The following is a 57,671-nucleotide window of genomic DNA, read 5'->3' as shown; positions in this document are numbered from 1 at the left end:
CTTGTCCAGCTTCAAAAATTCCTTGTGCGCCTTTTCCTTGCGGGCTTTGACGCTGAGCTTTTGCCAGGACATGAACTTCTCATCGACCTGGGCGTCCAGGGTGCGCACCTTTTTGATCAGATTGCGGAGGTCTTTGAGATGGCCGTCGCGGTTGGGGATCTTCTTGTCCACGACGACGCGGTCGAAGCGTTCCTTGGGCGGCTCGGAGAGAAGCTTTTCGGCAATCGCAATATGCTCCTTGGCGGCGAAACCAAAGCTGTAAACGATGCGCTTCATCTCCAGCTCGGCGGTTTCAATGCGCTTGCAAATCTCGACCTCCTGTTCGCGGGTGAGCAGCGGCACCTTGCCCATCTGGTTCATATACATCCGGACCGGATCATCCAGGATGTCGAGCCGCGCGTCCTCGTCCTCCTCAGGCTGTTCGGCAGGCTTGTTCCGCTCGACTTCGCTCTGGTCCATGATCTCGATGTCCATGCTGCGGAGCTTCGTCAGCACTTCGTCGAGTTCCTCCGGCGACAAGCCTTCGGGAAGGAGGTCGTTGATGTCGTCGTAAGTCAGGTAGCCGTTTTCGTGGGCAAGGTGAACGAGCGCCTTCATCGTCTCGTTCAAATCCACGCGCGTCAGGCCGGGCACCGCTTCGCCCAGAGGACCGGCCGCCAGCGGCACGGGCGCGGCCGGAGGCTGGGCGGCAGGTTCATTGACGGGAGCGTTCTTGCCGCGGGTTTCTTTGCGGGCGGGCTTGGGATCGGCCGGTGCGGGGGCGGCTTTGCTGGGCGGGGCTTTGCGCGCTTTGACCGCCGGCCGCTTGGAGGCAACGTGTTTCGTTGTCTTGCTGACTTTCCGTTTCAACATAAAAAATAAGCGAACTCAGTTCTCGAATCTAAAACAGGCTCCGCAACTGTCCATCGTCCAATCAAACGACACGCGTCCCCTGCTCGGATGAACAGCGGAACTTGCTGGGCGGCAACCCCACCACACGCGGTCATTTTGGTTTGGACGACGCGTTTTGTCTCGGGTGGTTTGCTGGTTTTGAACGTGCAGGCATTTAGCGACCCGCCCGACTCCTCATTTCAGACCCCGGACAAAGGGGCATAATAGGCGGAAGCGCGCGAAAACTCAATTTGAAACTGGCAGTAAGCCCGGTCACACGCCTTTCCCGCCTTAACGCCATCGGCCGGGACACGAGGAGACGTTGATCTTCTAAATAAAAGCCTTATCTTTTTGAATTAAAGCAGCTTAAAACAATTGCAAGTCCTAGCGCGACACGTCAAAAACCAGTTGTCCGTCTTCCACGGCGATGCGGCCAACGCGTTGCAGCGATTCCTTGGTGGCGGCATTGGTGCCCACGTCTCGTGCGAAGTTTTGTTTGCGCAGCCAGGTCATGTAATGCTCCGGCAATTTGATGCCGTTCACCGTCACGTCACGGACCGTCACGGCGAAGTCGCCTTCCTGCGCGCTCACATTCAACGTCCCCGCGCCATTGAGGTAACGCCCGCGAAACAGCGGCATCCCCAAATCCTCAAACGGCACGCTGAACTGGCCGGCGATGACGTTGCTCTGCAAGGTCACATAGACGTGATTGCTCAACCACGAGTCGCTGATCAGCGCATTGAGATCGCGGGCGGTCAGGACGAGTTGCGCATTGGTCCGCCCGGCTTGTGCGTGGCTCAGGAAGGAATCGATGCGCTTGTGCAGCGCGTCAAGTTCAGGCGGCGCGTAACGGACCACCGGCAGGCTGACCGGCTCCTTCTGCGCGAATTGCTCCATGAACTGGCGCGCCTTGCGGAAACCAAAGTAGGTGGCCACGCCGATGATCAAGGCGAACCCGACGAAGATGCAGGACATCCAGAGCAGGCAGCTCCGGCAACCGGAACGATTCTTTGACATGACTTTTGCAGCGCGCTAACGGCGGGGCCGCCTGACTTTGAACGTCATGTTGGGCTGCAGCGGCGGCGGCAGCGGAACGGGCGCCCGTTTGAGCAGTTCCCCCAGTTTCTCCAGCGGGGCCCACTCGGATGATCCCTCGGTTTGCACCAGAGTCTTGCCATCAATACGGTCTTCCGCCAGCCATTGCAAAAGCTTTTCCCCGCGAATCGGGCCGTAAACCTTTTTGTCATCGCCCACGACCTTGTAGAGCCCGGTCCGGATGATGTGCCGTGCAAAATCCTTGGCCGCCTCCACGACCAGTTCCTTCGGCGTCTCCGCCTGCGGATGGGCGGCGGCGATTTTTTCGACCTGCTGAATGATCTGCTCCGCTTTGCTGGCGATTTCGCCAATTTTGGTCTCCGGAAACTTCATTTCGCCCAGCGTGAATTCCTTCAAATTGCCGACGACCGTTTCCGCCTGGTCCAGACCAACCTTCAAGGACTGGGTGAAATCCGACGCGGGAGCGATCTGCGGGGCGCTCAACGTTTCATAGCCGTTGACGATCCATTCCAGCCTGCCGCTCGACACGTCCATCAACAGGCCGTGCACGGGAACTTTCGGTCCCAACAACGGGCTTCGGCGCACGATGTCACAGCCTTTGATGACATTCTGCCGTTCGCTGGCAAACACGCCGAAAAACTCGTTGAGATTTTCCGGGAGCTTGGCGCGGTCCACGCCCAGCTTGGCGAAGCTGTCCAGCAACTGCAGGGTGCTGCTTTTGGCCACCTGACAATCCGAATGGCCGATGACAGCCACTTCCCGGCCGCCCTTCACGGCGCACGCCAGCGCCAGCGAACGCATCGTGCTGCTGAGCGGTCCGGTGATGATGTTCCCCGCGTTGCGCAGCCAGATGAATTTCTCTTCTGGCACGCCGAGCATTTCGGGGATGAGTTTGTTCAGCCGGGCGTCGATGCAGGTCAGCGCCACAAGCGGCAGCGCGTCGGCAAGCTCGGCCGCGAGCGGCTCGGGCCGGCCGCCGCCGGACACAGCGCGCTCATTGGCGGTGACGATGGCTTCGAGGAGGCGCATCTATCGTTTGGGAAGGAACCAGTGAATGTAGCCGCACTTGGCGCACACGTAGCTAATGCCTGAGGAATTCGCCCAGTCAAAATTAAAAAAAGACGCGGCCGCCGTGTTCAATTGTGCCTCGCGTTTCCAGAAGCTGTCGAACCCGCACACCAGGCATTTCAACTCGCGCCCTTCCACGTTCACACAAACCGGCTCTGACGTGAAGAAACTCATGTCGGTCACTTCTCCACGGCAACATCCTTCGCCATCGCATTTTTCAGCGCGGGCACCTGCTCCAGCAGTTTTTCAAACTTCACGCCAGTCAGGCTTTCCAGCACGGGCGGCAATTGCGCGATGATTTGCGTCACGTCGCCGGTGAGCTTGCTGGCGCCCCCCCCGCCGTTGCCGCTGTTGATGATGGTGATCTTGTCGGTCTTGGCCAGCGGTTCGCTGATCTTGCCCGCGATTTCCGGGAGCACTTTGACCAGCATTTCAATGACGGCCGCTTCGTTGAATTTCTGGAAGGCTTCCGCCTTGAGCCGTGTGGCTTCCGCCTGCGCCCGGCCTTGCGCTTCAATGATGGCGGCCTCGGCAAGACCCTTGGCCTTGTTCGCCTCGGCCTCCGCCAGACCTGTTGCCTTGTTCACATCCGCGTTGGCAAAACCTTGCGCCTTGGCGGCCGCCGCCGCACCGGCGGCTTCGGTTTCCAACTGGAATTTCTTGGCGTTTGCCAGGGTCTCCACCTTGTAGCGTTCGGCATCAGCCGGTCTTTGAACGGTGGCCTCGAGTTCGCGCTGCTTGCGCTTGATTTCCTGTTCCTGCAGCTCGATCTGCTTCTGCTTCTCGATGATGGTGACCTGCACTTCCTCGGCTTTTACGAGCTGGCCGGTCTTGTATTTCTGCAAATCATAGGCGAGGTCGGCCTCGGCCTTTTTCTGATTCACCGTGGCCTGGTAGCCTGCAACATTGCTCTGATAATCTCGTTGCGCCTCGGCAATCTTGGAATCGGCGGCAAATTTGGCCTCCTGCCCGGCCTGCGTGGCCTGGGCTGACTTGATGGTTGCGTCACGGTCCGCTTCGGCCTGCGCGATCTGCGCGTCGCGTTTCACCTGCGCGATGCGCGGCTTGCCGAGCGCGTCGAGGTAGCCCTGGCTGTCCCGGATGTCGCGAATCGTGAAGCTGACGATGCCGAGCCCCATGTTGGCCATGTCGCCGGCAGCCACTTCCTGCACCTTGGAGGCAAACGCGTCGCGGTTCTGGTAAATTTCCTCGACGGTCATCGTGCCGAGAATGGCGCGCAAATGGCCTTCGAGCGTTTGCGTGGCAATGTTGCGAATCTCGTCCTGGGTCTTGCCAAGGAACTGTTCAGAAGCCGTGGCAATTGAGATGTCGTCGCCCTTGACCTTGATCTGGGCCACGCCGTCCACCTTCACGGGCACACCCTTGCTGGTGTAAACTTCCGGCGTCTGCACATCAATGGTGAGCAGTTCGAGCGAGAGGATGTCCACCTTTTCAAGGACTGGCCAAACAAGAACGCCGCCGCCCTTAACAATTCGGAAACCGACGTGTCGCATGGTTCCGTCGGGATCAATTATCTTGCGTTTACGCCCTGAAATGACGAGCACCTGATTGGGACCAACCTTGGTGTAGCGGCTGGCAAAAATGCCGCCGATGATGAACAATATGACAACGACGACGCTGCCGATGGCAATCGCACGCATCCATGGGATGTCAGCAAACATGGGAATCAGTTCCATAACGAGTCTCTGTTCTTCGATTTGAGTTTTAGTTCAACGGTTCCACATAAAACTGGGTTCCGACTATGCGCGTAATTTTGACCGGGCGCCCTCCCGTGATGGGTTGGCCCGTCTCCGTCCGAGCTGGCGCTGTGTAACGCGTTCCGCCCTGAACGTAGGCGATTTCACCAACGCCCTGTTCGGGTATTGGGCTGATGACAGAAGCCGTCTGACCAACCAGTGTTGCCACGCGAGATTCACTTGAACTTTGGGCACGCGTAAAAACCACATTAAAAACCCACACAACCGCGAAGGCAAAACAGACAGCGCATGCGATGGAGAGCGGGGCGCTAATCCAGACGCTCTGTGTCGCTTTAATATCGCTGAAAATAATTCCAAACCCGCCGAAAGCAGTTAGAAAACTTGCCAGCACCAAAGGGCTGAAGAACGAAATCCCGGGTATTCCGCTATCGTCGAACCCTGCCTCAGCGTGCCCCCCTGTCCCAACATCACCACCGTCGTGACCTCCAAAGAAGTGGCCTGCGATAGCGCTGACCAAGGTGAACAGCAGCCCAACAACTAGGCAGATTGCATAGATAAACATAGTCCCTCGCTGATCTGCCCGAGTTAATGCCCGGGCAGCGCCTCAAGCAAGCCAGAACCCATTTTCAGCAGCTTCCCTTAAATTTGAATTAGTCAGTCCAAGTCCCGCTCGTTTCGCGGTCATCACTTCACCACACTCCAGCGCCATTTTTACCCCCTTTGGCCTTCAGACCGCAGTTACAATGCTTCGGCGTCTCTGTAGTCTTCCGCCTTGAATTACCCGGCCGCCTTCGTCAACCCTCCCGCCCATGCAATCGCACGAGATTCTCCGGGAGGTCCTCAAAACGTCGAGCGCCAAACAGGTAGCCGCCGATCTCGGCCTGTCGCTGTCGATGATTTACAAATGGGCGGAGTCCGACGACGGCTCGGGCAGCGGCGCCGTCAATCCGCTCGACCGCCTCGAGGCCCTGATCAAAAGCACCAATGACCTGCGCCTTGTGCATTGGATCTGCCAGCGTGCCGGCGGCTTTTTCATTCGCAATCCCAAGACGGCCCTCGCGCATCCTGATTTTCTGATTCCAGCAACGAACGAAATCGTGCAGGAGTTCGCCGATTTGCTCGCGGTCATCGCCACGGCGGCGGCGGACAACCACATCAGCCCGACCGAAGCGAAGCATATTCGGGCCCGTTGGGAGGAGTTGAAGTCGGTGACGGAGACGTTTGTGGCGTGTTGTGAACAGGGCAACTTTGCCCGGTTGAAGGAAGCCGCCGCGGAAGTCCCCCTGCTGCCGGCGCACTAAAAGGGACGGCAGTCAATCGCCACGTTGAACACGGCTGACTCGCCGGGCTGCAACAGCGACTGGTTTTGTTTCACGTTGCCCGACTCGACGCACACCATCCGCTGAAATTCGTCGTCGGCCAGATCCTTCAGCTGGCGGGCTTTCTCCACCCAGGGATTCCAGACCACGGTCGAAAGGGAATTTTGCTTGGCCACTTCAATGACCCGGCCCAGGCCGTGGTCCACAATGCTGACCGTCTGGGGCGCGTTGACGTAAATGCGGTCCACCTCGCCCTTGAACCGGATTGCCGGCGGCAGCTCTTCCTTCGATTGAAAGGCGTCCGTGGCATCCAGATAATGCGCGCCCTGCAGTCCCACAACTTCCGTTTTCGCGATGTCGCTGACGGCAAAATAGGAATGCAAGCAGGCTTCGGCGGACAATGCTCGTTGGGCATCGACGTTCGTGAGCTTCAATTCCAGCTCCAGCATGTCGCCAACCAGCACCTCGTATTCGGCCACGAACTTCGGCCAGTCGGCGGCCTCAGACACTTCGGGCAGCCGGAAACGCAGCCGGGCAAAATCCTCGCCGGAGAATCCGACTTCCAGCAATTCCCACTCCGCAGTTCGGGCGAAGCCGTGCGAAGCCTGGCCAGCGCGGCTGCCGAACCACGGCAAAATGACCGGGACACCGCCACGAATCGCCTTGCCGCGGGCGAACTCTGCCTGCCGGCTCAGAAACAAGACGGGTTGCTCGCCGTGGCGTTGATAATGGGTCACGTGCGCGCCGTGCAGGTAGATGTCCGCCAGCGCACCGGCCGTTTCCACGCGCAACAGGGGCAGTCCGCCCTGCCCGGTCCGGAAGGTTATTTTGGCGCCTGCCATGATGGCCTCACTTCTCCAGCGTGCCGAGGTAGCGTTCACAGTCAATTGCCGCGGCACAGCCCATGCCGGCGGCGGTGATGGCCTGGCGATAAACCCGGTCCGAGCAGTCGCCGGCCACAAATACGCCCGGCACATTCGTTGCCGAACCGGCCCTGGTCTTCAGGTAACCGGCTTCGTCCATGTCGAGCACGCCCTGAAACAGTTGCGTGTTGGGCACGTGGCCAATCGCCACAAACACCCCCGCGCAGTCCAGCGTGGATTCGGCGTTGGTTTTCAGATTCCTCAAACGCACGCCCGTCACTTTGTCCTGCTTCACGTCCAAGACCTCGGTCACCACCGTATCCCACACGGGCTTGATCTTGGGATTCGCCAGCGTGCGCTCGGCCATGATTTTAGAGGCGCGCAACTGGTCGCGCCGGTGAATCAGGTAAACCGTCGAGGCAAAGCGTGTGAGATACATCGCCTCCTCGCACGCGGAATCGCCGCCGCCTACGACGACCAACGGCTGGTTGCGGAACATCGGCAGGGCACCGTCGCACGTCGCGCAATACGTCACGCCCTTCTTGTCGAGCAAATGTTCACTGTCGAGTCCGAGGTGGCGATGTCCGGCGCCCGTGGCAATGATGAGCGACTTTGTCTGCACGTTTTCTCCATCCACCACCAGGGTGAACGGCGCGCCGCTCAAATCCACCTTTTCAACCGTGGCAAATTTGACGCGGGCGCCGAAACGCTCGGCCTGTTTTTGCAGGCGGGTCATCAGTTCATAGCCATCCACGCCCTCGGGAAAGCCGGGGAAATTTTCCACGATGCTCGTGGTGGTCAGCAGTCCGCCGGGCATGGTGCCGGTCAGGACCAACGGATTGAGGTTGGCGCGCGCCGTGTAGATGGCCGCGGTCAAACCGGCGCAGCCGGTGCCGATGATGATGACATTTTCCATGGTCGTCGCTCGTCAGTTCTGTGCAACCTGCGAGGCGGGCGACAATACGCGAGCTTCGACCAAAAGTGAAGGGCGGGCTTGATTTAATTGGCAGAAACGCCCGGCGGGAAGGCCGCCGGGCGCAAATTCCGCACTACCGAAAGAGCCACCCGCCCTATTTGCCGTCGGCGGACGATTCGGCGGTCGCGGTGCTCACTTCGTTGGTCGCGCCCTTTTCGTCCTTTTTCTCCACCAGCAGCTCGCTGCGGTTCTTGATGAGCGAATCGAGCGTGTAGCTGGGCACCAAATACGTCCACCCTTCAAACGCCTTTTCCTTGCCCAGTTTGTCATCCAGCTTTTTCAAGTTGTCCGCGAATTCCTTGTCGAGCTTGGTCTTGTCCTCGGCCTTCTCGTCCTTGCCCGGCGTGCGGGTGCGCGGGAAGGTGCCTTCGACGCCCACGGTCAACACCTCATCGTCGTTGGTTTTATTGCCCACCTTCAGCGTGTAGTGGAAGCCATCAAACGTCTCAAGCTGAATGGTCGTGGGGTGATCCAGGCCCACGGCTTCGGGTTTGGGTGCCACCAGAACATCGTTGAACGTGGGCGAGGACAGCGCCCAACTGAAGCCGCTGGTTTTGCTGGAATCGAGCTTTTCCTCGGGCTTGGCGTCCGCCAGCACCCAGTCGGTGCCGGTTTCGTTCGTGCGCGACACGCTCCACGAATTCGTCGCCACCGTATGGGTGACCGAGATGGCTTTGATTTTTTCAACCTTCAGGAAATCCTTGTCGAGCCAGGATGCCGGCGCGGGCGTCAAATTGGAGAGCGGATCCGAAACCAGCACGGCGATGTCCTTCGCATCACCGACCATCAGCCAGCGGCCAATCGGAATGCCGCCGGCCGCGCCAAACTGGTCTTCCTCGCCCGACTGGCGCATCTGTGATTTCCCGAGCAGCAACGAGTTCAGCAGCTTGCCCTTTGCGTCGCGGAATTCGACGGCGGTTCCGGTGCCGTTGGTGCCGGCGCCACCGGGCGGCAGCAATTCCAGGCGCGCCCGTTGCGAAGCGCCGATTGGCTCGGTCTGAACGGGCTTGAGGTCGCGCAGCTTCAGAATGGCGCTGCTAAGCTGTGCGTAATTGGCCGGATAATTCCCGCGTTCCTTCACCCGCCAGGTTTCGGATTGTTTGACGAGATTCACCTCGTTGGTCCCCTGCCGAATGACCACCTGGGCCAGCGATTCGCCGACGGGCAGGTCGCTGAGCAGGCTGGCCTTGGATGACGTGCCGCCCGCCCAGGAGGCTTCCTGCTTTTTGTAGAGCATCCAGCCGCCCAGCCCGACGGCCGCCACCAAAACGATCAAAATCGTAAGCTGATTCTTGTTCATTTCGCTCCTTGCTTCTTGCTCTTGACCACGGCGAGCACGATGCCAAACAGGCTGACCAGCACCGGCATCGCGAGAATGTTCGTCCACTTGATGTTGTTCTCCATCGAAACAATGTCCTGGTTCAGCTTCTTGCGGACCTCCTTCAACTGCTTGCGCACGCTGGCTTCCTGGTCCTGAAATTTTTGCAATTCCTGCTCCTGCTCGGGCGACAGGATGAACCGCTGGCTCTTGTCGCTCTTCTGCGCCTGAAGCTCGTTCAGCCGCTGCTGGGTGTCCGTCAGGCTTTGTTCCAGCTTGGCGATTTCCGCCTGGTAACGCGCGTTGGCCTCCGCCTCCTTTTGCTTGACGACTTCAAACGGCCGGTTCAACACGGCCCGGCTGCGCACCTGGATCAAATTCTTGTCGCCAGCCATCTGCTCCACGCAGTTCTGCGCGAAGGTCAGATTCGCATTCAACGCCTGGGCCAGCCGGCCAAAAGGCGTGTTCATGGTCTGCACGGCAAAGTTGTCGTAAAGCAGGTCGGAGTCGCCCACCAGAATCACGGCGTTCTCATCCTTGCATTCCTTCAACGTGTTGGTCGTGGTGCTGGTGGCATTGGTCGAACCGTCGCCGGGTTCACCCTCCGGAAAAGCCGTCTTGAACTTGCCGGTGAGGCGCACGGTCAGCGTCTGCTCCTGGTCGGCCGACTTGAAGTCCTTGAGGATCTGGTCGCCGCCGAAGCTCGCCATCATGCCGTCCACCAGCTCCGAATCCTTGGTGCTGTGAAAGAGCACGGTTTCCTTGAGGCCGGCCGCCGGCGTGCCGGTGAATGCGCCCGCCATGGGCAGCCAGATGTTGTCAATCTCGCTGGTCGTGATGTCGTTGTTGTTCATTTCCTTCTTGGTCACGGACAACCACGTGGGTTGGCGCATGGGTTCGCCGGTGCGGCCGCCCAGTTCCATCAGAAGATTCACGTCGGCCACGACCTTGGTGGAAAAGGAAAGCCCCCACGCCTTGAGCAGCTTCTCCAGATTCGAACTGCTGCCCGCGCTCATCCCGCCCATCATCGGGTTCTGACCGCGGCTGTCCACGACCGAGTAAGGATCGAGGAACGCAATCAGCTTGCCCCCGCGCATCACGAACTGGTCAATGGCGAACTGGGCCTTGTCCGAGATCTCCTTGGGATGGATGACCAGCAGCACCTTGATGCCGTCGTCAATCTTGTCGGCCGTCATTTCGACGCGCTTCACGTCGAAGTCCTGTTTCAATTCGTTGATGAGAATCCACGGCTCGCTGCCGCGCTGGCCCATTTGCATCATCATCGGGTTGGCGGGCTGGCCCCAAATGGGCAGGCTGCTCATGACGCCGATGACCGGCTTGGCCGGATTTTCAACCCGGGAAATGGCGCGGGCGACGTCGTATTCAAGCAGGCGCTCGCGATTGGGCGGCAGCGGCACGGCCTGTTTTTCATCCAACTGGCTCACCGCCAGCCCCAGATAGAACGGTTCGCCGGTGCCCAGCTGTTCCGGCTCGATGCCGTCAAAGCGCGCCTTGTCCTCCGCATCCGAATCCGGCAACGGATTGAACTTCTCAATGATGACTTTTCCGTGTCCGGCCTGGCGGAATTCCTCCAGCAAGTCCTCGACGCGGCGGGCGTAGCTCTTGAGAAACACCGTCTCGGGCGTGGATTGTTCGCTTTGCGTGCAGTAGAACCGGATTTTCACCGGTGTATCGAGCTTTGCCAGAATGGCCTTTGTGCCCGCGGACAGCGTGTAGGCCTTTTCCTCGGTAAGATCGACGCGCTTCTTGAACGCCCCGGTGATGACGTTGAAACCGATCAGAATGACCGCCATCGCCAGGATGCCAACGGTCGAATAGAGAATTGTCTGGAGACCTTTGTTCTTCATGCTTCCTTCTCTCTTAGCCCGCGCGGTGACCGCGCAAAATGACGCTTGTGCTGAACAGCGAAAACCCGATCACGGACAGGAAGAAAATCACGTCACGCGAATCCAGGATGCCCTTCTGAAAGCCCTCGAAGTGGGTGATGAAACTGAACGAAGCCACAAAGTCCACCAACTTGGGGCTCGCGATGTTTTCCAACAAGCCGATCACCGGGCCGAAGCCGCACAGAATCAGGAACAGGCAGGCCATCACCGAGATGATGAAGCTGACGACCTGCGTGCGGGTCATGGCGGACGTCAGGCAACTGATGGCAAGATACGCCCCGCCCATCAGCCAGCTTCCAACGTAGGCCGCGAAGATGACGCCGTTGTCGGGATGCCCCAGATAGTTCACCGTGATGACCACCGGGAAGGTCAGAATCAGCGCGACGCCCAGGAACAACCAGCTGGCGAGGAATTTTCCCGCGATCGCCTGCCAGGCCGTGATGGGCATGGTCAGCAGCAGCTCGATGGTGCCCACGCGGCGCTCCTCCGCCCACAACCGCATGCCCACCGCCGGCACGAGGAAGAGGTAAAACCACGGATGCCAGTTGAAGAACGGCTGCACCAGCGACGCCTGACCGCGTTCAAAGAACGCGCCCAGCGACGACGAGAACGTGAAGAAACCGCACAGGATGAGAAAAATCACAATGAACACATACGCGAGCGGCGAGGTGAAGTAGGCGCTCAATTCGCGCTTCGCAATGGTCTTGATGTTGGCAACGGCGCTCATCGGGCCACCTCCTTGGCCGTGTCCGGCATGGTGATGCTGCGGAACACCTCGTCGAGCCGCCCTTCTTCCGTGTGCAGTTCTTCAATTTTCACACCGTTCAAAGCCTCGCCAATGGCGCGGGCAAATTCGCCGTTCACCGGCGGCGCTTTTGGGAAGGCGCGCACGGTGGCTGACTTGCCGTTTTCGCTGACCACAATGCAGCGTTTGACGCCGGCTACCGCCTGAAGTTTTTGTGAGATTGCGCTGGCGGCCACGCCCGCCACGCGGACGGTCACCGCGCCGGCCAGATCGGACTTCCGGCGCAGTTCGGCCGGAGTGCCGTTGGCCACCACGCGGCCCCGGTCGATGATGATCGCCCGCGAGCAGACGGCATCCACCTCCTCGAGAATGTGGGTGGAGAAGATGATCGCCTTTTTCTCGCCCATGCGCCGGATCAAATTGCGCACCTCGTGCTTTTGATTCGGATCGAGGCCGTCGGTCGGCTCGTCCAGGACGAGCACGTCGGGATCGTGGATGATGGACTGGGCGAAGCAGGTGCGATGGCGGTAGCCTTTGGACAACGTTTCCACGCTCTGGTGCAACACAGCTTCGAGAAAGCACATTTCAACGACGCGGTGCACCGCCTGCTTGCGCGCGGCGCCGGTCAGACCGCGAATCTCCGCGGTGAAATTTAGAAAGCCATGCACCGTCATGTCCGTGTAGGCCGGCGCGCTCTCGGGCAGATACCCGATCAATCGTTTGGCCGGAATCGGGCGGGCCAGCATGTCGTGTCCGCCAACGGTCACCCGCCCCGCACTGGGCGGAATAAAGCCAGTAATCATGCGCATGGTGGTGGATTTTCCCGCACCGTTTGGTCCGAGAAAGCCCAGCACCTCGCCGCGCTCGACGGAGAAGCTCACGTCGTCCACGGCCCGCTTGGTGCCAAAGACTTTCGTCAATTTTTCAACTTTGATCATGGTCGTGCTTTCAAAAAATCTCCGGAAGAGTGCCCGCGCCCGTGCGCCCGCGCACGAAGCCAGCCGCGCCCCTGCCCGTGTGACGTTTAGATTGCCCTGCTATAGATGCGTTCAAAAAAATTTGCGCCCCAGCCAATGGCGACCTGGCCGCGCCCAATCTGCCCCCCACCGCCGGCATCTGGGCCGGCGCTTCAGAGCTTTTCGCGGCCGCCGTAGCCCGATTCCAGATCGTGCCAATATTCAATGTCGGCCTCTCCGTTTTCCCAGCAGAGAAACACTTCCCGGCCGCCGATGAGCGCGGGAAAATCAATCAAGCCGCGATCGGCGTCCTTGATGAAGATCTCACGACTTTGAAATTCCATGATCACATGCTGGATATCGGCCATGGTCCGCACCCAGTCGTTCACGGTCTGGCCGCCACGGTCGGTGCCGGCATCAAGCAGGGTTTCGACGCGTTGATCATGCTTGCGCAGGCTGGCGCGCAGCACGGCGAGTTGCCCGAGCCATTCGCGAATTTGCGGCAGCAGGGTGCGCGCTTCCTCGCGGGTGTAATGCTTGGTGAATTGGTGTCCCATTTGCCCGAACAGCCTTAGTGCGCCGCCGGCAGCGCGTCCAACTTCTTCCGGATGGTGTCATCGGGCCCCAAGTTCAGCGCCTTGGTCCAGGCGTCGCGTGCTTTGGTCGCGTCGCCTTGCGCCGCGTAGATGTCGCCGAGGTGGTCGTAAAGGGTGGCATCCATTTCATGGTCCTCCTGCGCCTGGGCGATGGCGTGGAGCATCACGGGCAGGGCTTCCTGCGCGCGGCCCTGCTTGAACAGCACCCAGGCCAGACTGTCAAGATACGCGCTGTTGTCGGGCTCCGCCTTGACGGCCTGGTCGATCAACGCCCGGGCGCGCTCCAGGTTTTCGCCGCGTTCCGCCCACATGAAGCCCAGGTAGTTGGCGGCCTCTGGAAACTCCGGTTTGAGCGCGAGCGCTTTCTCGAGGTATTTCACCGCTTCCGAATAGTCACCCTTCCGTTCCAGTGCCGAGCCCATTTGGAAATAGAACAAGGGCGTCAGGCGCTTCGGGTCCGTGGCCCGCGCCATCACCTCGGCCGAAGTGTAACGCTTGACCGCCTCCGCATATTTGCCGATGCGGGCATTGGCCACGCCGAGCAGGAACTCCGAAACAAAGTTTTCACCAAATTTCTTCTGCGCCTGTTCCAGCGTCCGGAAGACGGCATTGGTCTCGCTGCTGCCCAACTGGGACGCGGCCAGATCGTAGTAAGCCTGTTCGAACTTGGGGTTGAGCACGATGGTTTTGCGATACATCTCCTCCGCGTGTTCCGAGTCGCCCGCTTCGGCATACAGGAGCGCAAGGTAATAGTGCGCCTGCATGTTGAGCGGGTCGCTGGCCACCATCGCCCGCAACTGTTCGATGGCCTTGCCCCGATCCTTGCCGCGTAGATAGATGTCCGTCAATTTGGCCCGCAAGTTTTCCTGGAGCATGGGCGCCTGCGGCACCTCGGCGAGGAGTGCCTGATACAGCGTGGCCGCCTCATCAGCCTCCCCGGCGGCGTTGAACGCATCCGCCAGCCGCAGGCGGGTGTGCAGGTTTTCCGTCGCTGTTGCCTTTGCCCGTTGCAGCAACGGCCGCAGGCGCGCCTGCACATTCGTCCGGGTGGACGGTGCGGCGGTTTCCAAATTCAAATACAACTCGGCGAGCCCCACCAGGAACTCCGCGTTGACATCCTTCTGCTTCGCGGCGGCGTCGAGCACGTTCAAGGCTTCCAACGGCCGGCCGGCCTGCACGTGTCCGACGTAGAGGTTCTGGTAACCGGCCAGCAGTTGGGGCGACTTTTTGATCGCGCGCTGGTTGGCAGTGACGGCCAGGTTGGTTTCGCCCACCTGCGCATAGGCGGTCCCCAGCAGCACGTCCAGCATGGCGGAGGCCCCGGGCTGGGACGCGCCCAGCTTGAGCAGGTCCAGCGCCCGGTCCGGCTTCTTTTGCAGGAGCCAGCGGCGGGCAATCTCGACAACGAGCTGCTCGTTGCCGGGATCAAGCCGGGCGGCGCGGTCGAATTCGTCCAGTGCCGGCGCGGGTTCCCCCTGCAACTCGTAAAGGGCGCCCTGCGCGTAGTGCGCATGCGCCTCCGCCTGTCGCTCCATCGCGCGTTCCGATTGGACCGTGGCCCGCGCGTCGGCGGTGCGGGACACCGAACGACACGCCACCAAGGCAACGCAGGCGAACAGGCCCGTTACGAGGAAGGTCAGCCGGGATGTCATCGGCTCATAATACACTAGGCGGCAACCCAGTGAAATGGGCGCCGCCGTGTGGGAAAGCGGAATGACGCTTCAGGCAGGGTTACTTCTGCCAGGTGCGCTTCTTGTGGCGATTCAAACGCAGTTTCTTGCGCCGCTTGTGTTTGTTGATTTTGGCCTTACGGCGTTTCTTGAGTGAACCCATAATTTGTGTCGGATTGAGTAGAAAAGTGGCGTCGAATTGTCAAACTTTACTCGCTCAATACACCACCTTGTTGAGCGGATATTCAATGATGCCTTCGGCGCCGTGCGCCTTGAGCTGCGGGATCAGGTGGCGCACGACGGTTTCGTCGATGATCGTCTCCACCGCCACCCAGCCGGCCTGGCTGAGCTGGGAAATGGTCGGGTTGCGCAGCGCCGGCAGTGTTGCGAGCAGCGTCTGCAAATTCTTCTCGGCGATGTTCATCTTGAGGCCGACCTTCGATTCCGCCTCCAGCGCGCCGCGCAGCAGGAGGGCGAGCGTCTCCACCTTCTGGCGCTTGAACTTGTCCTTCCACGCGTCGTGATTGACGATCAGCCGGGGCGATGATGTCAGCAGGGTTTCCACGATGCGCAGCTTGTTGGCGCGCAGCGAGGAGCCCGTCTCGGTGACTTCGATGATGGCATCCACCATTTCGTGCGCCTTCACTTCCGTGGCGCCCCAGGAGAATTCCACCTCGGCCTTCACGCCATTTTTCTTGAGCCAGCGCTTGGTCAGATTCACCACCTCGGTCGCGATGCGTTTGCCTTCCAAATCCTTCACGGACTTGATGGGCGATTGCTCCGGCACCGCGAGCACCCAGCGCGTCGGCTGCCGGCTGACCTTGCTGAAGACAAATTCGCCGACTTCGTGGACTTTGGAATCGTTCTCAATGATCCAGTCATGACCGGTGATGCCGGCATCGAGCACACCATTCTCGACGTAGCGGCTGATTTCCTGGGCGCGAATCAGACGGATTTCCAGCTCCTCGTCGTCCACATAAGGCACATAGGAGCGGCTGGAAACGGAAACGTTCCAGCCCGCTTTGGCCATCTTCTGGAGCGCGGACTCCTGCAAACTGCCCTTGGGCAGGCCGAATCGAAGCACTTGCTTGCTCATGTCGTGAATTTATCCCGGCGTGGGTTGACCGCCGGGCCGGATGGTTTAACCGATTTTGACCGGCTGAGGCGAACCTTTTTTCATTCCGCTGCCGGCGTTGGGAAGCCGGCGCCGGCCATTACGGGCGCCGGTGAACGACCCGCCGCCCGCGCACTTCAATTTCCCCCCGGGCCAGGGCCGCGACGCACTTCGGATACAGTTCATGTTCCGCCGCGTGAATGCGTTGATGCAGCGACTCCGGCGTGTCGTCGTCGAGCACGGGCACGGTTTGCTGGCCGATGATGGGACCGCTGTCCACTCCGGCATCCACGAAATGCACGGTGCAGCCCGTCACCTTCACGCCATGATCCAACGCCTGCTTCCACGCCTCCAGCCCCGGAAACGACGGCAGCAGCGACGGGTGGATGTTGATGATGCGGTTGAGAAAGGCGTTCATCAACCCGCTCTTGAGGATGCGCATGAAACCGGCAAGCACGACCAAATCCACCTTTGCCTCCCGCAGCGCCGTCACAAAGTTCGCCTCGGCTTCGTCGTCGAGCTTGGTGCGGAATTTCCCGGGCGCGACGTATCGCGCCGGCCGGCCGCGTTCGCGGGCGCGTTCCAGGATGCCGGCATTCTCCACGTCACTCAACACGAGGGCAACCTCGGCCGGCACGGCGCCGGCGCGAATGGCTTCCGCAATGGCCACAAAGTTGGAGCCTTTGCCCGAGCCCAGCACGCCAATCCGAAACGAGCGTTCGTCTGTCATGCGACCAGTTGACCGTCGGTTGCGCACCGCAGCAAGCGCGGAGTTGAGGTCGGACGAACGGCGGCTGTCACCGGCCGCCGGACTGCGCTTCCGCGATGGTTCGCGGCCGGATGAACAGGACCAGTGCCACGGACACTGCGGCCGCCAGCGCGCAGAACACAAAGATGAGCGCGGGCGCCACCCCGGCATCGCGCAGGGCGCCGATTTTCTGGGTGAACCAGCCGCCGGCCGTGATGCTGACCAGATTCATCAGGCCATAGCCCGTGGCGCGCAATTCCGGCCGCGCGATCTGGCAGAGGATCGGCATGTTGTTGCAGTCGAAAAAACCCCACCCGAGCCCGAAGATGACCAGAAAGACAATCGCCACTGCCAGCGACGGCGCGTAGCCGACGCCGAACAGCGCCGGAATCATCAGCACCATTCCCAAGGCGCTGGTGTAAATCCGTCCGCGCGGCGTGACGCGCATCCAGCGGTCGGCAATCGCTCCGCCCGCCAGCACGCCGACCAGCGATGCAAAAGTGATCCACAAGGTGGCGTTGAGGCCAGCCGTCCCCTGCCCCAGCTTGAACGTATCCGCCAAAATCGCGGGCAGCCAGTTCTTCATCAGCCAGCCGGGCAAGGCGGGCAACGTGAAATACAGCACGAGCAGAATGAAGGAGCCGAGGCCAAGGAGGGACTTCACGGCCGCCCACGGACTCAGGGATTTTTCGCCCAGTGCAACATTCACCTTCGGTTTGTCCGGATTGCGCAGGAAGGCCACGAGCACGAAGGCATACAGCACGCCCGCCAGCCCGAACCAGTTGAACGCAGCCCGCCAGCCGTAGGCCGAATCGGCAATGAAGCCGCCCAAGCCGCCCAGTGCAATGCCGGTGTAAATGCCCGCCTGATGAATGCCCACCGCGCGGGAACGCGTCGGGCCGGTGTGAAAATCTGCGATCAAGGCGAGCGCGGCGGGGATGTAACACGCCTCGCTGATGCCCATGGCCGCGCGCGCCCACCACATCTGGTCGTAGTTGTGGGTGTGCCCGGTCAACCACGTCACCAATGACCACACCCCCAGCGAGACGATGACGGTCCAGCGCCGGTTGAAGCGGTCGGCCAGGTAGCCGCCAATCGGACTGAAGCAGCCATAGACAATCAGGAAGATGCCCATCAACGCGCCGAACTGTTCGTCTGTGGCGATGCTGTGCATGTCGGCCATCATGGATTTTTTCATGGTCGAAAAAATCTGACGGTCCAAATAGTTCAGCATGGCGACGGGAAAAAGCAGTGCCACTGCCACCCATGCACTACGTCCGGGACGGGAATCGGGATTCACGCGGCGCAGGTTAATCAAATCCCCCGTGGGCGGACAACCCACACTTGCGGCGAACGCACGCCGGGCTTCGCTTCGCCGCTCGGCAGCACGAAGCCGCCCCGCCACGGCGCCGTGGGCAGGGTGGCGCGCGAAGCGGGTGTTTCCCCCACGACCGACCATGTGTCATGGGCAGCATCGTAGGCCAGCACGCGCTTTGGGAAACCGGGATGTTCGGAGCGCGGCGTGAAGTTAACCAGGCTGCCATCGTCGCCGCCAATCACGAGGAACTGGGTGCCCGAACTCACCGGCGCGGGCGTCGGCGCCGCAACGACCGGATTCGGCAAATCCGCGATGCGCCGCCAGCCCTGGCCCGGCGTGAAACGGTAGGCATCCTTCAGATAGGTGCGCATGGGATTGCCCGCGGCATCCGGCGCCAGATCAGTGCCGCCAACCACGTAGAACGAATCCCCGAGCGCCGCCGCCACCGACAACATCCGCGCCGGGCCCGGCCACGCTGGCAATTCCTCCCACGAGGCGCCGCGCGCCTTAAGATCGAGCGACCAGAAAACGTTCAACGCGTTTGTGGCGTCCGGCGAAGCGGTGCCCCCCGCGACATAAACGGTGTGCCCGACCAGCGCCCCGCACGCGTTTGCCAGTGGCGCGGGCAGTGGCGCCAGGGCTTCATGCTTGAGTTCGTCATGGTGCCACTGCAGCAGAAAGACATCGCGCACGTGTTGCGTGGCATCGCTGCCACCAATGCACAGCACGCCGTCGGGCGTGGTGAGCGAAACGCCATAGCCGAGCGGCTTGGGGAGTTTGAAGCCGCTGCGCCACACGCCCTGCGGCCGTTCCAAAACATAAACCGCGTCGTGCCAGACTTTGCGACCACCGTTCCACGGCAGTTTGTCCGGAAAGTTGGCGCCACCGGCGACGATAAGAGCGCCGTCGCTGACACCCGCAAACGCCCCGGCCACGCCGAGCGGATCGGGCAGCACGGGAAGTTGTTGCCAGTCAAGTGCGACATCCGCAGCGAGAAGTTTCGCGGTCATAAAAATCAGGGCGGCCCAGAGCCAGCCGCGGCCGACGTGCGCCGGTGCCCGTCGCTGCGGCGGCAAGGCGGCAACGCATCTGCAAGCGCGGGCTCTGTGGTCGTTCATGTTGGTTCGTTCATCTCTTCGCACAACCGCGCGCAATACCACAGCGCACGCGGATGATGGAAAAAGCTCTTCCACAGATTGCCCTTCAACGGAACCGAAACTCGACCGTCGCGGTGCAGGTAGCCAAACCACTCGCCGTGCTGCGGATCGCCGAAGTGTTCAAAGCTCCAGTCATGCACGAGCCGGTGCCACTCAGCGTATTTGGGATCGCGCGTGAGCTGATACGCCAGCAGCGTGGCGATGATCGCCTCGTCGTGCGGCCACCAGAACTTCATATCGTGCCAGTATTCCTGCACCGGTTTGTCGAAGACATCGCGGAAGTAGAAAATGCCGCCGAACTCGCGGTCCCAGCCGCGCGCCCACATCCAGTCGAGCATCTGGCAACCGAGTTTGATGAGGCGGGAATCCTGCCGATGCCGGCCCTCGTGCAGAATGAACCACGCGCCTTCGATGGCGTGGCCGGGATTCAGCGTGCGCCCGTCGAAGTGATCGACAATCGAGCCATCCGGCGCGACGGCTTCCATGACGCATTGAATGTCCGGCTTCACGAACCAGCGCTCAATTTCCCCGATGCAACGGTCAATCCATCGGGTCAGTTTCGGATCGTCACCGAGATTGGCGCGGAGTTCCTGCGCGGTGACAATCGTAATCATGCGCGGGCCCATGCCGATGAGCGGACGCACTTCGGTGAACTTGGGCGGCATTTTGCCCGGCGTGAAATTCCAGTCCACGAACCGGTCGAACAACTCGTGCGCCCGTTGCGCGGAGTGCGCATTGCCCGTCGCCTTGGTGTAAGCCGCGTGGGCGATGGCGGCAAAGGATTCGCTGAAGGCATAGCGCCGTTTGCGGATGGGCTTTCCCTCGCGGGTGACGTGGAAAAACATCCGGCCATCGGTGTCGAAACAGTGATGATCGAGGAAGTCCAGGCCGAGCCTGGACCATTCCAGCCACTCCGCGCGCCGTTCAACGGTGTTGTAAAGCGTCGCGAGCATCCACGCCATGCGGCCCTGCGCCCAGACCGATTTGTCGGTGTCGAGCACCGAGCCGTCGCGGTCGAGGCAATGGAGATAGCCGCCGTGCTTGCGATCAAGACTCCGCGGGAACCAGAACTTCGCGCAATCTTCGATCAGCGCGGTGCAGTAGAAACGGGCGAGTTCGTTGAGGCGCTCGGGGGCCATGCGTTCAAGGTAACTGTGGCGTGGCGAGACGAAAGAACCGTTTGTCGTTCGTCACCCCGACGGACAGCGTGATCGTGCTGTTGCTGGCCAGGGTGTTTACATTGGCCAGCCGCTGCCACGCATCACCTGCCAATGCGTCCCGGTATTGAATCGTGTAACTCTTGTTGGACACGCCCGCGAAGCCAAGTTCGGCGCCCGTTCCTGTGGGTGAGACCTTCAATTGGAGAAAACTCGCCGCCGAAAGCGGATCCGTGCCGGCAACGAATTCTTCAAAGTTGTTGCGCCCGTCACCGTCGGGATCGGCTTCCGGGCCGGACACCGCGGGATCCGACAATTGCGCCGGCGTGAAGTGCTCTCCTGCCCACACGTCATACGCCGGCAATGCGTCCGCGCCGGCCGTCACCTCGGCGATGGACCGGCGGGCGTAATCCAGATTGCCGTAGGGGTCCTTCTCGAACAACACGCCGATGTCACCCGTGGCGAGCTTTGTAACGGACGAATACGCCGCGCCCGCGGCATAAATCTGGTTGCTGACGGGCCACGACTGGCCTTCGTCGTAACTGATGCGCAAGGTCAGGTTCATGCGGCTGGACGAACTGGCGGCATTGACGTGCACGAGCCGGCTGGCGTTGCTGTTGTTGGTGGTGGTCAGCCGGTAAACATTCCCCTGACACGCCGGGTCGGGCATCGTGGGCGGCACCACGGTGTTGGTGTAGGGTGCGCTCCACGTCGCCCCGCCATCGGTGCTGCGCGCGAATGTCCGCACGCCGTTCCACGCAAAATTGTTGTCCCGCATCGAGGCCAGCAGTCCCCCGCCCGCCGTTTCGCAGACCTGAATCTCACCGCCGCCGGTGACGAGCGCGCCGCGCTGCCAGGTCGCGCCGTGATCGTCGCTGTAGATGACGCCGGACGCCGAGGGGCTGGCATAGTGATACACCGGGAAGATCAATCGTCCGGCATGCGGACCTTCGGTCATTTGGATGCCATTGCCCGGCCCGGTGAGAAACTCGCCCCCGGCCGGCCGGAGGCCTGGATTCGCGGCTTCGAGATCCACCACCGCCGACCACGTTGCGCCGTCGTCGTCGCTGTAACGCTGTTCAAGTTTGATTTTTCGCGCACCGTTGGTCACGCCGCCGTTGTCATACAAGGCCCAGACCCGGCCGTTGCTGCGGTCGAGCAGCAATGCCGCATCGCCCGCCGAAACCCGCGCAATGTTCGTCATGCCGTAGGCCGGATAAGTGTCCACGTCGTTGGGGTTGCTGCCGTAGTCCGCCACGACTTGCAAAGGTCCCCACGTGGCGCCGTTGTCAAAGCTGCGTTTGAAGACCAGATCCAGCGGCGTCGGGATGTCACCGCAACTGCCAATGCGCCCGTCGGACATGGCGATCACCGTGCCCTTTGCCGTCGTGACCAGCACGGGAATGCGAAAGCACGTGTAACCGTCGCCGCCGCCGGTGAAGACGCGGACGAAATTGGGCTGCGGTGGTGGCGTGGGCGCGTCGGGATCAGCCGTCACGCCCGCCCACTTGGCCGCCAGGTAACTCTCCAGATTGGTGCGCGTGCCGTCGTCCAGGGCCGCATTGAAAACCATCAGTTCCGCCACCTCGGCACGGATGCCGAGCCCCGCCGACGCATTCGCGCCAACAATCAAACCGCCCAGCGCGCCCGGCACGGCATTGGTCACGGCGGCGCCTTCCACGCCGTCGATAAAATGCCGGAAGCGCAGATCGTTCGTCGTCACCACAAACGCGTGCACCTGCCAGACGTTGGTCGTGGCGGACGCCGTCACCCGCCCCGCCGCTCCGGCCGCGCCACTGGCTCCCGCGCCATAAGCGCTCACCTGCCAGTTGCCATCATGCACCTGCGCGCGGGTCAAGCCGACCGTGTAGGAACTGCTGTCGAAGAGGAACCCCTGCGGCACCGCATTGACGACGCGCACCATCGCCATCAATGTGCGGTCGCCATTCAGCGTTCCGAAATCCGATTGCGCCGCCCACAAGGCGTCGTTGCCGTCAAACGCCACCGCGGCCGCGGGCGTGCCGTCGGTAAAGCGGAGCCAGACTTTTTGCGGCGCGCTGGTGACATGACTCAGGTTGCGCCTGGCCGCCGTGAACGTCGTGTTGGTTGCGGCAGTGCCCAGGTTGGCCCAGGTGTTGATGGTGTAGTTGTCCGCCAGCGTGGCCAGCCCGTCATCGCCGGCATACCACGCATATACACCCGCGGCGGCGGGCGCCTCCGCAGGGGAATTCCAGCGCGCCTGCAGATGTGTGAGCAAAAGGGCGCGTTCGGCCGGCGAGAGTTCGGTCTGATAAACCAGCACTTCGCCGAGGTCCACGGAGAGGAAGCGTTGCGCCTGCACGTTGGCGCCAAGGATGAGTCCGCCGAGGCCGTTGGTTTCGGGGTCCAGAAAGTCGGCCACGTTCGTGCCGTTGATCCAGTGCTGCACGCGCGTGGCGCCGTTGGTCGGAACGTAACTGAACTCGTGAAACTGCCATTTGCCTGTTACCCGTGGTGCTGTGGGCGTGTCCGGGTTGGCCCCCGTGGCCGCGGGACCAATCTGCACGCCGGCCTGCCAGAAGTTGGAACGCACCTGGGCGCGGGTCATGCCGCTGCCGGTTGAGCCGTCGAAGAGAAAACCGTCGTTCGCATCGTTCACGCGCAGGGCGAACGCCAGGGTGCGGGGACCGTTCAGCGAACCGAAGCTTGCGAACGTGGCCCAGGCGGCCTGATTCGTGCCATTGAAGCGAATAAAGTTCTGCTTTGGCGCGGCGAGGAACCGGCCCGCAACCAGCGCCGGCGTGCCGACAATCTGGGTCAGATCGCGCGCCGTGGTTCCGCTGGCGAGATCGCTCCAACGGGCCACCGTGGCGTTCGTCGTCGGCACCACCCCGTGATCGCCCTGATACCAGGCGTGGAGTGAATCGAGCTCCGGCAGCGGCTGTTCCGGCAGGACACCCATGCGCATGGCTTCCGCGGCCATGCGTTCGCCCAACACAATCAGCGAATCGGCGGCGTAATGCACGTTCAGCCCGTCCACGTTTTGAATCGGCAATCCTGTCGAACGGGCGAACCCAATGTCAGCCCGCGCAGCGGCGAGATTCATCTGGCGCTGCGTGGTGAGCAGGCGGTTGCCCGTGGCGTCGCTGCCAATCTCGCCGAACACCGCGTTCATGCCGGCGGCGTGCGGCAGGTCGGCGCGCAGGTTTTCCAGCAACGCGGCAAAACGGGTGTCGGCCTGGTCGGCTTCCGTGGCATCGTTGCTCTCGCCTTGCACATACAACAGTCCGACCACCTGGAAATTCGTGTAGCCCGGCGGCAGGACGAGCACGGCGTTGCTGACGGTGTTCACCACCTTGTCATACATGTGATGATCGGCGTTGGTCTTGTCCCAGTAGGAATTCCCGCCGCCGCCGCGGCTGGCCTTCACGATGCCGAAGTCGTGATAGCCCGCGTCCCAAAGCATCCGGGCAAAGCCGGCCTCCGGGCCCCAATGCTCCGCACTGCCCGGGTAGTAGCCGCCGGTCTGCGGGCTGATGTTCGTCCAGCCTGCGGATGCCCCCAGCGCCGCGTCACCGGCGGCCGTGCCATCCGCCGTGTTGTCCCAGAAAAACGGCACCCGCGAATCCACGGGATGATTCGACGGGCGCGCCAAAACCATGTTGGTGACGGTGGTGGCCGGTGTGCCAAGGCTGTTTGACTGGCCCGTGAGCACGAACAGTCGCAGCGTCTGTCCACCCAATGCCGGTGCACCCCATCCCAAGCTGAGCGCGCCGAGGATCATCAGGAAGCGAGGTTGCATTGCGATAATTTTCTGCCGGCCGGGCATGCTCATTCGTGAGCAACGCTAGGAGCAGCCCGCTCCCCTGACAAGCGGCGGGCACCTGTCTGGTGCCAAAACAAGAGCGGTCAGCGGCTCACTGCTTCGCGAAAGGTGGAGGCGGGAAGACCAGCGGCATTGACGAGGTTTTGCACCGGCGTGGGAAACGGTTGCCACGCATAACGGGCTTCAACCGCGCGTGAAACTCGTGGACACGTCAGCACCACCACGCCGCCCTGGATGGCGGCGACCGCGGGGAAGAACTGCCCGTCCTCACCGGCGACCTCGAAGTCATTTGGCGGCTCTCCGTCGGTGGTTTTCAGTCCGTTCGCATGTTGAAAGCGGACCAGCACCTGGTCGCCGCGGCGCTCGACGCTCTGGATCAACGGGCCGCTGAATTCAACTTCGCGTCCGTAAACCAGCGCCAGCGCCGCCAACGCGAGGCGATGTCCGACGTCGCGCTTGTTGCGCGGATGCACATCGGTGGGATGGCCGAGGTCGCTAGTCACGGCCATCGCCGTGTCAGGGATGGCTCCCAGGAACCGCCGCTGCTGGTCACGGAAATCAGGCCAGCACGACGCTTTGTAGCCGCCGTTGGTGCCGATGCTGGAAAGCTGGCAGTAAAGGAACGGCAGTCGCAACTGCCCCCATTGCGCACGCCAGTCGCGGACGAGCAGCGGAAAGAGTTTCTCATGCTGGGCCACGCGCCGCGGTTCGAGCGAATTGCTCTCGCCCTGATACCAAAGCACGCCGCGAATCGCGAACGGCCGCAGCCGCGCTGGTCCGGCCTCCCAAAGGAAGCCCGGTTTGAAGGGATGATTCGGCCCCAGATCATCGCCGGGAACCGCGAGACCCGACTGGAGCGGCGCATCGAAATTCTGGTGACCGCGCTCGCGGCACCAGTCATCCAGTGTGGCATTGGTGAGCCAGTTGCCGCGGGTCATCACGCCGAGTTCCGGATCGGCCGCGAGCGCCGCGCGGCGAATCCACGCTTCGGTCGGACTGCCACCCACGGCCAGATGAATGATGCCGAGCGGCACGTGGAGTTCCGGCTGCAATTCATGGCCGAAAAAGTAGGCAATGGCGGAGAAATCCTTTGCCGAAGCGGGCGAGCACTCGCACCAAGTGCCGGAGTAGAATTGCTCCGGTGTCATGCGCGAAAGCTCATTCGCACCAAACGGCTTCGCGTATAAATACTGCCCGGCAAAAGAAAGATTAAGCAGGCGCAAGCTGGCATTCGCGGCCACGGGCAGTTCAGCGCTGGCGTGTGCCTCGCGGGACAACGGAAACTCCATGTTCGACTGGCCCGCGGCCAGCCAGACTTCGCCCACCAAAATGTTCGTCAAACGCAGTGTGTCTGTCGCTTCGGCGGTCAACGTGCGCGCCGCAAAACTCGCCGGCAACGGGTCAAGCACCACCTGCCAGCACCCCGAAGGATCCGCCAGAGTCGTTTTCCGCTGGCCGGCGAAGGTAACGATGATGCGTTCGCCCGGGCTGGCTGTTCCCCACACCGGCACCGGTATGTCGCGCTGCAACACCAGGTTGTCCGTAAACCACGGAGCGAGACTGAGGCCCACCCCGGGTGCGCTGAAAGCACTCCAGACCAATGCGAATACAACCGAAATGATTCGTTTCATTTTGAGCGCGGAATCAAATGGCGGGTGAACCCGGCGATGACGAGCGTTTCGTAAGCCGCCACGACGCGCTCCGGCACTTCCTGCGGAATCATGAAGCCGAGTTGCGGGTATTCCATGATGCGTTGCAGATCGCCGACCATGAATTCAATGATGTCGCGGATGGGAATGTTGGAATCGCAGTAGGCCTCGAAATCGAGCGGTGGTGAGGAGACGCGCAGCGCGACCTCCGACCACTGTTGACGAATCGTGGCGAACGTCCGCCGCTCCATGTAGGGCTTTTGCACCGCAATGACCGACTGAACCGCGAGGCCCCGGGCGGCCAGCAGTTCGCGCGTGAACCGGACATTCTCACCCGTGTTCGTCGAACGCGGTTCCAGCAGCAACGCCGTCGCCGGCACCCCGCGGTGCTGCATCACCTCCGCAAACATTTCCGCCTCGGACTTCGTCCACGGACTGACCAGACGCACGCCGAACCCGCCGGACAGCACCACCAGCGGTGCGAGTCCGCGGTGGAACAAATCCGCCGCATGTTCGGCCACGCGCAGGTCGTGGCTGCCGAGCACGAAGAGGAGATCCGCCGGCTCCAGCACGTGGCCGAGCCGGTGATAATCCCAGACAATTTGCGCGGCGGCTTGGATGTCGGCGTTCACACGGTCAAGAGCGATTCACTGTTTGGCGGCGGGCGGCGAGTCTTTCCCGTCCGTCAACCAGTCCAGGGTGAAGCGCGCGAAAACGATGCGGTTGGCGCCGTCCGTCTCGAAGAGGCAGCCAAGCGTGCCGTCCGGCAGCGCGGTCAAAACGCTGTAAGCAAAACTTCCGGGGAACAGCACCTTCTTCACCGGCCAGGTTTTGCCTTCGTCATAACTCAAGTAAACGGTGCCATTCTCGCGCTTCGAACTATCCGGACCGGAGTAAAGGATGCGGCTCTTATTGCCGTTCCCAGGAAAGGTGTAGCGGAAGATGGACCCCATGCAGCCGGGGTCGCGCAACGCAGGATCCTCCTCGATCTTCGACCACGTTACACCGCCATCATGGCTCGTGGCGGTTTTGCGGAGCGCCTTGCCGCCCCACTTGCGGCTGTTGAGCATCACGGAGCCATCGACGAGTTCGACCATCTGGACTTCGTTCACGAGGCTGATTTCCCCGCCCTTGCCGTTCGGCACCCGGCAGCCGGGGGCGGGCTCACCTCGTTTCCAGTTCTTCCCGCCGTCATCGCTGTAAACGGCCAGCACAATCCATTGGTTAAACGGCCCTTCATTGAACGGGATGAGGATGCGTCCCGGATGCGGGCCACGCGTCAATTGAATGCCAATGCCCGGCCCGCTCGCGAGAATCGTGACGCGCTCGGGCGTCTTCGTCGTGCGCGTTACATCGAGCGGCGGCGACCATGTCACGCCGTCATCGGCGGAGGTCACGACGTAATTGCGCACGATGTCCGGCCCGGCCAAACCGGGCTTGATCGAACCATCCCGCTCGCTGTGGTTGGCCGGATAGGATTGATACATCACGATGACGCGGCCGGTGTTCCGGTCCACGACGGAGCAGGGATTATTGAGGCAGTTCGCGCCGTCGTCGGCGATGACCTGTTGCGCGCCCCAGGTTTTGCCGCCATCCGTGCTGCGCTTGAGGATGAGCTTGTTGTTCGCCTGGTCGGCGTGCTGCGCCCGGCCCTCGGCGATGGCCAGCACGGTGCCCAGCCTGGTCACGACCACAGAGGGAATGCGAATGGATTTGAACTGGTCCGTGCCAGCGATAAAAACGTCGGAGAGCTGAGGTTCGTTCGCGAAACAGCCAGAGACGAGCAGCAAACAAATGATGCCGCCGAGATTTCTTTGGATAAAGCGAAGGGGGTTCATATCGATTCACTTGGAAGTTAATAGGCGAACAATTGAAACTCCGCCACCACTGGCGTATCACTGGCCTGCCGGATGTTGAGCCGGAAATAACGTGCCTTCACCGGGGCAAAGTTTAGTCGCAGTTCGCTGCCGATGGTCGTGCCGGACGCGACCTTCTTCCACCCACCGTTCACCTGCGCCTCCACGTCAAACGCCTGCGTTCGCCCATACGGTGCGTCGCTCAACATCGCCCCGCCGACTTCACATTCATTTTGCAGGTCAACAGTCACCGAGGCGGAACGAGCTTTTTCTTCCGCCGCCCAAATCGTTGGCAGCTTTCCGTCGGTAATGTGATCCTTGTTCAACTCCTCTTCGCGGCCTGCCCAAAAGCTCGAGACTTCCACGGGTTTGCCCAGTGACAATTTTTCCGGCGACGGGATGACTTGCGGCGCTCCTTCGATTTCCACCGCCAGGACAGCATCAATCGGGTCGGGCGCGGCTTCGGGCAGGTTGATTTCAATGCCGTAGGGCGAGCGGGTCGTCTTCAACGCCGCGCGTCTGGCGTCGGCCAGAAGATAAGCGCGGATGACTTTGTTCCGGGCCGGCACGGCAAGTTTCCTGTTCTGCGGCCAGGCGAAAACGTGCAGGTAAAGCACGCCGGGCTTTTGCGTGCATCGGCCGTTAAATGGCAATTCCGCAAACGGCGAGGCGCGCGTGCCGTGGATGGATTCGGCATTGAGTTTCATCCAGTCGCCGAATTTTTCCAAGCACTGCCGCGCCTGCGGCAGGATTTCGCCTTCGGCGTCCGGTCCGATGTTGAGCAGCATGTTGCCACCTTTGCTCGTCACGTCCACGAGTTGCTGAAGCAAATCCTTGAACGGGCGGAAGCCAACGAGCCGGTTGTAGCCCCAGTTGTTCGGCAACTGCATCGTCTGGCACGTTTCCCAGTCAATGCCCGGCATGCCCGTCGGCGGCACTTCGCCCTCGGGTGAAATGTAGTCGCCGGCAGCGGTGTAGCCGTAGTCATTTTTGACGGCAAAGCCGAGCTTGCGCTGCGGCGGCACCCAGCCGGAGCGGTTGTCGAGGATGACGCTCGGCTGGAGCGAGCGCGTGTAGTCTTCGAGTTCCTTGCCATCCTGCGACGTCCAAGCCTTGCGATCCCAGGTCCCGTCATACCATACAATGCCAATCGGCCCGTAGTCCGTGAAAAGCTCCTTCAACTCGGCGTAAAGATAAGCCTTGAACCGTGCCTTGTCGGGCGTTCCTTGCCGTTGGTCGTTGAAGCTCTTCCCCGGCCAGTCGGGATGATGCCAGTCCATCACCGAATGATAGATGCCAAAACGCACGTTGTGGCGGTTGCAGGCTTCTGAAAGTTCCTTGAGCGGGTCGCGCGGGAACGGCGTGACGCTGATGTTCCAGTCGCGGTTTTGCTTCGTCGGCCACATGCAAAATCCATCGTGATGCTTGGTGGTAATGGCGATGTATTTCACGCCGGCGCGCTCCATGAGCCCGGCCCAGGAATCGGCGTTGAACTTCACCGGATTGAACTGGTTGGTCAGCGTGCTGTATTGCGAGCTGGGGATGTTCAGGTAATTCTGAATCCACTCGGCGCCGCCGGTGATGGTTTTGTCCTGCCACTCGCCGGCGAGTTGCGAATACAAGCCCCAATGGATGAACATCCCGAAATGCGCGTCGCGAAACCATTGCATTCGCGCGTCGTGCTCGGCGGCGGTTTCCTTGAATTCAGGCGGCGGCGTATGAGTTTTCGGCGTCTCAGCCACGGCCATCAACGCCACAGAATAAAATGCGGCAATAATGATGCTTTTCATTATTTTTCGAGTTCCCAGCTGGCTGTGTTCTTCTGGGGCCAGACCCAAAAGCAGACCGTTTCGCCTTCAATCCAGCGGGATGTGTGTTTGGTCAATTTCACCGGAATAATGGCTCGTTCGGATTTGCTCAAAACTTTTCCGGCTGGGTGGCAAAGCGCAGTCCTCCGACTTCGCGCACGGCGTTGCCATTCACTGCGACCGGCACGCAGGTGAACATCCACTTCCAGGTCTTCTCGCTGCGGGGCGCCTTGACGAGAAGCTTGTTCCAACCCTGCTTCAGCGCCACCGATGTTGGTTCGCGATAGAAATAATCCTCGTCCACAAACGGTGTTTCGTTGGGCGATTGGATGACGCCGGGCTGCCTCCATTTCGGCGCGGGAATTTCAGCATCGTTGATCCAGATCCGTGACCCGGTCGTGCTCCACTCACCCTGGGTGGGATTCGCGCCGTTGCGCCGGTCGGAGCGCGACGGACCATTGAAGCCAATCCAGAAACCAACCGTCTGTGCGCGCGGCGACCACACATACGTCAGCGCGTAAGCGGTGCCGGACTTCGCCTTCGGCAGCCAGCCGTCATACCAAAAGTGATGGAAGTGAATCGTCGCGCCCCGCGCTTCCAACCAGCGATTGGTCCGGCCATCCACGACGTATTCGTCACGTAATTCCTGCTCAACGGGAAAAACGGCATTCACGTCGCCCCGGTGATCGAACGGCCCGATGAGTTTCCACACCAGGTCGGTTTGCTTCACATACGGAAACGGCCAGCCGGCGAAGAAGCGGTTGCGCTGCTCGATCATCCGCGCCTCGAAGTCCGCATAGCGCGCGAACTCCGCCGTGCCAAAGTCCGGCAGGCGCCCCCAGAACTTCGGCTGTTCCGGCGTGTGACCGCACCAGTAACGCTCCGCCGCCGCCAGCAGCGCGGGCATGACCGGGCTTTGCCGGTAAATGTTCATCGGCTCACCCGCCGCGACATCCGGCCAGTGGCAAAGGATGCCGCCCAGCGCAAACGCATCACCCGCCGCCTGGTCGCAGGTGGCAAGGTTCAAGATGCGGCACGGACCATCGAACGGGTCCATGTGATTCACATAGTCGTTTCGCGAATCGACCGCCGGAACGCCGGGCAGCGGGCCGTTGGGCCGCCCGCCGGCGGACCAGAGCTGCGTGATGACCTTGCCGTCGGGCAGGTGTCCCGGACGCCACACGATGATTTGCCGGCCGTGTTGGCGGATGAGTGCCGTCATACGCGGCAGGAAATCCTTGTTCCGGATGGCTACCTCATCGGAGCCGATGTGCAGTTCCGGCGTGTCCACGTGGTCCATGAACTCGTTCAGGCAGTCGGCGAGAATCTGCATGCCGCGCTCGTCCTGCATGTCCACGCCAAAGGCGCGTTTGAAGTATTCGCTGTGGCCGGGCATGTCGAGTTCGGGCACGACGCGGATGCCACGTTCGCGGCAGTAGGCGATGAAGTCGTTCAGTTCGACGTAGGTGTAGAACTTTCCCGGGTTGCGCGTGACGGGCGTGAACTTCGGGTCATTCAACTCGGGATGCACGCGGCATTCGACACGCCAGGCCGGATTGTCGGCGAGGTGAAAGTGAAACACGTTCATTTTGTAACGCGCCATGACGTCCACGAAACGCTTGAGCAATGCGATGTCCTGAAAGTTCCGCCCCACGTCGTGCATGAAACCGCGCCAGGCGAACGCCGGTGCGTCGCTGATGCGACAGCCGGCGATGACGGGCCGCCCATCTTGCGCCGTGGCCAGTTGCCGGAGCGTCTGCACGCCATATAGCAACCCGGCCGCCGCGCGCGCCGTCACGGTGACCTCGTGAGCGGTCACCGTGAGCGAGTAGCTTTCCGGCGATGCGTTTCCGGTGCCGCCCAGTTGCAAAACGATCCGCCCGCCGTGTTCGTTCCGCTGGCCGCCGAGTTGGGCGAGGAACTGCTCCAGTTCCCGGGCGGCAAAGCCCGCTTCCGCCGGAGCCCTGATGGTGAACCGGGCGGCGTTGAAGTTTTCATCCCGCCATTGCACCGAGGCTGGCGCGGGAAGCAGCGCGGGAACGGCGCCTGCCGTGACCAGCGCCAGCGCCAAAGCCAGGCCTGCTGTAATGCCGTCGAGGCCGCGTGGCGCGATGAATTTCATGCTCGCCAAGGTAGCGTCTTCGAGTTCCGCCTCTAGCGAAAATGACTTGTTTGTTGCTGAGACAGGGCTGGCGCTACGCCGGACCGGCCTTGGGGCCGAGCGTTTCACCGGACACCAACGTGGGCATGAGCCGATAGTTGTGGCGCGGCCGGACACCTTCCCGGACCAGATCCAGCACGAGCCGCAGCACCTTGCGGGCGAAGAGCGTCGGGTTTCGTTCGTAACGCGCCACTGCGGGCACCAGGCTTTCGAGGAAAGGGTCGTTGTCGCGCGAGACGAGCGCCACCTGCTGCGGGATTTTCACACCGCGCCGCAGCAAATGCGACACTGCAGTGACCACGTGCGCCGGTTTGGCGATGAGCAGGCCATCCACAGGTTTCCCCGCCTCCAACAGGGCGTCCAACCGGCGGCAGACGCCTTCAGGTGTTCCGTCGTGGTGCACGATCAGTGTTTCCACGCCCGCGGCGCGCAGGCTTTCACCCGCCTCCAGAAAGCCGCGTTCACTTTGCAGATTGCCGGCCTGGCCGCTGCGGGGCATCAGCAGCGCGATCCGCCTGCGGCCGCGCGCCGCGAGCAGGCCGGCCGCGTGCCGGCACGTCGCCGCATAGTCAATGTCCACCGAAGACAGCTCGACGCCCGGATGCGGCGAGCCGGCGATGACGCCGGGCAGTCCCCGGCCGGAGAAGACGCGTTGCATGGCCTCCGTGGAAAGATACAGCACCCACGCCGCGGCGTTGAGCTGCTGTGCCATCGCGTCAATCGCGCGTTCGGGATGCTCGCTGTAACAGGCCTGGCTGGTGTGAAACTCCAGCCGGTAGCCGGCCTCGGCAAGATGTTCCCGCAACGCGTCCACCCAGAACAACACGCTCGTGGGCAGCGTGAGGATGGACATGGGGGACAACAAAACGACCACGTTGCTGTGCGACCGCGCGGGCCGGGGAATGTGGCGGGCGATGATTTGACGGCGCTTCCCCTGCCCCGCCTTGATCCACTTTTCGCGTTGCAGCTGGTCCAGGGCCGCGCGCAAGGTGACGCGGCTGATCTGGAGGCGTTCGCAGAGATCGTGCTCGCCGGGCAGAAACTCCTTCCAGACGCCGGAGCGCAGGTGGTTGCGCAGGATGGCCACCGTCTGGGCCACGAGCGACGAGCGTTTGGGAATCAGATCTTCGCGGGCGGACGAATGCGGAACCATGCCGCAAGTTCCCGGATGTCTTCAGAAAGAACAAGTGGTTTTCAATGGCCGACGGCGGCGAAATTGCAGAGGCTGGGGCCGGTATGAACGGATATTCCCGGTTCCTGACGGGTCTGGTGGCGGCGACGCACACGCCCATGCACGCCGATGGCCGGATCAACCTGGCGGCCATCGAACGCCAGGCCGCGCACCTTGCGGCCAGCCCGGTCGCCGGCGCGTTCATTTGCGGGAGCACGGGCGAGTCCCACTCGTTGACGGTGGCGGAACGGATGAGCGTGGCCCGGCGGTGGCAGGAGGTCCGGGACCGCGCGAAGCTCAAATTGATCGTGCACGTCGGCCACAACTGCCAGGAAGACGCCCGCACCCTGGCGGCCCAGGCCCGCGAAATTGGAGCGGATGCCATTTCGGCGATGGCGCCCTGCTACTTCAAGCCCGCCGCCACCGAGGATCTGATTGATTTTCTCGCGCCCGTCGCCGCCGCCGCACCCGAGCTGCCCTTTTATTTTTACGACATCCCCGCGTTGACCGGGGTGAACGTGGCGCTGGGCGAATTTTTGCGCGCCGGCAAGCAACGCATCCCCAACCTGGCCGGCATCAAGTTCACCAGTTCGAATCTCATGGCGTTGCAGGAATGCCTCGAGGCGGACGACGGCCAGTTCAACATTCTTTTTGGCACGGATGAAATGCTGCTCGGCGCGCTGGCCTTGGGCGTGCACGGTGCCGTGGGCAGCACCTACAATTATGCCGCCCCACTTTACACGAAGCTGATCGCCGCCCACCAGGCGGGCGACAACATCACGGCGCAGGCGCTGCAAATGCAATCGGTGAAGCTCGTCCAGGTGCTGCTGCCCTACGGCGTGCTGCCGGCCGGCAAGGCGCTCATGAGCCTGGTGGGCGTGGATTGCGGACCGGTGCGTCCGCCCGTGCGTCAGCTGCGCGAGGACCAAAAGGCCCGCCTGTTTCGGCAGGTCGAAACGCTGGGCATTTTGACGCCAAGCCTCGCGGGCGCGGCGCGCTGAGGTTCAAGTCTCATTGATTTTTGATGGGCGGCTGGAGCAAATCCAGCCGCCCGCTTCTTTATCTGACCCGCCCAACCCGGCATTGGCAAAGCAACACCCCGCAGCGTGACTCACCGCTGCGGGGTGCAACTGAACCCGAACCGAACGGAACCCAAATCGGCAATCGTTTACTGCGCCAGTCGCAACCGGTAGAACACCGCCGGATTGGCCTGATCCACCGGGAGGCTCACTTGATTGGTCAACGCAGAGCCCGGCACGTCGAACCACGCGTTGGTATCGTTCGAGAGGCCGGTTGCCAGGGAGTTCGTCTGTGCCTGCAACGTCCAGCCCGTATGACTGGCCGGCCAGCTCAGGACCAGGTTGCTGCCCGAAATGCTCGCCAGCACGTTGGTGGGATTCGGATCCACCGTCGCCGGAACGGCGGTCACGGCGAGGGCAATCCAGCCGTTCACCGTGTCATTCGTCAGCGTGGCGGTGACGCCCGCCGGCAACGGCGCAAGGGCCGGGACGCTGCCCGACAACGAAGCGCCGTAAGCCACCAGCGGATAAATGCCGGGCGCGGTCAGGCCCGTGGCATCAGCAATTTTGATCGTGTTGGCGCCGTTCACATACAGCCCGCCGGGGACGTTGAGAACTGGAACGGTCGTGCTGGCGACGTGCGCGAAGGCCAAGGTAGCCGTGCCGCTCGTGCCCAAGTTCAGGAAACTCATTGGTGCGGAGCCGGCATTGTTGTTGTTGCTCACCACCAGCGTGGCTCCGTCGGCAACCGTGAAGCTGCCGGCTCCCGTGCGCGCCGTGGTGATGCTGAGCGTTCCTTCGTTCACCAGGGTGTCACCCGTGTAGGAATCCGCGCCGGCCAGCAGCATCGTGCCCGCGCCGGTCTTGATCAGCCCGCCCGCACCGACATTGTCTCCGGAACCGTCCCGCAGGCCGCTGGTCACCACCAGATCGGCGGCGGCATCGGCGGTGGTGTTGCTGACAGCAAACGTGGTAAGCGAATTGCCCGCCAGGTGGTTGAACCGGCCGTTGCCCGACGAAATAGTGGCTGTGCCAGCGCCGCTCACCGCGACCGTGCCGCCGAGAAACTCGTAACCTTCGTAACTGCCCGAGTCCGTGGTGGATTGGGTGAGCGTGCCGCCGTTGTTCAAGGTGACGTTGCCCAGAATGTTGAAGCGCGTGGAGTTCAACGTGCCGCCGTTGAGAACCACGGCTGGAATGTCGAAGACCGTTTTGCCGCCGCCCCCAAACTGGTTGTTGGCGCGAAAACTCAGCGTCGCGCCGCTCTGCACGGTGATGGTCCGTGCACCGTTCACGGCGCCGAGGTAGCCGTTCACACCACCACCCTGCGTGGTGCCGGTGTCCAATGACCCGCCTGCCAGCGTGAAGTCACCGGTGAAGCTGTTGTTGGCGTTGCCCAGCACGAGTTTTCCGGCGCCCACCTTGGTGAGCGCGTTGGTGCCCGAGATGACGCCGGAGAGCGTCAGTTGATCCGCCGCCACACCCACCACGGCGTCGGCCGTGAGGGCAACGGCGCTGGTGGCGCCATTGGTGCCGGCCAAACTGCGAAGCCCGCCCGTGTTGCCGGCTCCCGTGCTCGCGAGCGTGAGCGCTCCGCTGCTGAGGGTAATGCCGCCTTCCACCTGAAGGGCTGCGCCGGCGTTGACCAGCACCGTGCCCGTGGCGAGCGCCCCCGAGTTCTGCACCTTGATTGCACCGGCGTTGATGACCGTGCCGCCGGTGTAGGTGTTGGCTGTGGCCAGCGTGAGCGAACCCGCGCCCTGCTTCGTCAGCGCCGTGCCGCCGGCAATCGCGCCGGTGCCCGTCAGCGTGTAATCCTGGGTCGGATTGCTGACCGCCACCGCGGCCGGCGCCACGTTGGTGTTCAACGTCACCGTGATGGGTGAAGCGCCACTGGCAGTATCATCCAACGTTACCGCCTGGCCGTCGTTGTAAACGACGGGCGTGGCATTGTTGAGCCAGTTGGCCGTGGTGTTGATGTCCCACAGGCCGTCGCCCACGCCCCAGACGAGGACGTTGCCAACGCTGACATTGAGGTCGATGGACTGGTTGCCCGGGTTGTTGACGAGCGTCGCGCTCATGCCCGCCGGCAGGCTGAAGACCGCCGCGGGCGGCGTGCCCGACAAGGTGCCGGTGTATTTGATGAGCGGATACGTGCCCGGCGCAAAGACGCCGTTGCGGACGATGACGTTGAGCGTGCCGTTCACGCTGAGATTCCCGTTCACCAACAAGGGCGCAATGCTGGCGCTGGCCGGCTGGGCGCCGAAATCAAAGTCGGCAAAGGTGGTGCCGCTGTCGAACGTCAGGCCGCCGCACGTCCACTGACCGCCAGCAGCAACTACCCGGACACCGTTGGTCGCACCATCCGCCACCGTGATGGCGCTGGCGACCGAGCCGCCGGTGAGGCCCACGAGCGCGCCGCCGCCGACCATCGTGGCGCCGGTGAACGTGTTCGTGCCCGCAAGCGAAAGCGTGCCACTGCCCGATTTGGTCAGCATGCCGACGCCCGCAATGCCGCCCGCCAGTATTTGATTCGCCGCGCTGTTCAAGGTCAGCGTGCCGTCGTTGGTCATGGCGTAGGCGTAGGTGCCGTTGCCCAGCAACCCGGCCCCGCCAACTTCCAGAGTGGCACCGCCCGTCACGGTGATGGAACCCTCGATGGTGTTCGTGGCCAGCATGACCAATTTGCCACCACCCACGAGGACGGTGTAACTGGCATTCGTGGCACTGGCCGCGGAAGCCGTTTGCCGCCCCATGACGTTCGCCATGGTCAAGGTGCCCGGACCTTGCTTCTCGAAGAAAACGCCGCGCAGGAAAGGCGTCGCGTGCGTGCTGGCATGGGCCAAAATCATGCCGTTGAAGGTGGTGTCCGTGGCCTGGTCCACAATGATGTGCCGGGGACCATCGCCGCCTGCATCGTTGCGCAGCGATCCGTAGCCCGTGAGTGAGGCCAGCGTCAACAGGCGGTTGCCGGAATTCGCGTCCCAGTCGCCGATGATGACGTCCTGCGCGTTGGAGATGCTGTCGCCGGTGTCGAGGTTGAACTTGGTCCCCGCGAGCTGGGAGCCGTTCACGTCATGCAGCCAGAAGCGGCCCGAGGCGCCTTGCAGGCTGCCCGGGTTCAAGCTGGGTGTGCTGCCGCGCAGCATCAGGGTGCCGTTGAACGCCAGCGCGTCTGCGGCGGTAAACTGGCCCAGCGCCGTGTCGGCAGTGCCCAAACGGGTCAGCCTGCCCGTGCCGCTAAGCGTGCCCAAGAGGGAGCCATTGGTGTAGCTCAGGGTGCCCGCCGACACGTTGACGGCGGAGCCGGAAACGTTGTTCAAGGTGGCGATGGTTTCGCTGGCATTCACCTGAAAGGCTGCGCCGCCAGTATCCACCAACACACTGCCGGTGTCGGCGAGCGCCGCACCACTGGCAACGACCAGCGTGCCGCCACTGACCGTGGTCACGCCGGTGTAGGTGTTGGTGTTGGCCAGAGTCAACGTGCCGGAGCCGCTCTTCGTCAGCGTGGCCGCGCCCCCGATGACGCCGCTGCCGCCGAAGGTGTGATCCACCGTGGAGTAGTCCGTGACCGAACCGGGCAGCAAGGTGCCGACCAGGTTGACCGCGGGCGTGGTGGAGCCGGTGTCATCAAAGGTGACGGCGTCGTTGTTAAAAAACTTGTCGGGCGTGCCGAGGTTGTCCCAGTTCAAGGCGCCGTCCACATCCCAAACATTGGCGATGCCGTCGCCCTTCCAGGTGAGGCTGGCAGGTGCGCTGCCGCTCACCACGAGCACGATGTCATTCGGATAGGTGGCGGTGCCATAGGCCAGGGAGAAGGACTGCCGCGTGCCGGAGGAAGTCAGCCCGGTCAGGTTGAAGTTGGCCGTGCTGCCGCCGCGCGTGCCGGCGATTTGAATCAGCGGATATTCGCCCGTCGTCAGGCCCCCAGCCGCAACGCACTGGATGGTTGTCACGCCGGACGCCAAGAAATTGCCATTCACTTGAATGTGATCCCAATTCGCACTGGTCACGTCCATCAACAACGTGGCGCCATTCAGCGCGAGGTCGTTGTTGAACGTCAGCGTGTTGACGGTATTGCTGCCGCCGGGCACGAGCGCGCTCCCGCTGGCCGCGACGAAGTTGCCGTTGACGATGTTCGCGCCCGTGGTGCCGCGGCCGAGGAGGCGGCGTCCGCCGCCGAGCGTGTAGGAGCCCAGCGCCGTGACATCGAGGGTGGTCGCTTCGACGTTGGGAGCATTAAGATAAATCTCGGCCGTGTTGGGCAGTGAACTGCCGGGGGCAAGCGCCAGGGTGCCGCGATTGATGAGGGTGCTGCCCGAGTAGGTCCAGGCACCGTGGGCCGTGACGTATTGCGCATCCGTGCCCGCCAGCGATTCGCTGCCGATGCGCACGGAACCGGTTCCGGAAATGTCGTTGGTGACATCGTATGCATCCGTCCTTGAGAAGGTCAGCCAGCCGTTGTTGACGATGCTGGCCGTGCCGAGCGTGCCATACGTGCCGGCGTTGGCATTGGCGTTGGCTGACGAACCCGGTGCAGGCGCCGTGCCGCCCACCCGGACTTCGGCGGTTGCGGTGATGGTCACCGTGCCGCTCATGGTGTTGGTGCCGGTGAGGATGAAACCGTTGTTAAGGTTGTCAAAACCCACGCCAGTGTCACGGAACTCAAGATTGCCGCCGCCCGAAATGGGGCTCTCCAGTTTCAACCAGCGTCCGCTGCCGCCGGTGTTCTGGTTGTCGATGAAGGAAGTGGTCGCCGCCTGCAGCGCGATGGGATTGTCCCAAACCCAGTTGCCCAGCGAACCGGCGATGGGCGTGCCGTCCGCCAGCCCGCCTCCAGCCAGCGTGATGGTGCCGGAGCCGAGGGCATTCAACCGGTTCCAGATGGCCGCCACCGTGCCGCCGTTGATCTGCCAGTTCACGTTGCCCAGCGAGGCGTTGCCCATGTCCAGATACACGGTGCCCGCACCGTTCTTGGTGAGGGTGGCCCCGGCGGAATTGTTCACAAAGACACCCACACGGTTGTTGGCCGAGTCGTTGGCGGCGGGGGCAAACGTCGCGTTCGGGGAGCCGATCCGGAAGGTGCGCCCGGCAGCGATGTCCCATGTCTGACTGGCGTCCATCTGGAAACGGCGGATGACCAGATTCGTGGTGGCGCTGGACAGGTCGAGGCCGCCGGCGCCAATGCCAAGGTTGTTGGGCGAGGTGCTGTTGTTGATGAGCACCGCGCCGCCCGGCGATGTCACGCGCAGCCCGGTCCACTGCACCAGGGCGCCGCTATTCAACGTGCCGGTGGTCGCATAGGTGCTGTCAAAGACGGCTGTGTCTGTGGCGGTGGGTGCGGTGCCGCCCACCCAACTCGAACCGAGGTTCAGATTGTCCAGGTTGTTGGTCTTGACGACGTCCGCGCCCCGCACTCCGGGCGCGGCCAGACACAGCGAGGCCAGAAGGGCCAAGGCCAGTTTTGGCTGGTTGATTTTCATGGGTTGATTTGATTCGTTTGGGTTGGATTGATCAGCGAAGCATGAATTGCCTGACAAGCGCGCCACCCAGTCACTGGCGGCGGTCCATGGTGTAGTCCGGGCTGGCCCAGGCGCCGACGACGAAGCGGGTGAAGCTGGCGTGACCATCGGCGAAGACCGTGTTCCACCGGTTGTCCCTGAACTTCGTGTGGCGGTATTCGAGTTGCGGCGCGTCCGTGCCATTCCACACCGGGAAGAACGCCCCGTTCTCCGACATCACCACCATGCGAACCGGATCGCGGATTTCGGTGTATTTGACGCTCCGCAAATTGGGATCGCCCGCGACCGTCAGGGTGAATTGCGCTTCTGACGGCGACGCCCCGCCGTGCGTGTTGGCGCTGTAGGAGGAGCCGTAGGTTTGGTAGCTGTTGTTCGTGCTGCCCGGCAGGGGCCGATCCATGGGGCACAACGCCGGCGGCACCTCGGCATTGGGCTGGAACTGGCCGAGATACTGGTTCAACGGCCGCTTGGTGGCGTCGAGCGTAATGTAGCCGCCGCTGTTGCCGGCCCGCCCCAGCCAGCCATACATGGTGCCCTGAATCTTCGCAGGAAACGTGTCGCGGTTGTCGTCGAGATACATGTGCACCGCGAGCCCCACCTGCTTGAGGTTGTTCAGACAGGACGTCTGCTGCGCGCGGGCTTTTGCCTTTCCCAAGGCGGGCAGCAGCATGGAGGCCAGGATGGCAATGATGGCAATGACGACCAGCAGTTCGATCAAGGTGAAGCCCCCGCGGCAACGTTCTGCCCCTGCGCGCTTCTGACACTCACTACGGATGACCGGGCTCATGTTCGGACTCTAGGTCCGGCCCGCCGGAGCGAGAACAGAATTCAACTTGTCTTTTGACGTGACAGGCAACGGCACCCGTGCGCCGGCGATCCCCGCCGCCGCAAATGTTCCGCACGAAATCGCGGGCGCCTACGGATAGGTCAGGCGGTAGAAGACGGACGGCTGCGTTGGATCAATCGGGACAGTGATGGCGTTTGTGGCCGACGAACCGGGCACCGCCACCCACGCATCACCACGCAGCCCGGTGGCCAGCGCGTTGGTTTGCGCCTGCAAGGTCCAGCCGGTGTGATTGGGCGGCCACGCCAGCGTCAACTGGCTGCCCGCCACGGTCGCGGCGAACTTGACGGGGGCAATGCTGACGCCCACGACGCTCACCGTCAGGTTCGTCTGCGCCGTCTTCAAGGGATAGCGCCCGCCGTAGCCGGAATCCTGCACCGCCACGGTCAGCGGAAACGCGGTCACCGAGCCGTCCGCAATCGCCGTGTTGTCCGCCACCGTAATCACGCCGCTGGCCGCGTTGACCGCGAATGTGTTGTTCGAATTGCCGCCCGCGATTTTGTAGGTCAGCGTGTCCAACGGACTGTCCAGCGCGACCAGCGTGGCAACGGTCTGGCCATTGGTCACGTTCGGGGAAATGAACACGGACGGATTGTTGATGAGGCGCGGCGCGTAATTGAGGTCCACAGGCTGCAGGTTTGCCGCGGGAATGACGTTGGTTACGCCGCTGCCGGACACGAGCCAGCCGACTTCAAAATGGTCCCCGCCGCTCCCATCCTTCTGCAACACTTCGAGGTAATAACGCTGGCCCGCCACCAGGCCTACCTGCAACGGCGAGGTCTGCGAAGGGAATTTGGTCCATTGCGTCACATCGGACCAACCCGTCACCGAAGCGATGAGCACCGCGTTCGACGGGTTTTCATTCGGGCTGAACCTGAGCTGCCCATCGTCGTCGGACGACAGGAAAAACCGGTAATCGCCACTGACGGAAGGCACCACGTAGCCGCGGGCGCGCGAGCCGTAACCATCGGCCACGTTCTGGTCGGTGCTGAAGTCGCCGAACGCCAGCAACCCATCCGGGCGGCCGGGATATTTGACGTTGTTCGTCAGGCTTGCCAGCGACGTGCTGGTGCCGAGGTTGTAGAACATCTCGCGCTGGAGATTGGTGACGGCGATGGTGTCCGGGCTGATCAACGTCAAGCTGACCGACGTGGTGGTTGCGAGCGGCGGCGCGCCGTTGTCGGCGACGCGGATGCTCAACGTAAAATTGGTGGTCACGCTGGCTTGAAGGGCGGTTTCACTGGCAATGCGCACCCATCCGCTGGTGTCCACGGCAAACACGCCGCCGACATTGCCGCTCAACAGCGTGAACGTGTGGCCGTCGTTGGTGTTGACGTCCGTCACCGTCACCCGGCCGACCGCCGCGTTCAAAAAGGCATCCCGCCGCACGTTCGCCGCAAAGCCCGTGGCGCGCGGCACGTAATTCAAGAAATACGGCGCCAGGTAGAGTCCGGCGATGACGTTGGTTTGCCCCGCAGTGGCCGGGCCGGACCAGCCCACGGCCAGGTTGTCGCCTCCGCCGCCTTCCTTTTGGCGGGCCTCGATGTAATAAGCCTGCCCCGCAATCAGCGTGCGCGCGGCGGATTTTTGGCTGGCATACTTCGTCCACTCCCGAGGCCCAGCCCAGCTGCTCGAACCGCTGATATAGGCGATGCGCACCGCGCTGGCGGGATTCGTGTTGCCCCCCAGCCACAATTCCCCGTTGTCGTCCGAAGCGATCCAGAAGGTGTAAAGCCCGGTCGCCGGCGGAATCAAATACCCGCGCATCGCCGAGCCGTAGCCGTCACCGCGATCCGTATCGCCTTCGAACGTCGCCCGCGGCTGTTCCCAATCCGGGTCGCGGGGGAAACGTGCGTTGTTGGTCAGATCGCTGATGAGGTTTCCGCTGCCAATGCCGTCGTAAACCGCATAACGGATGGTGCCCGGCTGGAACGGCGAGGTGTTCGTGGCCACGGCGAGCTGGACGAAATTCGTCGCGCTCAGGACGGGCGAGCCGTTGTCCGTCACGCGCACGGCCAGGTTGTAAACGGCCTGCACGGCGGGATCCAAATCACCGGCCACGGTCAGATCGCCGGTGACACTGTTGAGGGCAAAGACGCCGTTGTTGTTGCCGCTGAGAATGGCGAAGCTGAGCACGGTGTAGGCATCGGGATCGCTGGCCGCGAGCGTGCCCACGAGCGTGCCCGGTTGCGTGTGGGCGATGAGCGAATTGGTGAAGCCCGTCAACGACGGTGCCTCGTTGACATCAAGCACGCGCACCACCACGCGACGGTTGAGTTCTGTCAGGCCCGGATTTGTCAGGTTGTTGATGTCCACGAACAGTTCAAACTGCACCGGGAAGCTGCTTTGCGCGCCCAACGCTTCGTAGTTCAGCGCGGCGGCATTGGCCACCGTCAATACGCCGTTGTTGTCGAGTGCAAATGTGTCCGCGGTGTTGCCGGCCACGATGGTGTAGGTGAGCGTATCGACGCCGAGGTTGGTGGCGGTGATGGTGCCGACGGTGGTGCCGTTGGGTGAATTCTCCGCAATGCTGAAGCGGCTGGCAAGCGCGGCGCCCGCCACGGAGCCCGTGATGGAGTAGTAGCCCAGGCTCGCGTAGCTCGAAAAGCCGTTCGTCAGTGGATCATTGCGACCCGCACCCGTGACACGGAAGGTGTAGGTGCCCGCCGACAAGTTCGTGCTGATGCTGGCCGACAGCACGTTTTGCGGGTTGTTGCTGGCAATGACGGTGTCGCTCGCGTCGGCCAGGGTCGCCATGATGGCGAGGTCCGCCCAGTCCCCGACGGGATTCGCCGTCAAGGTCACCGTGCCGCCCGTGGTGGTGAAACGAAACGCATCGGTGTCGTCGGTCGTTTCCACCACCCCTTCCGCGGATGCCGTGAAATTGGAATAAACTTCGAGATAACGCGCCGTGCCGAGCGTCGGGCCGGTGTCGTCGGTGCGGTAGTCCACGTTGTTGTTGTTGCTGGCAATGATGTTCAAGTCGTCCTGGGTTTGATTGGCGTAGGCGTATTCGCCTTTGCTCCATTGGACGACCGGCTGGTAATAGCCGACGCCCATGATCGGCGCCCAGCCCGTTGCGCCACTGCCCTGCCCGCCGAAGTAACCTTCGTTGTAGGGGGCGGTGCGGCCGTCGTGGCTCAGGCCCAACGTGTGGCCAACCTCGTGCGAAACAACTTCCGCCGCGGCTTTGCCCGTCGAATAAAACGCCCAGCACGGACGGTCGCCGGTGCTGTTCCAATCCCCGATGTAGGCCACACCGCCGGCGCCCGGCGCGGCCGTCGTCGTGGGGGTCAGCACGCAACGCTGGCGGCTGTTTTCGGGGGCGGCTTCATAGACGCGGATGTCGGTCGTCACATTGATGTTGAACGGCATGTAATCCTCAGCCACGCGTTTCCAAACGTCTTTGATCTGCGCATTGCTTGCGTTCGGCTTGTCGTAGGTGATACCGCCCCAGGTCGGCGTGTAACCGCCGCGATAGTCGAGGTAAATCACGCCGACGGCGCCGGGCAAACTTTGCAGCGAGATGATGCCGCCGTTGTAAGGCGGCACGTAGTCGGGAACGCTTGAAGGATTCAGCGGCGGGATCTCCGCGGCATCCTGCGCCAGCGTCGCGTCATCCGGTGGCGGCAGGAGACAAACCACCTCGTCCAAACGGCGGGCGACCAGTTCGGTCGTGCCGTTCGGTCCCACGGGCTCCAGCCGGAACGCACGTTGGCTGCGCGGGAAAGTCACTTCGCCGGAATAATCGCCCGCCTTCCCGGGCAACGTTTGTTTGCGGAACGAAAACCGTCCCGGCTCCGGCGAGGTGACTTCGCCGGCAACCCAGATCAATTCCCCATCCGCATGCTCCACGTGCTCGATCCGGCCGCGCGCGGGCTGGCCATCCGCCAGCGCAAACTCAATCACCGTGCCCACGACCGCGTTGGAATGCACCGCGAAAAACGTGTAATCCCACGGACGGCGCGAAGCCGGCAAGGGACTGGTGACTTGGCCGGCAGGCCTCGGCGAGGCTGGAGCCGCGCCGGGGACGGATGGCGTGCTGGGCGCGGCGATTTGATTGGCGTTTGTCGTTACGGGTTGCTCCGGCGCCGCGCTCGCGACGGCGCGGGGCGAGGTTTTCCTTTGCTGCGTGACGAGAAACAGGATCACCCCGGCCAATACCAACAGCCCAACCGCCAAACTTTTTTTCATGAGGTTCCTTATCGAGAATTTGCCGGCGCAAAGATGCCCAGTTCCGAAATCGCTGGGCAAGCCGCAGCTTTGGTGATGCGCAGGCGAACTTTTGCAGTCGTCACCGCGGGCACGCGCAACAGGCGGCAATTGCCAATGCTGCTGCCGGTGGCAAATTCGGTCCATTTGCCGTCCTGCCATTGATCAAGCGCAAACGCGTCCACGCGCTGTCCCAGCGGCAGGTATTCGCGCAACCGGACCACGTCAAACGCCACGGGCCGGCCAAAGTCCAGGGTCAATGCCGCGTTGGTCACACCGTCGTCCGTCGTCCAATACGTGTCGCGCCGGTCATCATTCACGCAGCGGGCGGCGAACTGGTTGTCGCCTCCGCGCACCGTGGGCGAAGCCGCCTGCGCCGGGCGCGCCAGGTCGTGCGCGAAAATCGCATCCAACTCATGGCGGAACTCCGTGAGCGACCGCACGTCCACATCGGCAAGGCGACCGCGTCGATCGGGGGGCAGGTTCAGTAGCAGCGAGGCGCCGCGGCCGACCGAGGTGAAGTAGAGTTCCACCAATTGAGCAGGCGTTTTGACCTTGTTGTCCTCGCTGGCATGGTAGAACCAGCCCGGACGGATGGAGACATCGCACTCGGCCGGAACCCAGTGTGTGCCAGGCCGGTCACCGTGATTCAACCGCTGGCTGTCCGCCTGGCCCGGCGCAAATTCGTCGCGATTCAACGTGGCCCAGCAGGGATCACCGGCCTGGCCACGCTCGTTGCCGACCCAGCGGATGTCCGGGCCGCCGTCGCTGAACAGGCAGGCGCCGGGTTGCAGGTCGCGGACGATTTGCCAGGTGTTTGGCCAGTCATAGTAGGTGCGCCGGTCAATGTTTCGCTTTTCCCGGGCGCCGCCGTAATAACCATCACCACCGTTCGCCCCATCGAACCACACCTCGAACAGCGGGCCGTAGTTGGACATCAGTTCGCGCAGTTGATTCCGGTAGTAAGTGATATACGCAGGCGTTCCGTAGTCCGAACGGTTGCGGTCCCACGGCGAAAGATAAACGCCGAACTTCAGGCCATTCGCACGACACGCGTCGGCAAAAGCCTTCACCATGTCACCTTGCCCATGCTGCCAAGGACTGTGCTTGATCGAGTGCTCGGTGAATTGCGAGGGCCAGAGGCAGAAGCCGTCGTGGTGTTTGGCGGTGAGGATGAGGCCCTTCATGCCACCCGCTTTGGCTGCGCGGACGATTTGTTCCGCACTGAAATCGGTGGGGTTGAACAGCTCGGGCGATTCGTCGCCGTAGCCCCATTCCTTGCCGGTGAAGGTGTTGATGGTGAAATGCACGAAGCCGTAGAATTCCAGCTCATGCCAGGCGAGTTGCCGGGCGCTGGGCACCGGTGCGAGGGGAGCGGGCGGTTCAACGGCATGGGCAACCGCGCCCGCCGCCAAAGTCAGCAGAAATGTGGGGAGTAGTGCTTTCATGAATGGGGCTTAAATCAGAAGCGCGATGACATGGTTGAGCGATTGAGCATGCCGCCGTGTCCGGCAAAAGTCACGCCGCCGGGCGAGGATTCAACGGAATTCATGCGGACGCTCTGTTTTGGCCGGTGGGCGCGGCTCGCGGCCCGGGCCTTCGGGCGTCCACTTCCCCGAGTCACGCGGCGAGCCGGCGTTGCCCAAGCCTGCCCGACCGGGCAGCGTAACGGCCAGACCGAAGAAAAGTCGGCGAATCATTTGGACAAGAGTTAAGCATGACGACGCGGTTGGACCCATCAGTTTGCGCCTGTCTTTCCGGGAAACAAGCCGGCGGAGCGGACGCGGCCGCCACGCGAAGTTTCTGAAGCCGCACCGGCCGGAACCGGCGCAATTCAGTTCAGCCTGTTTTGATTTTTTCGAGGGCGCCACGGACGCGGGCGAGTTCGCCCCGGGCGCGTTCCACCAGCGGCAACACTTCGGCCAGCGACCAGTTCTTGGCGGTTTGCTCGATTTCATCACACAGGGCGGCCAGCTTGCGTGCGCCCAGGTTGCTTGCACTGCCCTTGAGGCTGGCCGCCGCACTCAGCGTGCGGGACAGGGAGGTGTAATCGTTCTCGGTCACGGCCCGTTCCAGCACCTTGATTTGTTCCGGGGCCTCCTGCGCGAACAGGTCGATAAGTTCCACCAGCGGGTCGGGCCTGCCCGGCATCCGCAGCTGCCGCAGGCCGGCGATGACGACCGGATCGATGACTTCATCCAGCGCTCGTTGCGCGGCGCGATCGGCCAGTCCCCGGTGCACCGCAGCCTCCAGCTCGGGCAGTTCCACAGGCTTGTTGATGTAATCGTCCATGCCCGCCTGCTCGCATTTTTCCCGATTGTCCGCCTCCGTGTTGGCGGTCATGGCGATGATGTAAACGCGCTTTTGCTTCGGTTCGCCTGCCTCGGCGGCGGGTTGCTCCTTCTCGTTCTCGCGGATGCGCCAGGTGGCTTCATAACCGTTCATCTCCGGCATCTGGCAGTCCATGAGAATGATGTCGTAATCGGTGCGCTTGAGGGCTTCCACGGCTTCGGTGCCGTCCGCCACGCCGTCCGCTTCGTAGCCGAGTTTTTCGAGCTGCTTGAGCGCCACCTGCCGGTTGAGGGGGGAATCTTCGGCAATGAGGATTTTCACGCGTTTAGCGCCGGCTGCCTGAGGATTGTCCGTGTCTGGGGTCATAGGCCGCGATGCGGTTGCCCTGCTGCTGGAGGAAATTAAGCCCGGCGGTGGATTCTGGAAAGTCGCAATTGCAGGCGGCCGGAATCTACGCCGGGCCGCCGTTGGACGCGCTCCGCCGCTTGAGGTCATCGACCAGAAACCGGGCCACGTCTTTGAACTTGGCCACATTGTCCGGGTGCATGGCCATCAGCAGTTCGTGCGCCTCAAGGCAGTTGCGCCGCAACTCCTCCTGAGTGGCAGGTTCGGTGGCGGGCGCTGCGGTGAAATCGGCCGTGGCAAGATTACGTTCCACAAATTGAAACAACCGGGCGACGCCGAGTTCCTCGATCAATTCACGCACTCCGGGCTTGGGATTCCACAATTCCATTGGCGATGGTGGGGCGGCCGCGCCGGCCGCCGGAGCGCGCCGGGCCTCGAACGCCAGCGAGCCGAGAAACGTGCTGTCCATGAGGTCGCAGTCCGAAAGGTCCAGCACGATGCGTTCGTAACCGGCACCCCGAAGGTGCTGGAGCAATCTGCGAAACTCGACCGCGATCGCGAAGTTCGCCCGGCCCTTGATGCGCACACAGGCGGCCTGTTCCCCCGCCCAGACAAAAAGTTTGCCGGTCGTCGGGTTCATGAGTGTCGCGGCGTTGAAGGTTCACCCGGCCCGCCGCAGCGGGCCGGCGCCGCGGGTGTGGCGTTCAATTGAATCGACGAATGACGCATGCCACAAATCGGGCCGCCCGCCGCCCCCCGCTGCTTCGGCGTGAACGCGGGCAAAGGAGTGCGTGGCCAAAGGCAATTTAGCACGGTTGATGCCCCCAATCGGTTTCCTTCAGTGCTTCCTCAAACCGCGCCATCTGTTCCTCCGGCGTCAACTCGGGCGGGGGTTCCGGCGGCGGGCCGGATCCGGGGCCGGTTGGTGACGGGATGGGCGCGGGCGAAGAAGCGGGTGGCGTGGGTTGGTCTGCGCTGCTCATGAAAAGAAACTGCATTTCGAAGTTGGATGCCCGATGCCGCTCCAGCATCGCAATTGCTGGCGCACTGGCAAGGCTCAATGCGGGTTCAACCGGATTGAGCCCACTCGTCAGCGCAGCCAGACGGCAAAAAAACGGGCCGCAGGAAACATTCCTCCGGCCCGCGCTGATTCAAAGCGTGTTCGCGTCTCAATAAGGCAGCGGAAATTTGGCCGTCAGTTCGCGCACGCGGTCGCGGACCTTGCCCAGCGCCTCCTTGTTTTGGAGGTCGAGCAGCACTTCGCTGATCATGTCCCCGATGGCGGCCATTTCCGGTTCCTGCATGCCACGGGTGGTGACAGCGGGCGTGCCCAGACGAATGCCGCTGGCCTGGAACGGTGACCGGGTTTCAAAGGGAATCGTGTTCTTGTTCACGGTGATGCCGGCCTCGTCGAGCGCGATCTGGCATTCCTTGCCGGTGATGCCGCGGGCGCCCACGTCCACGAGCATCAGATGGTTGTCCGTGCCGCCGCTCACGAGGCGGAAGCCGTTCCGCTTCATGGCCTCGGCCAGGGCGGCGGCGTTTTTCACGATTTGCTGCTGATAGGTTTGGAACCCGGGTTGCAGCGCCTCGTGAAAGCACACGGCCTTGGCCGCAATGACGTGTTCCAGTGGGCCGCCCTGGATGCCGGGGAAAATCATCGAATCGACTTCCTTCGCATACTTCTCCTTGCAAAGGATCAACCCGCCGCGCGGACCGCGCAGCGTCTTGTGCGTCGTCGTGGTGACAAAATCGGCGTGCGGCACCGGGCTGGGGTGGATCCCCGCCGCCACGAGACCGGCGATGTGCGCGATGTCCGCCAGCAGCAGTGCCCCCACTTCGCGCGCAATCTCGCCCATGCGCTCGAAATCGATGATGCGTGGATAGGCGCTGGCGCCGACCGTGATCATCTTCGGCTTGTGTTCCCGCGCCATGGCCGCGAGTTGGTTGTAATCGATGCGTTCGTCCTCCTTGCTCACGCCGTAATGAACGATCTCAAAGAACTTGCCGGAGAAGTTCGCCTTGTTGCCGTGCGTGAGATGGCCGCCGTGGCTCAAATCCATCGTCAGCATCTTGTCGCCCGGCTTCAGGAAGGCGAAATACACCGCCATGTTCGTGCTGCTGCCGCAATGCGGCTGCACGTTGGCGTGCTCGGCGTTGAACAGCTTCTTCGCGCGATCGATGGCCACCTGCTCGATGAGGTCCACGTTTTCGCAGCCGCCATACCAGCGCTTCCTCGGATAGCCCTCGGCGTATTTGTTCGTGAGCACCGATCCCTGGGCCTCCATGACGGCCGGGCTGGTGAAGTTTTCGCTCGCGATGAGTTCGATGTTTTCCTGCTGCCGGATGCGCTCGTGTTCGATGGCCTCGGCAATTTCGGGATCAACGTGTTTCAGTTTCAATTCAGTCGGTAGGTTGCGGGGTTCCATTTTGTCCACGCGGCGCTGATGGCGGCCGCCCTCAAATTTTGCGCCCAGAAAGGCATCCACGATTTCGGCCGCGGCCTGGACGGGGGTCGTTTTGCCGGCCAGACACAGCACGTTGGAATCATTGTGCTGGCGGGTGACGGCAGCGGTGTCCCTGTCGGCCACGAGCGCGGCGCGAATGCCGGCCATTTTGTTTGCCGTGATGCACATGCCGATGCCGGTGGTGCAGACCAGCAGGCCGAGTTCCGCACGCTGTTCGGTCACCATCTGTCCCACGGCCTGCGCGTAATCGGGATAATCCGTCGAATCCTTGCTGTGTGTGCCCAGATCGACGTAGCTGATGCCGCGCTCCTCGAGGTGCACCTTGAGCGCTTCCTTGAGTTCAAAGCCACCGTGGTCGCTGCCCAGGGCAAAGGTCACCGGCTTGCCGGCGGCGGCGCGACCAGTGCCGGCATGTCCGTGTTCCATGAACTGCAAAATGCTCGCAATCCCCTGCTCAATCTGGTCCCGGCACATGCGATAAACCGAAACCGGACCGCCAATGGGATCGCTGATGCCCTTCTCGTAAGGGTCCAGCGTGTCGTCGAATTCCCGCAGCAGAAAGGTCTTCTCCGCCGCCTGCGGATAGAGCAATTGCACGGTGTCCACATGACTGTGCGTCATCCCGAAAATGTAGTCCGCCTCCTGCACCAGTTGCGTGGTGAGCATGCGGCTGCGCTGCTGCGAAATGTCGATGCCCAGCTCCTTCATCACCGTCACGGAATGGGGACTCGGTGCCTGGCCATCCACCGCGCCCAAACCTGCCGACAGCACGCGATATTCACCGCGCCCGGCGACGGCGTGGCGGAACAATCCTTCCGCCATGGGGCTGCGGCAAATGTTTCCCGTGCAAATGAAGAGAATCGTTTTCATCGAACAGCAAGCCGCCAGTGTGAGTCCCGCCGGGGAATCGTCAAATGCGAAATCAGAAATGACCCTGTCGCACCACCGCCAGCCCCTTGAGCAAATCAATGCCCCGGGCCAGGGCGGGATCCTGAATGACCGGACCGTCCGGGCCGGTGCGGCCCAGCGGGGCAACGTCTTCTTCGGCGTCGCCATCCGTGCGGTGTTCCCGGACCAAATCCGCCTCGGTCAGACGGACGCGCTTGGGCGGATTGGCAACGGTGTTGGTGGAGCTATCCTCTGGCGCCAGCGTGCCGGCGAACGGATCGGCGTAAAACCGCCGCTCGTCGTCCGGGTTGACCTTCACCTCAATGTCCGGCGCGACGCCCGTGGTCGGAATGGCCTTGGCGTCGCCAAGCTGGACGGATGCCGTCAACAGTCGCAGCGTCTGCCCCGTGGAAAGTTTGAACTCGTTCATCACACCCGCATGACCTGCCGTCCGGGTGCCGATCAACAAGCCGGTGGCCGTTTGACGCAGCATCGCCCCCACGGCCTCGGCCGCACCGCCGGTTTCTTCGTTCAGCAACGCCACCACCGGCAGCTGGATGGCGTTGGTCTTGGCTTCCGAACGGAGCAACCCCTGCCCCGCATTCAGCAACGGCACTTCCTTGCTGAGAAACAAATCCACAGTGTGGGCGGCCGCCGTGTAATCGGTTCCATCGGCATACCGCAAGTCCAGCACGAAGCCGGTCAGTTTGTTCGTGGCCGAGAGGCGCTTCACGGCGGCGGCAATTTCCCCGGGCAACGCGTCAGCCACCCGCTTGACCTGAACATAAGCCACGCCGCCATCAAAAATGCGCTGCCGCGCCACACACGGCCCGGTTGCGGCGGGCGCCACGGCCGTTGCGCTTGCATTGGTCTCCAGCAGCACCCGCCCCTTCAAGGCGAGGAGCAGCCCGTCCACTGCGGCGCGGTTCAGGCTCTCGTCCGTCGCGCCGGCCAGGTGCTCCCGAAGAACGGTTTCCACTTCCTTGAAATCCGGCGTCGCGGGACGTTCGGCCGCGGGAAGCGACAACGCCAGCAAAAGCATGCCGGCCAAACCCAGGATGGAACTGCGTGCAATCATGTTCGTCAAATGCGCCGCCAGTTTCTCATCGGATGGTTCCCGCCGCAACTGCGCAGTCACGCCGCCGCCATTTTTTGCGCCCGGCACCATCGCCCAAACCGCCGGCGCGCCGGCCAGCAACATCACGGGGTGGACAAGAACAACACCTTGCCGCAACCTTTCGCATGCCTTTGCACTCAAACGCCGCGCCCGCATGGCCATGACAACGAATTCCCCCGTCTTGTCCGTCGTTCAAAACCTCCTGCTCGCGCAAGGCGGCGACGGCGCCACACTCCAGCAGGTGCTGGAAATCATCCTGAAACATTTCGGCTGCGTCACCGGCACGATTCATGGGCTCAACCGGGTCACCGGCCGGCTCGAACTTGTCGCCCAGCGCGGCATTCCGGAAGCGATCATGGACAAGGTGAAAGTGATTCCCGTGGGTAAAGGCATGGCTGGCCTCGCCGCCGAACGGAAGTCGCCGGTGCAAGTGTGCAATCTTCAAACCGACACGTCGGGCGTGGCCAAACCCGGTGCGAAGGAAACGCGGATGGAAGGTTCCATCGCCGTCCCAATGTTGGTTGAGCAAAGCCTGCTGCGCGGCGTGTTGGGCATTGCCAAACCGGTCACCTACGAATTCACCGCCGATGAACAGGCCTTGCTGCTGCAACTCGGTGAGGCCATTGGCAAACACCTCGGTCGCCCGACGAAAAAGGAATTGCTCGATCACTATTTTATCGAGGTGCGCCACAAGCTGATTGAAGTCGCCGCCTTCCTGGACCGCGTGGACCGCGCCGAAGGCGAAGACGATTACCGCATCAAAGCCTTCCGCGCCGCGCTCAAAGAACTCGAACGCGCCGAACCCGGGCGCGCCAAACAAATCCTCCTCGCCCTCAGCGACCCGACGACGGAGCCGATTCCGGCAGCGAAGGGAAAGTCGGCGGCCGGAGCATGGCCGCCGGAAGGTTGATGGATGACGGAGGAACATCCGCGTATGTTTAATTTTGAAAAACTCGCAACGTGGCAGGAAGCGATCAGCTTCGCCGACCTGGTCTATGCGCTGGCGCGCGATTTTCCTGATCAAGAGAGATTTGGCCTCACCAATCAAATGCGTCGCGCAGCGGTTTCCATTTCTTCAAACATCGCCGAAGGAAGCTCCCGCACGTCACGGCAGGACTTCGCCCGTTTTGTTGAAATCGCCACCGGATCGCTGTTCGAGGTGGTTTCACAATCGTTCATCGGTCGTAACCAAGGGTTCCTGAGCGAAGATGCGTTCCGCAGCCTCTATGCCGTCGCCGAAAAGCAAGGGAAGATGTTGAGCGGCCTGCGCACATCGCTTGTTAACCAGCGCACGAGCGAATAGTCCCTCAACCAACAACTCTCAACCATCAACCTGAGCGAATGCGCTACATCGAACCTCACGCCCACATGGTCAGCCGGACGACCGATGATTACGCGGCGATGGTCACCGCCGGTTGTCAGGCTGTTTGCGAACCCGCCTTCTGGGCTGGCTTCGACCGCAGTTCCGCGCACGGCTTCTACGATTATTTTTCCCAGCTCACCGACTACGAGCCGAAGCGCGCCGCCAAGTTCGGCCTGCCGCATTACTCGTGGCTCTGCATCAACCCAAAGGAATCCGAGGACGTGAAGCTCGCCGACGAAGTGCTCGCGATCATCCCGGAATTTCTCAGGCGCCCGAACGTCCTCGGCATTGGCGAGATCGGCCTGAACAAGAATAGCCGCAACGAAATGATCGTGCTGCAGAAGCATGTGGACCTCGCCGCGCAACACGACCAGCTCATCCTCGTCCACACGCCGCACCTCGAAGACAAACTCAAGGGCACACGCCTCATCGTGGACCTGCTCCAGCGCGACGGCCGCATCAAGCCCGAGCGCGTCATCATTGACCACGTCGAAGAGCACACCATCGGCGCCGTGCTCGATGCCGGATTCTGGGCGGGCATCACGTTGTATCCCGATTCGAAATGTTCGCCCGCACGCGCCGTGGACATGGTGGAAAATTTCTCGCACGAACGCGTCTGGCTGAACTGCGCCTGCGACTGGGGCCTCAGCGATCCACTCGCCGTGCCGAAGACCGCCCGCGAAATGCGCCGCCGCGGCCACTCGCTCGCCGCGATCGACCGCCTCATCTACCAAAACCCCGCGCGCTTCCTGAGCCAGTGCCCGCATTTTGTTTTACCGGCGTGAGAGGAACAGTGGTTTTACGCTCGCCCTCACCCCGGCCCTCTCCCCCGAGGAGAGGGAGAATCGTTCGCCAGTCTCCTGATAATACCCGCGACTGGATTGGTCGAGCAGCCAGCATAGAACCGGCAAGCGTCCGCAGTCTGCTCCCTCTCCTGGGGGAGAGGGTTAGGGTGAGGGCGGACGTTGACTCAAACTGGGCAGCCGCGCGCTCCTCTGGGCGCCGTTACGTGGCTATCGAAGAACGACGGGGGAGGGACTGCCCGTCCTACCTGGCAGAATTGATCCGTGTCCATCCGCGGTTAAGAATTTGGTGAGCCCATGAAACTCAACCACGACCTTCATCTCACCTACTGCACGAACATCCATCGCGGGGAGGACTGGCGCGAAACCTTCCGCGGCCTGGAACAATACACTCTCGCCGTCCGCCAACGCGTCGGCACGAGCGCACCGTTCGGCATCGGGCTGCGATTGAGCGCACTGGCCGCCCGCGAACTTGCCGAGCCGCCGACATTGCTCGCGTTCCAGAAGTGGCTCGACCAGCACGGCTGCTACGTTTTCACCATCAACGGATTTCCCTACGGCCGCTTCCACGGCGGGCGCGTAAAGGAGCAAGTCTTCGCCCCCGACTGGACCACACGCGAACGCCTCGACTACACCAACCTCCTCTTCGACCTCCTCGCGCAACTCGTCCCGTCCGGCGTCGAAGGCAGCGTCAGCACCCTGCCCGGCTCGTTCAAGGAATTCATCTTCCCTCGTGGCTGCGGCGCCTCGCCGCAAACCGGAGCGCCGGTGTCCTCACCGGCTTACGACGTGCGTAGGTCCAAAGCCGACGAGCACGTCGGCGCTCCGTCCGACTCCGCCGCCAAACTCTCCGCAATTCGGAACAATCTCTGGGCCTGCGTCGAACACATCGCGCGCGTCAGCGAACGCACCGGACGCACGCTGCATCTCGGCGTGGAACCCGAACCGCTCGGACTGTTCGAGAACACCGCGGAAACCGTGGCGTTCTTCGGCACGCTGCGCGACGAACATCCGAACAACCCGCGCCTGAACGCGCACCTCGGCGTGAACTACGACGCCTGCCACTTCGCGTTGCAATACGAATCCGCCCGCGCCGCCATCGCGGAATTCCGCCGGCACGACATCAAGCTCAGCAAGCTGCACCTGAGTTCCGCGTTAAAAGTCCGCGCCACCCCGCAAGCCCGCACCGCCTTGCGCGCCTTCGTGGACGACGTTTACCTCCATCAAGTCATCGCCCGCGCCCCGGACGGCACCCTCACCCGCTACAAAGACCTCCCGCTCGCCTTGGACGCCATCAACCCTCAACCATCAACCATCAACGACTCGGAGTGGCGTATCCACTTCCACATCCCGCTGCACACTCCTCCGGCAGTTCCCCTCCCTGGAGGGGCCAGGGGTGGGTCGTCCGTGGCCGATCCCCTCCCGGGAGGGGTGGGGGGTGGGTTTCCCTGCTTCGACAACACCACCGACCACCTGCTGGAACTGTTGGATGTGCTGGGCGAAAACCCGAAGCTCTGCCCGCACCTCGAATTTGAAACCTACACCTGGGAAGTCCTGCCGCCGGAACTGAAGAATGAAAGCGTCGTCACGCAACTCGTCAGGGAATACGAGTGGTGTTTGGGACAAGTTCAGAAGCGCGGGCTCGTGTAGCACCTTTACGGCTTCTTCCTCGTTGAATTCTAAGAGTTGAATTCCCAAACTCACTGGCAACAATTCAGCTTGGGATTTTTTAAGCGGCCCCATTGCTCCGAAGTTCGACGTTAAGGAGGGACACAAATGCTCTCACTGTGGGTTTATTTTTCTGACGCAGGCGAACGTAATGACTGTAACATGCCCTAAATGCAAAAAAGTTGACCATTTGAAGCCAAGGCCAGACGCTAGCGCGACTTTGCAATTTCCGTCCGCACTGACGTCATTAATCCATCCACCGAAACAACGCCGCCCACCGCGCCCGCGCCGGCCGGCAAGCGTCCCGATCTGGAGATCAAGGACGCGCAGCTCATCTTCAGCGCCTAAGTGAATTCAAGGTAACCCACCCCCGGCCCCTCCAAGGAGGGGAGCCGGACGAGCCGGACGTGGCATGCGCGATTCGGAGTTCCCCTCCTTGGAGGGGTTAGGGGTGGGTTTCCCCGTCTCCCGCTTCCACTCCCAAATTCACCTTGCCTCGTCCGGCATGGACGCGTGAGCATGACTCGCGTGAGCCAGCCCATCATTCCATATCGCGCCGACCTGACGGAGCGTGCTCACACCCTGCGCCGCATAATGACGCTTGCCGAAGTGCTGCTTTGGAATCGGCTCAAGCGAAAGCAACTGTGCGGTTACGACTTCGATCGCCAGCGTCCACTTGGCCAGCGCATCGTGGATTTTTACTGCAAAGAATTGAATCTGGCGGTGGACGTGGATGGCTCCGTTCACGACCACTTGCGTGAACAAGATGAGCGTCGGCACAAGGAAATCGAAACGCTTGGCGTGACACATTTGCGCTTTTGGAATTACGAGGTGAAGAACGATATGGAGTCGGTGCTGAAGAAGATTGAGGATTGGATTCGAGCAGAAGAGACAAAGCGCGGTTGGCCGAGTCGGGAGGTGCCGGTGTTTGTGCCACGAAGTCGCGCAACGCGGGCGGGAAGGTCAGTCAAAACAATTCCGGGGCAACCCACCCCTGGCCCCTCCAAGGAGGGGAACTGTGGTTTGAGAGCCTTCGCATAGTTCGTGTCCAACGAGGGGAACTACAGTTTGTAATTCTTCTTCCGGAATCCCAACCGAAACCGCGTGCCTCGGATGGCGCGACTTTGTAATTTCCCTCCGAAGTATCGCCATGAATTCCGCCACCGAAACCACGCCGACCGCCGCGCCCGCGTCAGCCGGCAAGCGCCCCGATCTGGAGATCAAGGACGCGCAGCTTATCTTCAGCGCCATCTGGACCGAACTGGAGGCCGAGCCGGGCCGCGAACACCTGCGCTTTCCCAAGGAGATCATCCTGCTCGGCGGCGCGCCCGGCGCAGGCAAGGGCACCAACACCGCCTTCATCGCCAAGGTGCGCGGCCTGACCTGCCGCCCCATTGTGATGAGCGCCTTGCTGGATTCGCCCGAGGCCAAGGCCTTGAAGGACGCCGGCAACATGGTGGGCGACCGCGAGGTGGTCCGGCTCCTGTTACGCGAACTGCTGCGGCCGGAATACCAGGACGGCGTCATCCTCGACGGCTTCCCCCGCACGCACGTCCAGGTGGAGTGCTTGAAGCTGCTCGTGGACAAGATGCACACGCTGCGCCGCGAATTCTACAACACCCCGCTCAGCATCCATTTCCGCCAGCCGACCATCCACATCATGGTGCTGTTCGTGGATGAGAAGGAATCCGTGGCCCGCCAGCTCAAGCGCGGCCGCGAGACCCGGGCGTTGATCGAAGAAGCGGAACGTTCCGGCAGCGGCGAAATGCCTGAAGACCGTCCGACCGACCACGACGAATCGCTGGCGAGACGGCGCTACCGCGTGTTCAAGGAACAGACGTGGGACGCGCTGCAATCGTTGAAGGAGATTTACCATTACCACTTCATCAACGCGCAAGGTCCGATCGCCGAGGTGGAACAGAACATCCTGCGCGAGCTGGAATACCAGAGCACGCTGGAGCTGGATTCGCGGACCGTGGACCGGCTGCGGGGCGTGCCCGTCGCCAGCCAGATCATCGTCCACGCCCGGCAGGAACTCGTGAAACGGCTCGACAGCTATGAGCTGGAGCACGGCCCGTTGTTCGCGCGCGTAGTGGTGTTCATCGAGGAAAAAATTCTCCCCAT

General features: G+C 62.3%; 42 protein-coding genes (1 of these 42 running past the window's edge). 8 read left to right on the top strand and 34 right to left on the bottom strand.

Annotated features, from left to right (window positions below; all coding sequences use genetic code 11):
• From rpoD to VFV96_04350, 5 genes are all read right to left on the bottom strand, one after another.
• Positions 1 to 852: the start of an RNA polymerase sigma factor RpoD gene (gene rpoD / locus VFV96_04370; GenBank protein ID HEU5069634.1), read on the bottom strand. Its footprint begins 1,011 nt before the window's first position; only the first 852 of its 1,863 coding nucleotides appear in the window; it begins with the start codon at positions 850 to 852; its stop codon lies beyond the left edge, outside the window.
• A 402-nt stretch (positions 853 to 1,254) separates the two neighbouring features.
• Positions 1,255 to 1,887, bottom strand: a complete 633-nt coding sequence (locus VFV96_04365) for a hypothetical protein (GenBank protein ID HEU5069633.1) — start codon at positions 1,885 to 1,887, stop codon at positions 1,255 to 1,257.
• A 15-nt stretch (positions 1,888 to 1,902) separates the two neighbouring features.
• Positions 1,903 to 2,955: a carbonic anhydrase gene (locus VFV96_04360; protein ID HEU5069632.1), complete on the bottom strand. Its 1,053-nt coding sequence runs from the start codon at positions 2,953 to 2,955 to the stop codon at positions 1,903 to 1,905.
• 218 nt (positions 2,956 to 3,173) lie between these two features.
• Positions 3,174 to 4,676, bottom strand: coding sequence for an SPFH domain-containing protein (locus VFV96_04355; GenBank protein HEU5069631.1), 1,503 nt, complete (start codon positions 4,674 to 4,676; stop codon positions 3,174 to 3,176).
• A gap of 43 nt (positions 4,677 to 4,719) precedes the next feature.
• Positions 4,720 to 5,274 (bottom strand): NfeD family protein, encoded by a 555-nt coding sequence (locus tag VFV96_04350; protein HEU5069630.1) that lies wholly within the window; start codon positions 5,272 to 5,274, stop codon positions 4,720 to 4,722.
• A gap of 247 nt (positions 5,275 to 5,521) precedes the next feature.
• Between VFV96_04350 and VFV96_04345 the strand changes: the two genes are divergently transcribed.
• Positions 5,522 to 6,013 (top strand): phage regulatory CII family protein, encoded by a 492-nt coding sequence (locus VFV96_04345; protein HEU5069629.1) that lies wholly within the window; start codon positions 5,522 to 5,524, stop codon positions 6,011 to 6,013.
• Here VFV96_04345 and VFV96_04340 read toward each other — a convergent pair.
• The 21 genes from VFV96_04340 to VFV96_04240 form a co-directional block, all read right to left on the bottom strand.
• Positions 6,010 to 6,873 (bottom strand): D-hexose-6-phosphate mutarotase, encoded by an 864-nt coding sequence (locus VFV96_04340; GenBank protein HEU5069628.1) that lies wholly within the window; start codon positions 6,871 to 6,873, stop codon positions 6,010 to 6,012. The genes VFV96_04345 and VFV96_04340 overlap by 4 nt on opposite strands.
• A 7-nt stretch (positions 6,874 to 6,880) precedes the next feature.
• On the bottom strand, positions 6,881 to 7,810 hold the full coding sequence (gene trxB, locus VFV96_04335; protein ID HEU5069627.1) for a thioredoxin-disulfide reductase: 930 nt from the start codon (positions 7,808 to 7,810) through the stop codon (positions 6,881 to 6,883).
• Between the two features lie 154 nt (positions 7,811 to 7,964).
• Positions 7,965 to 9,170, bottom strand: coding sequence for a DUF4340 domain-containing protein (locus tag VFV96_04330; protein HEU5069626.1), 1,206 nt, complete (start codon positions 9,168 to 9,170; stop codon positions 7,965 to 7,967).
• Positions 9,167 to 11,056, bottom strand: coding sequence for a Gldg family protein (locus VFV96_04325; GenBank protein HEU5069625.1), 1,890 nt, complete (start codon positions 11,054 to 11,056; stop codon positions 9,167 to 9,169). The genes VFV96_04330 and VFV96_04325 overlap by 4 nt, the downstream gene beginning before the upstream one ends.
• A 13-nt stretch (positions 11,057 to 11,069) precedes the next feature.
• Positions 11,070 to 11,822, bottom strand: a complete 753-nt coding sequence (locus tag VFV96_04320; GenBank protein ID HEU5069624.1) for an ABC transporter permease — start codon at positions 11,820 to 11,822, stop codon at positions 11,070 to 11,072.
• Positions 11,819 to 12,778, bottom strand: a complete 960-nt coding sequence (locus VFV96_04315) for an ATP-binding cassette domain-containing protein (GenBank protein HEU5069623.1) — start codon at positions 12,776 to 12,778, stop codon at positions 11,819 to 11,821. Before VFV96_04315 ends, VFV96_04320 begins: the two co-directional genes overlap by 4 nt.
• A 191-nt stretch (positions 12,779 to 12,969) precedes the next feature.
• Positions 12,970 to 13,353 carry a DUF2203 domain-containing protein gene (locus tag VFV96_04310; protein ID HEU5069622.1) on the bottom strand — a complete coding sequence of 128 codons (384 nt, stop codon included), beginning with the start codon at positions 13,351 to 13,353 and terminating at the stop codon, positions 12,970 to 12,972.
• 14 nt (positions 13,354 to 13,367) lie between these two features.
• Positions 13,368 to 15,044 (bottom strand): tetratricopeptide repeat protein, encoded by a 1,677-nt coding sequence (locus tag VFV96_04305; protein HEU5069621.1) that lies wholly within the window; start codon positions 15,042 to 15,044, stop codon positions 13,368 to 13,370.
• A 79-nt stretch (positions 15,045 to 15,123) separates the two neighbouring features.
• Positions 15,124 to 15,225 (bottom strand): AURKAIP1/COX24 domain-containing protein, encoded by a 102-nt coding sequence (locus VFV96_04300; protein HEU5069620.1) that lies wholly within the window; start codon positions 15,223 to 15,225, stop codon positions 15,124 to 15,126.
• A 54-nt stretch (positions 15,226 to 15,279) separates the two neighbouring features.
• The gene (hisG, locus tag VFV96_04295) at positions 15,280 to 16,158 is read right to left on the bottom strand and encodes an ATP phosphoribosyltransferase (protein HEU5069619.1); all 879 of its coding nucleotides are present in this window, start codon (positions 16,156 to 16,158) and stop codon (positions 15,280 to 15,282) included.
• A 118-nt stretch (positions 16,159 to 16,276) separates the two neighbouring features.
• Positions 16,277 to 16,906 (bottom strand): phosphoribosylglycinamide formyltransferase, encoded by a 630-nt coding sequence (purN, locus tag VFV96_04290; protein HEU5069618.1) that lies wholly within the window; start codon positions 16,904 to 16,906, stop codon positions 16,277 to 16,279.
• A 67-nt stretch (positions 16,907 to 16,973) separates the two neighbouring features.
• Positions 16,974 to 18,182, bottom strand: a complete 1,209-nt coding sequence (locus VFV96_04285; protein HEU5069617.1) for an MFS transporter — start codon at positions 18,180 to 18,182, stop codon at positions 16,974 to 16,976.
• A 56-nt stretch (positions 18,183 to 18,238) separates the two neighbouring features.
• Positions 18,239 to 19,252 carry a galactose oxidase gene (locus VFV96_04280; GenBank protein ID HEU5069616.1) on the bottom strand — a complete coding sequence of 338 codons (1,014 nt, stop codon included), beginning with the start codon at positions 19,250 to 19,252 and terminating at the stop codon, positions 18,239 to 18,241.
• 104 nt (positions 19,253 to 19,356) lie between these two features.
• A complete protein-coding gene (locus tag VFV96_04275; protein ID HEU5069615.1) occupies positions 19,357 to 20,538 on the bottom strand; it encodes an AGE family epimerase/isomerase in 1,182 nt (393 codons plus the stop codon).
• A 4-nt stretch (positions 20,539 to 20,542) separates the two neighbouring features.
• Positions 20,543 to 24,337: an exo-alpha-sialidase gene (locus VFV96_04270; GenBank protein ID HEU5069614.1), complete on the bottom strand. Its 3,795-nt coding sequence runs from the start codon at positions 24,335 to 24,337 to the stop codon at positions 20,543 to 20,545.
• A gap of 107 nt (positions 24,338 to 24,444) precedes the next feature.
• Positions 24,445 to 25,992: a sialate O-acetylesterase gene (locus VFV96_04265; protein ID HEU5069613.1), complete on the bottom strand. Its 1,548-nt coding sequence runs from the start codon at positions 25,990 to 25,992 to the stop codon at positions 24,445 to 24,447.
• Positions 25,989 to 26,642, bottom strand: a complete 654-nt coding sequence (locus tag VFV96_04260; protein ID HEU5069612.1) for a YdcF family protein — start codon at positions 26,640 to 26,642, stop codon at positions 25,989 to 25,991. Before VFV96_04260 ends, VFV96_04265 begins: the two co-directional genes overlap by 4 nt.
• Positions 26,643 to 26,657: 15 nt before the next feature.
• On the bottom strand, positions 26,658 to 27,848 hold the full coding sequence (locus VFV96_04255; GenBank protein HEU5069611.1) for a sialidase family protein: 1,191 nt from the start codon (positions 27,846 to 27,848) through the stop codon (positions 26,658 to 26,660).
• Between the two features lie 17 nt (positions 27,849 to 27,865).
• The gene (locus VFV96_04250) at positions 27,866 to 29,656 is read right to left on the bottom strand and encodes an alpha-L-fucosidase (GenBank protein HEU5069610.1); all 1,791 of its coding nucleotides are present in this window, start codon (positions 29,654 to 29,656) and stop codon (positions 27,866 to 27,868) included.
• Between the two features lie 127 nt (positions 29,657 to 29,783).
• A complete protein-coding gene (locus tag VFV96_04245; protein HEU5069609.1) occupies positions 29,784 to 31,796 on the bottom strand; it encodes a beta-N-acetylhexosaminidase in 2,013 nt (670 codons plus the stop codon).
• Positions 31,797 to 31,869: 73 nt separating this feature from the next.
• Positions 31,870 to 32,988 (bottom strand): substrate-binding domain-containing protein, encoded by a 1,119-nt coding sequence (locus VFV96_04240; protein ID HEU5069608.1) that lies wholly within the window; start codon positions 32,986 to 32,988, stop codon positions 31,870 to 31,872.
• 83 nt (positions 32,989 to 33,071) lie between these two features.
• On the opposite strand from VFV96_04240, the gene VFV96_04235 reads away from it, so the two are divergent.
• Positions 33,072 to 34,007 carry a dihydrodipicolinate synthase family protein gene (locus tag VFV96_04235; GenBank protein HEU5069607.1) on the top strand — a complete coding sequence of 312 codons (936 nt, stop codon included), beginning with the start codon at positions 33,072 to 33,074 and terminating at the stop codon, positions 34,005 to 34,007.
• Positions 34,008 to 34,174: 167 nt separating this feature from the next.
• On the opposite strand, the gene VFV96_04230 is transcribed toward VFV96_04235, so the two are convergent.
• From VFV96_04230 to VFV96_04195, 8 genes are all read right to left on the bottom strand, one after another.
• Entirely contained in the window at positions 34,175 to 39,508 is a 5,334-nt protein-coding gene (locus VFV96_04230) for an autotransporter-associated beta strand repeat-containing protein (GenBank protein HEU5069606.1), read from the bottom strand.
• Between the two features lie 70 nt (positions 39,509 to 39,578).
• Complete coding sequence (locus VFV96_04225; protein ID HEU5069605.1) at positions 39,579 to 40,334, bottom strand: prepilin-type N-terminal cleavage/methylation domain-containing protein; 756 nt, start codon at positions 40,332 to 40,334, stop codon at positions 39,579 to 39,581.
• A gap of 129 nt (positions 40,335 to 40,463) precedes the next feature.
• A complete protein-coding gene (locus VFV96_04220) occupies positions 40,464 to 44,585 on the bottom strand; it encodes a cadherin domain-containing protein (protein HEU5069604.1) in 4,122 nt (1,373 codons plus the stop codon).
• Positions 44,586 to 44,593: 8 nt separating this feature from the next.
• Entirely contained in the window at positions 44,594 to 46,051 is a 1,458-nt protein-coding gene (locus tag VFV96_04215; GenBank protein HEU5069603.1) for an alpha-L-fucosidase, read from the bottom strand.
• A gap of 391 nt (positions 46,052 to 46,442) precedes the next feature.
• Positions 46,443 to 47,216, bottom strand: coding sequence for a response regulator (locus tag VFV96_04210; protein ID HEU5069602.1), 774 nt, complete (start codon positions 47,214 to 47,216; stop codon positions 46,443 to 46,445).
• Positions 47,217 to 47,346: 130 nt separating this feature from the next.
• Entirely contained in the window at positions 47,347 to 47,880 is a 534-nt protein-coding gene (locus VFV96_04205) for an STAS domain-containing protein (protein ID HEU5069601.1), read from the bottom strand.
• 529 nt (positions 47,881 to 48,409) lie between these two features.
• A complete protein-coding gene (rpiB, locus tag VFV96_04200; protein HEU5069600.1) occupies positions 48,410 to 50,578 on the bottom strand; it encodes a ribose 5-phosphate isomerase B in 2,169 nt (722 codons plus the stop codon).
• A 52-nt stretch (positions 50,579 to 50,630) separates the two neighbouring features.
• Entirely contained in the window at positions 50,631 to 51,797 is a 1,167-nt protein-coding gene (locus VFV96_04195; GenBank protein HEU5069599.1) for a S41 family peptidase, read from the bottom strand.
• A gap of 76 nt (positions 51,798 to 51,873) precedes the next feature.
• Here VFV96_04195 and VFV96_04190 point away from each other — a divergent pair, with 76 nt between their 5' ends.
• The 6 genes from VFV96_04190 to VFV96_04165 form a co-directional block, all read left to right on the top strand.
• Positions 51,874 to 52,623, top strand: coding sequence for a GAF domain-containing protein (locus tag VFV96_04190; protein HEU5069598.1), 750 nt, complete (start codon positions 51,874 to 51,876; stop codon positions 52,621 to 52,623).
• Between the two features lie 24 nt (positions 52,624 to 52,647).
• The gene (locus tag VFV96_04185) at positions 52,648 to 53,016 is read left to right on the top strand and encodes a four helix bundle protein (protein ID HEU5069597.1); all 369 of its coding nucleotides are present in this window, start codon (positions 52,648 to 52,650) and stop codon (positions 53,014 to 53,016) included.
• 38 nt (positions 53,017 to 53,054) lie between these two features.
• On the top strand, positions 53,055 to 53,861 hold the full coding sequence (locus tag VFV96_04180) for a TatD family hydrolase (GenBank protein HEU5069596.1): 807 nt from the start codon (positions 53,055 to 53,057) through the stop codon (positions 53,859 to 53,861).
• A gap of 315 nt (positions 53,862 to 54,176) precedes the next feature.
• Positions 54,177 to 55,529: a metabolite traffic protein EboE gene (eboE, locus tag VFV96_04175; GenBank protein HEU5069595.1), complete on the top strand. Its 1,353-nt coding sequence runs from the start codon at positions 54,177 to 54,179 to the stop codon at positions 55,527 to 55,529.
• Between the two features lie 546 nt (positions 55,530 to 56,075).
• Positions 56,076 to 56,588, top strand: a complete 513-nt coding sequence (locus VFV96_04170) for an endonuclease domain-containing protein (GenBank protein ID HEU5069594.1) — start codon at positions 56,076 to 56,078, stop codon at positions 56,586 to 56,588.
• Between the two features lie 109 nt (positions 56,589 to 56,697).
• On the top strand, positions 56,698 to 57,671 hold a 974-nt coding region (locus VFV96_04165), incomplete at its 3' end, for a nucleoside monophosphate kinase (GenBank protein ID HEU5069593.1).

It is taken from the genome of Verrucomicrobiia bacterium, from assembly GCA_035765895.1.
GTDB lineage: Bacteria > Verrucomicrobiota > Verrucomicrobiia > Limisphaerales > DSYF01 > DSYF01.
The sequence above is the reverse complement of the archived record's forward strand: the minus strand, read 5'-3'. Positions and strand labels throughout refer to the sequence as shown.

Bases quoted from the DNA above. Each gene is read 5' to 3' on its own strand.
- VFV96_04365 (HEU5069633.1), bottom strand. From the start codon at position 1,887: ATGTCAAAGAATCGTTCCGGTTGCCGGAGCTGCCTGCTCTGGATGTCC.
- VFV96_04360 (HEU5069632.1), bottom strand. From the start codon at position 2,955: ATGCGCCTCCTCGAAGCCATCGTCACCGCCAATGAGCGCGCTGTGTCC.
- VFV96_04355 (HEU5069631.1), bottom strand. From the start codon at position 4,676: ATGTTTGCTGACATCCCATGGATGCGTGCGATTGCCATCGGCAGCGTC.
- VFV96_04350 (HEU5069630.1), bottom strand. From the start codon at position 5,274: ATGTTTATCTATGCAATCTGCCTAGTTGTTGGGCTGCTGTTCACCTTG.
- VFV96_04345 (HEU5069629.1), top strand. From the start codon at position 5,522: ATGCAATCGCACGAGATTCTCCGGGAGGTCCTCAAAACGTCGAGCGCC.
- VFV96_04340 (HEU5069628.1), bottom strand. From the start codon at position 6,873: ATGGCAGGCGCCAAAATAACCTTCCGGACCGGGCAGGGCGGACTGCCC.
- trxB (HEU5069627.1), bottom strand. From the start codon at position 7,810: ATGGAAAATGTCATCATCATCGGCACCGGCTGCGCCGGTTTGACCGCG.
- VFV96_04330 (HEU5069626.1), bottom strand. From the start codon at position 9,170: ATGAACAAGAATCAGCTTACGATTTTGATCGTTTTGGTGGCGGCCGTC.
- VFV96_04325 (HEU5069625.1), bottom strand. From the start codon at position 11,056: ATGAAGAACAAAGGTCTCCAGACAATTCTCTATTCGACCGTTGGCATC.
- VFV96_04320 (HEU5069624.1), bottom strand. From the start codon at position 11,822: ATGAGCGCCGTTGCCAACATCAAGACCATTGCGAAGCGCGAATTGAGC.
- VFV96_04315 (HEU5069623.1), bottom strand. From the start codon at position 12,778: ATGATCAAAGTTGAAAAATTGACGAAAGTCTTTGGCACCAAGCGGGCC.
- VFV96_04310 (HEU5069622.1), bottom strand. From the start codon at position 13,353: ATGGGACACCAATTCACCAAGCATTACACCCGCGAGGAAGCGCGCACC.
- VFV96_04305 (HEU5069621.1), bottom strand. From the start codon at position 15,044: ATGACATCCCGGCTGACCTTCCTCGTAACGGGCCTGTTCGCCTGCGTT.
- VFV96_04300 (HEU5069620.1), bottom strand. From the start codon at position 15,225: ATGGGTTCACTCAAGAAACGCCGTAAGGCCAAAATCAACAAACACAAG.
- hisG (HEU5069619.1), bottom strand. From the start codon at position 16,158: ATGAGCAAGCAAGTGCTTCGATTCGGCCTGCCCAAGGGCAGTTTGCAG.
- purN (HEU5069618.1), bottom strand. From the start codon at position 16,906: ATGACAGACGAACGCTCGTTTCGGATTGGCGTGCTGGGCTCGGGCAAA.
- VFV96_04280 (HEU5069616.1), bottom strand. From the start codon at position 19,252: ATGACCGCGAAACTTCTCGCTGCGGATGTCGCACTTGACTGGCAACAA.
- VFV96_04275 (HEU5069615.1), bottom strand. From the start codon at position 20,538: ATGGCCCCCGAGCGCCTCAACGAACTCGCCCGTTTCTACTGCACCGCG.
- VFV96_04270 (HEU5069614.1), bottom strand. From the start codon at position 24,337: ATGCAACCTCGCTTCCTGATGATCCTCGGCGCGCTCAGCTTGGGATGG.
- VFV96_04265 (HEU5069613.1), bottom strand. From the start codon at position 25,992: ATGAAACGAATCATTTCGGTTGTATTCGCATTGGTCTGGAGTGCTTTC.
- VFV96_04255 (HEU5069611.1), bottom strand. From the start codon at position 27,848: ATGAACCCCCTTCGCTTTATCCAAAGAAATCTCGGCGGCATCATTTGT.
- VFV96_04250 (HEU5069610.1), bottom strand. From the start codon at position 29,656: ATGAAAAGCATCATTATTGCCGCATTTTATTCTGTGGCGTTGATGGCC.
- VFV96_04245 (HEU5069609.1), bottom strand. From the start codon at position 31,796: ATGAAATTCATCGCGCCACGCGGCCTCGACGGCATTACAGCAGGCCTG.
- VFV96_04240 (HEU5069608.1), bottom strand. From the start codon at position 32,988: ATGGTTCCGCATTCGTCCGCCCGCGAAGATCTGATTCCCAAACGCTCG.
- VFV96_04235 (HEU5069607.1), top strand. From the start codon at position 33,072: ATGAACGGATATTCCCGGTTCCTGACGGGTCTGGTGGCGGCGACGCAC.
- VFV96_04230 (HEU5069606.1), bottom strand. From the start codon at position 39,508: ATGAAAATCAACCAGCCAAAACTGGCCTTGGCCCTTCTGGCCTCGCTG.
- VFV96_04225 (HEU5069605.1), bottom strand. From the start codon at position 40,334: ATGAGCCCGGTCATCCGTAGTGAGTGTCAGAAGCGCGCAGGGGCAGAA.
- VFV96_04220 (HEU5069604.1), bottom strand. From the start codon at position 44,585: ATGAAAAAAAGTTTGGCGGTTGGGCTGTTGGTATTGGCCGGGGTGATC.
- VFV96_04215 (HEU5069603.1), bottom strand. From the start codon at position 46,051: ATGAAAGCACTACTCCCCACATTTCTGCTGACTTTGGCGGCGGGCGCG.
- VFV96_04205 (HEU5069601.1), bottom strand. From the start codon at position 47,880: ATGAACCCGACGACCGGCAAACTTTTTGTCTGGGCGGGGGAACAGGCC.
- rpiB (HEU5069600.1), bottom strand. From the start codon at position 50,578: ATGAAAACGATTCTCTTCATTTGCACGGGAAACATTTGCCGCAGCCCC.
- VFV96_04195 (HEU5069599.1), bottom strand. From the start codon at position 51,797: ATGTTGCTGGCCGGCGCGCCGGCGGTTTGGGCGATGGTGCCGGGCGCA.
- VFV96_04190 (HEU5069598.1), top strand. From the start codon at position 51,874: ATGACAACGAATTCCCCCGTCTTGTCCGTCGTTCAAAACCTCCTGCTC.
- VFV96_04185 (HEU5069597.1), top strand. From the start codon at position 52,648: ATGTTTAATTTTGAAAAACTCGCAACGTGGCAGGAAGCGATCAGCTTC.
- VFV96_04180 (HEU5069596.1), top strand. From the start codon at position 53,055: ATGCGCTACATCGAACCTCACGCCCACATGGTCAGCCGGACGACCGAT.
- eboE (HEU5069595.1), top strand. From the start codon at position 54,177: ATGAAACTCAACCACGACCTTCATCTCACCTACTGCACGAACATCCAT.